We start from the raw sequence: 48,442 nt of genomic DNA on the forward strand, positions 1-48,442 counted from the left end.
GTATACGTGCTGAGCAAGGACGAAGGCGGCCGTCACACCCCGTTCTTCGCTAACTACCGTCCGCAGTTCTACTTCCGTACTACCGACGTGACTGGCGCAGTAAGCCTGTCTGAAGGCGTGGAAATGGTAATGCCGGGTGACAACGTGGAAATCACCGTAGAACTGATCGCTCCGATCGCTATGGAAGAAGGTCTGCGTTTCGCCATCCGTGAAGGCGGCCGTACTGTTGGCGCCGGCGTTGTTGCCAAAATCATCGCCTAATCGGAGCAGATAATATGCAAAGCCAGAAAATCCGCATCCGCCTGAAGGCCTTCGATTACAACCTGATCGATCGTTCCGCCCAGGAAATCGTTGAAACCGCCAAGCGTACCGGCGCAGTTGTGAAGGGCCCGGTTCCGCTGCCGACCAAAATCGAGCGTTTCAACGTGCTGCGTTCCCCGCACGTGAACAAGACTTCCCGCGACCAGCTGGAAATCCGTACTCACCTGCGTCTGATGGACATCGTAGATCCGACCGACAAGACTGTTGATGCTCTGATGAAGCTCGACCTGCCGGCCGGTGTGGATGTGGAAATCAAGCTGCAGTAATTGCTGGAAACCTGGTAATTGTGAGCTAAGTGCTTGCGATTGCTAAATTTCTTGTGATACATTAGCGGACTCGCAATTTTGCGAGTCCGCTTTTGTTTTTGTATGCCGGTCAATCGTAATCGGCGCCTGCAAAAGGAAATAAACATGAGTTTAGGTCTTGTCGGTCGCAAAGTCGGCATGACCCGCATTTTTGCTGAAGACGGTGCTTCCGTCCCGGTAACTGTGCTGGACATGTCTGCTAATCGCGTCACGCAAATCAAAACCGCTGAAGTTGATGGCTACTCCGCCGTTCAAGTAACCTTCGGCACCCGTAAGGCAAACCGCGTTAATAAGGCGGCTGCCGGTCACTTTGCCAAGGCTGGCGTTGAGGCAGGTCTGGGTCTGAACGAATTCGTTCTGTCCGCAGAAGCCCTCTCCTCCCTGAAGCCGGGTGATGCACTGTCCGTTGAAATCTTCACCGTAGGCCAGCTGGTTGATGTAACCGGTACCTCCAAGGGTAAGGGTTTCTCCGGTGTGATCAAGCGTCACAACTTCTCTTCCAACCGTGCTTCCCATGGTAACTCGCGTTCGCATAACACGCCGGGTTCCATCGGTCAGGCTCAGGATCCGGGTCGTATTTTCCCGGGTAAGCGCATGGCTGGTCAGTACGGCAACGTCAAGAGCACTGTTCAGTGCCTGGAAGTTGTTCGTGTTGATGCCGAGCGTCAGCTGCTTCTGGTTAAGGGTGCCGTTCCTGGCGCCAAGAACGGCGACGTAGTCGTTCGTCCTAGCGTGAAGGCAGGTGCGTGATGGAATTGAAAGTAATCAATAGCCAAGGTCAGGCTGCTGGCAGCCTGCAGGCATCCGAAACTCTGTTCGGTCGCGAATACAACGAAGCCCTGGTTCACCAGGTTGTGACTGCATTCCTGGCGAATGCACGCAGCGGTAACCGTGCCCAGCTGACTCGTGCCGAAGTACATCATTCCACCAAGAAGCCTTTCAAGCAGAAGGGCACTGGTAATGCGCGTGCTGGTATGACCTCCACGCCGAACCGTCGTGGTGGTGGTCGTGCTTTCCCGAACAGCCCGGACGAGAATTTCTCGCAGAAGGTTAACCGCAAGATGTTCCGCGCTGGTATGGCAGCCATTCTGTCCCAGCTGGTTCGCGACGAACGTCTGGTCGTGGTTGATTCGCTGTCGGTTGAATCGCCGAAAACCAAGGAATTCGTAGGTGTGGTTAAGTCCATGGGTCTGGAGCAGGCTCTGTTCATTACCCGTGAACTGGACGAAAACCTCTATCTGTCTTCGCGCAATCTGCCGAACGTGCTGGTGATCGAAGCACAACAAGCTGACCCGTACAGCCTGCTGCGTTTCAAGAAGATCGTCATCACTCGTGAGGCGGTGCAGCATCTGGAGGAGCAGTGGGCATGAATCAAGAACGTCTGTTGCAAGTAATTCTGGCCCCGGTTGTTTCCGAAAAGAGCACCATGGTTGCTGAGAAGCATCAGCAAGTTGTATTCCGTGTTGCTACCGATGCTACCAAGCCGGAGATCAAGGCTGCGGTTGAAATGCTGTTCAACGTAAAGGTTGAAGGCGTATCCACCGTTAACGTCAAGGGCAAAGTCAAGCGCTTTGGCCGTACCTTTGGCCGTCGTAAAGACTGGAAAAAGGCTTACGTTAGCCTGGTTCAGGGTCAGGAAATCGATCTGACCGCCACCCCGGCCGCTGCGGAGTAAGGAGATAGAGCATGCCTATCGTTAAAGTAAAACCGACTTCCGCGGGTCGTCGTGCAGTTGTCAAGGTGGTTCACCCTGATCTGCATAAAGGCGCTCCGCACGCCGCTCTGGTAGAGAAAAAATCTTCCACTGCTGGCCGTAACAACAATGGCCGTATCACTACCCGTCACATGGGTGGTGGTCACAAGAAACATTACCGTCTGATCGACTTCCGTCGCAACAAGGATGGCATCCCGGCAAAAGTGGAACGCATCGAATACGATCCGAACCGCACTGCCCACATTGCTCTCCTGTGCTACGCCGATGGCGAACGCCGCTACATCATCGCTCCGCGCGGTGTGAAGCCGGGTGCTGTTCTGCTGTCCGGTGCCGAGGCTCCGATCAAGGCTGGTAACACTCTGCCGATCCGTAACATCCCGGTGGGTACCACTATCCACTGCGTTGAGCTGCAACCTGGCAAGGGCGCCCAGATGGTTCGTTCCGCTGGTGGTTCCGCCATGCTGCTGGCTCGCGAAGGCGTTTACGCTCAGCTGCGTCTGCGTTCCGGCGAAATCCGCCTGGTGCATGTCGATTGCCGTGCGACTGTTGGCGAAGTGAGCAACGAAGAGCATTCCCTGCGCAAGCTGGGTAAGGCTGGTGCCAGTCGCTGGCGTGGTATTCGTCCGACCGTTCGCGGTACGGCGATGAACCCGGTTGATCACCCGCATGGTGGTGGTGAAGGCCGTACTGGTGAAGGCCGTGTGCCGGTTAGCCCATGGGGCACTCCGACCAAGGGCTTCCGTACCCGTCGCAACAAGCGTACCGACAATATGATCGTACGCCGTCGCTATTCTACTAAAGGGTAATTGACAATGGCACGTTCGCAGAAAAAAGGCCCGTTCGTTGATCTGCACCTTCTGAAGAAGGTCGACGCGGCGCGTGCAACCAGTGACAAACGTCCGATCAAAACCTGGTCGCGTCGTTCGACCGTCCTGCCGGACTTCATTGGTTTGACCATCGCGGTTCACAACGGTCGCACCCATGTGCCTGTTTATGTTTCCGAAAACATGGTCGGTCATAAACTGGGCGAATTCTCGCTGACTCGTACCTTCAAAGGCCACGCGGCCGATAAGAAGGCGAAGAAGAGATAAGGTGAAGCGATGAGAGTATCTGCAAATCTGAAAAGCGTCCGCCTGTCGGCACAAAAGTGCCGCCTGGTGGCCGATCTGATCCGCGGTCAATCCGTTGGTCAGGCTTTGAATATCCTGGCCTTCTCCCCGAAGAAGGGCGCGGTTATTGTGAAGAAAGTGCTGGAATCTGCCATCGCTAACGCCGAGCACAACGAAGGCGCTGACATCGACACCCTGCGTGTCACCAGCATCTTTGTTGACAAAGGCGCTAGTCTGAAGCGTTTCACTGCCCGTGCTAAGGGTCGTGGCAATCGCATCGAAAAGCAGACCTGCCACATCTCGTTGACCGTTGGCAATTAAGGGGTAAGAAATGGGTCAGAAGATTCATCCGACGGGATTCCGTCTTGCCGTTAACAAAAACTGGTCTTCCAAGTGGTTCGCCAATTCGAAGAATTTCCCGGAAATGCTGATGCAAGACCTGGAAGTTCGCGAATACCTGAAGAAGCGCCTGGGTCATGCGGCTGTTGGTCGTGTCACCATCGAGCGTCCGGCCAAGTCGGCACGCATTACCATTCACAGCGCCCGTCCGGGTGTGGTGATCGGTAAAAAAGGTGAGGACATCGAAGTTCTGAAGCGCGAACTGCAAGCTCGTCTGGGCGTGCCGGTTCACGTGAATATCGAAGAAGTTCGCAAGCCGGAACTGGACGCGCAAATCATCGCCGACGGTATCGCTTCGCAGCTGGAAAAGCGTGTGATGTTCCGTCGCGCCATGAAGCGTTCCATGCAGAACGCCATGCGCATGGGCGCCCAGGGCATCAAGATCATGTCCTCCGGCCGTCTGAACGGTATCGATATCGCTCGTAGCGAATGGTATCGCGAAGGCCGCGTGCCGCTGCATACCCTGCGTGCCGATGTTGACTACGCTACCTCTGAAGCCAAGACCACCTACGGTATCATCGGCATCAAGGTATGGGTTTACAAAGGTGAGCTGAAGCCGGGTCAAGTAGCGCCGGCTCCGGTTGCGACCGAGAAGAAAACGAGAAAGGGCCCACGCAATGCTGCAGCCAACTAGACTCAAGTACCGTAAACAGCATAAAGGCCGCAACACTGGTATCGCTACCCGTGGCAACAAGGTGAGCTTTGGTGATTTCGGTTTGAAGGCTGTTGGTCGTGGTCGTCTGACTGCACGTCAGATCGAAGCGGCCCGTCGTGCCATGACTCGTCACATCAAGCGTGGCGGTCGTATCTGGATCCGTATTTTCCCGGACAAGCCGATCACTTCCAAGCCTGCTGAAGTCCGTATGGGTGGGGGTAAGGGTTCTCCGGAATACTACGTGGCCGAAATCCAGCCTGGCAAGATGCTGTACGAAATGGACGGTGTTAACGAGGAACTCGCTCGTGAAGCTTTCCGTCTGGCCGCAGCCAAGTTGCCGATCGCCACTGTGTTTGTAACTAGACAGGTAGGTCAGTAATGAAAGCGTCCGAACTGAAAGCCAAAACTGTTGACGAGCTGAAAGTGGAACTGCTGAGCCTCCTGAAGGCCCAGTTTGCCCTGCGCATGCAGCACGCTACTCAGCAACTCGCCAAGACCTCTGAACTGAAGAAAGTACGTCGCGATATCGCTCGTGTACGTACCGTTCTGAAAGAAAAGGCAGTTTAAGATGAGCGAAACCAAAGTTGTACGTACGCTGACCGGCACTGTCGTCAGCGACAAGATGGATAAGACTGTAACCGTTCTGGTCGAGCGCAAGGTTAAGCACCCGATCTACGGCAAGATTATCCGTCGTTCCAAGAAGTTCCACGCACACGACGAGAACAACGAGTTCAAGGCCGGTGACATCGTAGTAATCAGCGAGTCCCGTCCCCTCTCGAAGACCAAGTCGTGGGTGGTAACTGCCCTGGTCGAGAAATCTCGCCAGGTATAAGACTTGCAAGGGACGAAAGTCCCTTGTATAATGGCCATCTTCTTATCCGTGTCGGATAGGAATTCCGCCCTTACGGGGTCCAAAACTGGCCGTTTGACACGCCACAGTCTTGCTGTGGCGTTTCGTCTGTTTGGTCTTGCTCTTATGCGAGAAACCGGCAGGTGAAAGTGACGGATAAAGTTGGATTAGAAAGGTAATCATCAAATGATCCAAATGCAGACCATGCTTGAGGTCGCTGACAATACTGGTGCGCGTCACGTTATGTGCATCAAGGTATTGGGCGGTTCCAAGCGTCGCTATGCAAGCGTTGGCGACATCATCAAGGTGAGCATCAAGGATGCTGCTCCGCGCGGTCGCGTCAAAAAAGGCGACGTGTACAACGCAGTAGTAGTACGCACCGCCAAGGGCGTGCGTCGTCCGGACGGCTCGTTGATCAAGTTTGATAGCAACGCTGCCGTTCTGCTCAACAACAAGCTTGAGCCGATTGGCACTCGTATCTTCGGACCCGTGACGCGTGAACTGCGTACCGAGCGTTTCATGAAGATCGTGTCGCTTGCTCCTGAAGTGCTGTAAGGAGGTCGCATGCGCAAAATTCGTAAAGGTGATGAAGTCGTAGTAATCACCGGTAAAGACAAGGGTAAACGCGGCACCGTACTGCGTGTTCTGGAAGAGAAGCTGGTTGTTGAAGGCGTGAACATCGCCAAGAAGCACCAGAAGCCGAATCCGGTACGTGGTGTTGCTGGTGGTATCGTCGAAAAGATCATGCCTGTTGACGCTTCCAATGTCGCTATTTTCAATCCGGCTAGCCAGAAGGCTGACCGCGTGGGCTTCAAGACTCTTGAAGACGGCCGCAAGGTACGCGTGTTCAAGTCCAACGGCGAAGTTATCGGCGCGTAAGGAAAAGCAAACATGGCACGTTTCTACGATTTCTACAAAGACAGCGTAGTGCCGGAACTGATGAAACAGTTCGGCTACAAGTCGATCATGGAAGTTCCGCGCATCGAGAAGATCACCGTCAACATGGGTGTTGGTGAAGCTGTTGCCGATAAAAAGGTAATGGAATTCGCCGTGGGCGATATGGAAAAGATCGCCGGCCAGAAGCCGGTTGTCACCACCGCTCGCAAATCCATCGCTGGCTTCAAGATTCGCGATGACTATCCGGTCGGCTGCAAGGTAACCCTGCGCCGTGAACGCATGTACGAATTCCTGGACCGTCTGGTGACCATCGCGTTGCCGCGTGTCCGTGACTTCCGTGGTGTTTCCGCCAAGTCTTTCGACGGCCGCGGCAACTACAACATGGGCGTCAAGGAACAGATCATCTTCCCGGAAATCGAGTACGACAAGATCGATGCTCTGCGTGGTATGAACATTACTGTTACCACTACGGCGAAGACTGACGAAGAGGCCCGCGCTCTGCTGGCTGCGTTCAAGTTCCCGTTCAAGGGTTAAGCACATGGCAAAACTTGCACTGATCAAGCGTGAAGAAAAGCGCGTTAAGGTGGCTGAAAAATTTGCCGCTAAGCGCGAAGCCCTCATCGCTACCATCAACAATCAAAGCCTCTCGGAAGAAGAACGCTTTGCCGCTCGCCTGCAACTGCAGCAGCTGCCGCGCAATGCTTCCCCGGTTCGCCAGCGTCGTCGCTGTGCCATCACCGGTCGTCCGCGTGGCGTGTTCCGTAAATTCGGTCTGGGTCGTAACAAACTCCGTGAAATCGCCATGAAGGGCGAAATTCCGGGTGTTGTTAAGGCCAGCTGGTAATAGGAGAACCATAAATGAGCATGCACGATCCTATTTCCGATATGTTGACCCGCATCCGTAACGGCCAAATGGCTTCCAAGGTGGCTGTTGCAATGCCGTCTTCCAAGCTGAAAATTGCGCTGGCACAGGTGCTGAAAGAAGAAGGCTACATTGAAGATTTCGCCGTTGCCGGCGAAGCCAAGAAGCCTGTTCTTGATATCCAGCTCAAGTACTACGCTGGCCGTCCGGTGATCGAGCGCATTGACCGCGTTTCGCGTCCTGGCCTGCGCGTATACAAGGGCTCCACCGAAATCCCGAAGGTGATGAATGGTCTGGGCGTAGCGATTCTGTCTACCTCCAAGGGCATCATGACCGATCGCAAAGCACGCGCTGCCGGTATCGGCGGTGAGCTGCTGTGCGTAGTGGCATAAGGGGGTCAAATGTCTCGCGTAGCTAAGAATCCCGTAGCCATTCCGGCTGGCGTCGAAGTGAAATTCGGTGCTGCAGAAGTGACCGTAAAGGGTGCCCTGGGCTCCCTGAGCGCCGCTCTGTGCAATGACGTTGAAATCAAGTTCGACAACAACGAACTGACTTTCGCGGCTAAAAACGACAGCAAGTTCGCACGTGCCATGTCCGGTACCCTGCGTGCTCTGCTGAACAATATGGTTATCGGTGTCTCCAAGGGCTTCGAAAAGAAGCTGCAGCTGGTAGGCGTGGGCTATCGTGCCCAGGCTCAAGGCGACATCCTGAACCTGTCTCTGGGTTTCTCTCACCCGGTAGCTCACCAGATGCCTGCTGGCATCAAGGCTGAGACTCCGACTCAGACCGAGATCCTGATCAAGGGTGCTGACAAGCAACTCGTTGGCCAGATCGCTGCCGAAATCCGCGCATACCGTTCCCCGGAACCCTACAAGGGCAAGGGCGTTCGTTACGCTGATGAGGTTGTGGTTCTGAAAGAAACCAAGAAGAAGTAACTGAGGCACTGACATGGACAAGAAACAAGCTCGACTCCGCCGTGCACGTAAAACCCGTGCTCGGATTGCGGAGCTCAAGATGGTGCGTCTCACTGTTTACCGCACCAACAGCCACATTTATGCCCAGATCATTGATGAAACTGGCAGCAAGGTACTGGCAAGCGCTTCCACTCTGGAAGCCGAAGTACGCGCTGATGTTTCCAATGGTGGCAATGTGGCCGCTGCAGCCGTAGTCGGTAAGCGCATCGCTGAAAAAGCCAAGGCAGCCGGTATTTCGACCGTGGCATTTGACCGTTCCGGTTTCAAATACCATGGCCGTATGAAGGCTGTGGCAGACGCAGCCCGTGAACACGGTCTCGTATTCTAATTCGGAGTGAAGAATGGCTAAGCACGAAATGGAAGATCGTGGCGACGGTCTGGTCGAGAAGATGATCAGCGTCAACCGCGTCACCAAAGTGGTTAAGGGCGGCCGTATCATGGCTTTCTCCGCCTTGACCGTCGTTGGTGATGGCGATGGCGGCATCGGTATGGGCAAAGGTCGTTCCAAGGAAGTTCCGGTTGCCGTACAAAAGGCAATGGAACAGGCCCGCCGCAATCTGGTAAAAATCCCGCTGCGCAACGGTACCCTGCACCACACCGTATCGGGTAAGCACGGTGCTACTACCGTCTTTATCCAGCCGGCTAAGGAAGGTACTGGCGTTAAGGCCGGTGGCCCGATGCGTGCAATTTTTGACGCAATGGGTATTCACAATGTTTCGGCCAAGATTCATGGTTCCACCAACCCGTACAACGTGGTTCGTGCAACTCTGGACGGCCTGAGCAAGATTAGCACCGCCTCTCAGGTTGCCGCCAAGCGCGGTCTGACCGTAGACGAGATCCTGGGGGTTAATCATGAGTAACGCCAACACTGTTAAGGTAACTCTGGTAAAGAGCCTGATCGGTCGTCTGGAATCCCACAAGGCTTGCGCCCGTGGCCTGGGTCTGAAAAAGATCCGCCAGACTGTGGAAGTGCTCGATACCCCTGAAAACCGTGGCATGATCAACAAGATCAGCTACTTGCTCAAATTCGAGGGCTAAGAGATGCTGCTGAACACCATTCAACCGGGTGACGGCGCCAAGCATGCGAAGCGTCGTGTAGGTCGCGGTATTGGTAGCGGCCTGGGTAAGACTGCCGGTCGTGGCCATAAGGGTCAGAAGAGCCGCGCAGGTGGTTTCCACAAGGTCGGTTTTGAAGGCGGTCAAATGCCGCTGCAACGTCGTCTGCCGAAACGTGGCTTCAAGTCGCTGACTGCTCGCTTCAATGCTGAAGTGCGTCTGTCCGAACTGAATCTGCTGCCGGTTGACGAAATCGATCTGTTGGCACTCAAGCAAGCTGGTCTGGTAGACGCACAGGCTCTGGTAGCCAAGGTCATCCTGTCCGGCAAGATCGAGCGTGCTATCAAGCTGCGTGGTATTGCAGCGACTGCCGGCGCTCGCGCTGCCATCGAAGCTGCCGGCGGCAGTATTGAATAAGGCGCACTTACGTGTCGAAACCTTCTCTAGTGGGAAATGCCAATAAATTTGGTGATTTGAAGCGCCGCATCATGTTTTTGATCGGAGCTTTGATTGTTTACCGCATCGGCGCGCATATTCCGGTGCCTGGTATCAATCCTGCCGAACTAGCGAAGTTGTTCCACACGTCGCAGACGGGCCTGCTCGACATGTTCAACATGTTCTCGGGCGGCGCCCTCTCGAGATTCACGGTATTTGCCCTGGGCATCATGCCGTACATCTCTGCTTCCATCATTCTTCAGCTGGCTTCCGAGGTATTGCCTAGCTTGAAGCAGCTGAAGAAGGAAGGCGATGCGGGACGTCGTAAGGTAACCCAGTACACACGCTATGCAACCGTATTGCTGGCCTCGTTTCAGAGTTTCAGTATCGCGGTAATGCTGTTTAAGCAGCCTAACCTGGTGGTGACTGCCCAGTGGGAGTTCTACCTGACAACCGTGGTAACCCTGGTTACCGGCACCATGTTCCTCATGTGGCTGGGTGAGCAGATTACCGAACGCGGTATCGGCAACGGTATCTCGCTGATCATCTGTGCAGGTATTGCATCAGGTGTTCCGGCTGCCATTGGCAAGACGCTCACGCTGACCAGTCAAGGCTCGCTGCCCATCCTGTTTACCATCGTGCTGTTTGTCGGTGTTGCATTGATGACCTACGTTGTCGTGTTCGCAGAACGCGGTCAGCGCAAGGTATTGGTCAACTATGCCAAGCGTCAGGTTGGTAATCGTGTCATGCAGGGCCAGAGCACGCATATGCCGCTCAAGCTCAACATGGCAGGGGTGATCCCGCCGATTTTTGCATCCAGCATCATCCTGTTTCCTGCCACCATTCTTGGCTGGCTGGGCAACAATGAAAGCCTGGGTTGGCTCAAGGGCGTGGCTGACAAGCTGCATCCCGGACAGCCCATCTATGTGCTGCTGTATGCAACGGCCATCATTTTCTTCTGTTACTTCTACACCGCTCTCGTTTTCAATCCGAAAGAGACGGCAGATAACCTGAAGAAGAGTGGTGCTTTCATCCCAGGTATCCGTCCAGGTGAGCAGACTTCGCGTTACATCGAGAAGATCATTCTGCGGCTGACACTTATCGGTGCGATCTACATTACGCTGGTTTGTCTGTTGCCGGAATTCCTCATCTTGAAGTGGAATGTACCGTTCTACTTCGGTGGTACATCACTGCTGATCATCGTGGTGGTCACCATGGATTTCATGGCTCAGGTCCAGTCCTACGTACTGTCGCATCAGTATGAGAGCTTGCTGAAGAAGGCTAACTTCAAAGGCAATGCCCTTACCCGCTGACACACGTGTTCTCGCTGGGTTATATGGCTAGGTAAGACACCATCCAGATGCAGGGTGAGATCAGGCAGTAGTACCTGGGTGCTGCTGCAGGATCAAACTTGAGAATGGACACGTAGTAATTGGGCGTAAACAGAAATGACACGGATGTTTTCATCTGTGTCCTGGCTGTTTACAAGGTTACGGTGGAACTCATTCCATCCGATTCGACCTCTGCCCGTATCGTGTTCCGTGCGAAATAACGCACTCGCTCTTTTAGAGTAACGAAAGGAACTGACATGCGAGTACAGCCTTCGGTAAAGAAGATTTGCCGTAACTGCAAAATCATCCGTCGCAATCGCGTAGTTCGCGTGATCTGCACGGACCCGCGTCACAAGCAAAAGCAAGGCTAACATTTGTTAGACCTGACTTTGCGTGTTACAATCGCAAACTTTTCAAGGTCTTAAGGCTTAAGGAAAGAGTATGGCCCGTATTGCAGGGGTAAATATCCCCAATCATGCGCATGCCGTTATCGGCCTGCAGGCAATTTTCGGCATCGGTCAGACTCGCGCCCAGCAGATTTGTGTTGCTGCCAGCGTGAATCCCTCCACCAAGGTGAAGGATCTGACGGAAGCTGAGATGGAAACTCTGCGTGAAGAAGTGGCGAAGTTCACCGTTGAAGGTGACCTGCGTCGCGAAATCACCATGAGCATCAAGCGTCTGATGGACATGGGCTGCTATCGCGGTCTGCGCCATCGTCGTGGCCTGCCGTGTCGCGGTCAGCGCACTCGCACTAACGCTCGTACCCGCAAGGGACCGCGTAAGGCGATCGCCGGCAAGAAGTAACTAAAGGAACACAGAAATGGCTAAAGCAAACACAGCTGTCCGTGTACGTAAAAAAGTGCGCAAGTCTGTTAGCGAAGGTATCGTGCACGTGCACGCTTCGTTCAACAACACCATCATCACTATCACCGACCGTCAAGGCAATGCACTGTCTTGGGCTACCTCTGGCGGCGCTGGTTTTAAGGGCTCGCGCAAAAGTACACCCTTTGCTGCTCAGGTAGCAGCAGAGCACGCTGGTAAAGTTGCCCAAGAATACGGTGTGAAGAACCTCGAAGTTCGTATCAAGGGCCCGGGTCCGGGTCGTGAATCCGCTGTTCGCGCACTCAACGCGCTGGGTTTCAAGATCACCAGCATCTCCGACGTGACGCCGGTACCGCACAACGGTTGCCGTCCGCCCAAAAAACGTCGTATTTAATTCGGAGAGTGTGAGAACATGGCACGTTATATCGGCCCGAAATGTAAGCTCGCTCGTCGTGAAGGCACCGACCTTTTCCTGAAGAGCGCGCGTCGTGCACTGGATTCCAAGTGCAAACTGGACACCCCTCCTGGCCAGCATGGCGCTCGCAAGAGCCGCCTGTCTGACTACGGTGTCCAGCTGCGTGAAAAGCAGAAAATCCGCCGTATCTATGGCGTACTCGAGCGCCAGTTCCGCAACTACTTTGCGGAAGCTGTGCGTCGTAAAGGCTCCACTGGTGAAAACCTGCTGAAGCTGCTCGAGGCGCGTCTGGACAACGTTGTATATCGCATGGGCTTTGGCTCCACTCGTGCAGAAGCACGTCAGCTGGTAAGCCACAAGGCTATCGTTGTGAACGGCCAGGTAGTTAACATTCCGTCGTTCCAGGTTAAAGCTGGTGACGTTGTGTCTGTCCGCGAAAAGGCCAAGAAACAGGCCCGTATCGTAGAAGGTCTGGCTCTGGCTGAGCAAGGTGGTTTCCCTACTTGGGTGTCGGTTGACTCCAAGAAAATGGAAGGCGTCTTCAAATCTGCTCCGGAACGTTCCGAACTGTCTAGCGATATCAACGAACAACTCGTTGTGGAATTCTACTCCAAGTAATCGCTAGCTCTTAGGGAATGACTATGCAAAACAGCGCTTCGGAATTTTTGAAACCTCGTCTGATTGACGTGCAGCCGGTCTCCGCGACCCATGCACGCGTATCGATGGAGCCGTTCGAGCGTGGGTATGCCCACACTCTGGGAAACTCGCTGCGCCGCATTCTGCTGTCGTCGATGCCGGGCTTTGCTCCTACCGAAGTGACTATCGCTGGCGTTTTGCATGAGTATTCCGCACTTGATGGCGTGCGTGAGGATGTCGTAGACATCCTCCTCAACCTCAAGGGCGTAGTGCTTAAGCTGCATGGTCGTGACAGTGTTGTGCTGACCCTGAAAAAGGAAGGCGAAGGCGCTGTCTTGGCTGGCGATATCGAGTTGCCGCATGACGTGGAAGTGATCAATCCGGAACACGTGATTGCTCATCTCTCCGTTGGTGGCAAAATCGACATGGAGATCAAGGTCGAAAAAGGCCGTGGCTATCAGCCTGTGTCTGTTCGGTCCATGCATGAAGAAAACCGTTCCATCGGTACCATTCAACTGGATGCTTCTTTCTCGCCGGTTCGCCGTGTGAGCTTTGCAGTGGAAAGCGCCCGTGTTGAGCAACGTACCGACCTCGACCGCCTGGTTCTCGATATCGAGACCAATGGCGTCATCGAACCGGAACAGGCCGTGCGTAATGCTGCACGTATTCTGATGGATCAGCTGTCGATCTTTGCTGACCTCCAAGGCACAGCGGTTGAAGAAGTCGTTGAAAAGGCGCCGCCGATCGATCCGATCTTGCTGCGTCCGGTAGACGATCTTGAACTGACGGTTCGTTCGGCCAACTGCCTGAAGGCAGAGAACATTTACTACATCGGCGATCTGATCCAGCGTACTGAAACCGAGCTTCTGAAGACTCCGAACCTCGGTCGCAAGTCGCTGAACGAGATCAAAGAAGTTCTCGCTTCGAAGGGCCTGACTCTCGGCATGAAGCTCGAGAATTGGCCTCCGGCTGGTCTGGAAAAGCCGTAAGTTTGAGACTAAAGGACATTAACAATGCGTCATCGTTACAGTAATCGTAAACTGAACCGCACGACCAGCCATCGTCTGGCGATGCTGCGCAACATGGCGAATTCGCTGCTGAAGCACGAAGTTATCGTGACCACGCTGCCGAAAGCCAAGGAACTGCGTCGTGTGGCCGAGCCGCTGATTACGCTCGGCAAAAAGCCGTCTCTCGCCAACCGTCGTCTGGCGTTTGACCGCACTCGTGACCGCGATATCGTGGTTAAACTCTTCGACGAACTCGGCCCGCGCTTCTCCGCCCGCAATGGTGGTTATGTGCGTATCCTGAAGTACGGTTTCCGCAAGGGCGACAATGCCCCGTTGGCTCTGGTTGAGCTGGTGGATCGTGCTGAAGATGCCGTCGCAGTCGTGGATGACTCCGCTGAGTAATCTTCAGTGAAGTTGTGAAAAAAGCCAGCGCAAGCTGGCTTTTTTCATTGTTGGTCGCCTTGTCCTGCCAGGGCTGCTTGTCTGGCGTGGGCAAGCAGGCGGAGAGCCTGCCGCTACCCCCGTTAGCTTGAGCAGAATGCGCCCGTGCTACGGTATCGCTTAGAAGGTGTAGCGGGACTCCACCACCTCCACTGCAGCACCCAGCTGCAGTATCCCTTCACTACGCGCGATCAGGTTGACCCCAAAGCAGATGCCCTCGGGCAACTGACGGGTACGAATCAAGGTGCGCATCGGCTCATTGTCTGCAGAAAATTCGCCGGTGAGTGGATTCACCGTGGTCAACTGGCAGCGGGTGCAGGGTTTTGCCACCTCAAACAGGATGTCGCCAATACGGAGCAGGCTCCAGTCGTCTTCTTCATAAGGCAAGGCATCGCTGATCACCAGATTCGGGCGGAAGTGACGCAGGCTGACGGGCTGTGCCAGTTCCTGATTCAAGGCATCCAGCGAAGCCTGATTGACCAGCAGATAAGGATAGCCGTCGGCAAACGACATCGGCGTGCTGGCCTCTTGCAAGACACGACGCGATTGCATGCCCAGCCACAGCAACTTGCATGGCACGCCCATGTACTGGCTCAAGCACTCATCCACCTTGGGGTCACCGTGCAGCGCGCTGAATTCATCCTTCCATACTGCCGTGACCACTGGCTGGGTATAGACCTGGGTCATGGCCATCACCGGGGTCATGCCGGGTGCTTTGAGCAGCATGCCGCCGGGAATCAGATCCATCTCGATCAATACCATGCGCGGAAATTCGCGCGCAGTCAGAAAACGGCCCTCCGGGGTGACCAGCAGCCATTCGCGGTCGTGCAGCAGACCTTGCTGGCTGGCATAGGCACGGCTGTAGCTGATACCGCGGGCCGATTTCATCGGATGCACAAACATCTGGCTCAGTTGCATGGAAACTCCGCTAAAAATGGTGGATTGCCGCCCATGCTAGCATTGCCGGCCGGTGCTGGCACGGGGTGGATCCTGCAGGAAATGCCACAAGCGTTCATCCTGGCTATAGGCAACATTAAAGCGCAGCCAATTGCTGGCTTCGCCATAGGGGCGGAACAGGTGGCCTGGCGCCAGCAGGATGTCCTGTTTCAAGGCCTGCTCGGCCAGCTGCATGCTGTCGATGGCTTGTGGCGGCCTGGCGCACAGGAACAGCCCGTTGGCAGGACGGGTAAACAGCTCCCATCCCAGTGCCTGCAAACGCTCGGCGGCAAGAAACTGCGCCTCGGCCAGCCGTGACTTCAGTTTTTCCACCTGACGGCGGTAGCGCCCTTCATTGAGCATTTCCAGCACCACGCGTTCATTCAGCTCCGGCGTGGTCAAACCGGACATCATTTTGTAGCGCAGCAGTTTTTCCACACAGTCGGCCGGGCAGGCGATAAAACCCACGCGCAAGCCTGGCGACAGGGTCTTGGAAAAACTGTCGATATAGATGACGCGGCGCAGGCCATCCAGCGCTGCCAGCGTGGGTTGGCGGCCATGGGTGAAGTCGCCCGAGACATTGTCCTCCACCAGCAGCAAATCGTATTGCTCGGCCAGTTTGAGCACCTGATGCGCGGTTTGTACGGAATAGCTGGCACCGGTGGGATTCTGCAACCAGGGATTGGTGAAAAAAGCGCGCGGCCGGTGTGTTTCGAGCAAGGCCTGCAAGGCGGTGATATCCGGTCCTTGCTCGGTCCAGGGCACGCCCACCAGATTGAAACCGCGAAAAGCCAGGCAGGACAGGAGATTGCAGTAGCCCGGATCATCGACCAGGATGGTATCGCCCGGGCGCAGCAGCGCACAGGCCACCATATCCAGCGCCTTGCTGGCACCCTGTGTCAGCAGGATGTCATCACCCTGTACCGGTACACCTTTTTCTGCCAGCTGTTGTGCCAGTTGCCGGCGTAATACCGGATAGCCCTTGGGATCGCCGTAGCGCAGATTCATGTCACCATGCCGCGCCAGCGCCCGCAGGGCTTTCTGCTGGGCTTCGATGTCATACCAGGCGGGTGGCAGCCAGCCGCAACCGGCTTGCAAGGCCTGTTCCGAGTGCTCGTAGACATTGCGCAACAGCCAGTGCTCATCGATGGGCAGATCTTCCAGTCGCGCCGCCTGACGCAGGCTGCTGGCTCGCTGGCGTACTTCCACATAAAAGCCCGAGCCGGGCCGCGAGCGCAGATAGCCTTGTGACAGCAAGCGGTCATAGGCTTCGACCACGGTAAAGGGGCTGACGCCATTTTCGGTGGCGAAGCGCCGTATCGAGGGTATGCGTGTACCGGGACGCCAGTGGCCGGCGTCGATGGCCTGGCTGATGGCGCTGACAATGGCGTCGACCAGGGTCTGGCCGGCTTGGGGGGTGATGCTCAGGCTGGTCATGGGTTTTTCCATTGCAGGCAAGGGGGCTGCTGCTTGAACTGTACTGGTGATTTGACCTGTACGGTCCCGGCAAATATCTGCATAACTGTACCTGTGATTGTATTGGTGTGATGACTAAATTGTCAGACATCAGGCAGAGACGACTGCCGTCAGGAGGAAGAACACATGACCGAACTCAATATGGACGCATTCTGGATGCCGTTTACGGCCAACCGCCACTTCAAGAGCGCACCGCGCATGCTGGTGAGTGCGGATGGCATGTACTACAAGGACGATGCCGGCCGCGAGATCATGGACGGCTGTGCCGGCCTGTGGTGCGTGAATGCCGGTCACAATCGCAAGCCGATTGTGGAAGCCATCCAGAAGCAGATTGCCACCCTGGACTATGCGCCGCCCTTCCAGATCGGCCATCCCAAGGCTTTCGAGGCCGCGGAAAAGCTGGCGGCCATGGCCCCCAAGGGTTTGTCCAAGGTGTTCTATGTCAACTCCGGTTCTGAAGCAGCCGATACCGCGTTGAAGATGGCAGTGGCCTATCACCGCGTGCGCGGTGATGCAGCCCGCGTCAAGCTGATCGGCCGCGAGCGTGGTTATCACGGTGTCAACTTCGGTGGTATTTCGGTGGGCGGTATTGCCGGCAACCGCAAGCTGTTCCCGGTGGCGCTGCCGGCGGTCGATCACCTGCGCAGCACCCACGACCTGTCGCGCAATGCCTTTAGCCGTGGTGAGCCGGAATTCGGTGCCGAATTCGCCGACGAGCTGGAGGCGCGGATTACCACCCTGCATGACCCGTCCACCATCGCTGCCGTGATGGTCGAGCCGATGGCCGGTTCCACCGGTGTGCTGATTCCGCCCAAGGGCTATCTCAAGCGCCTGCGCCAGATCTGCGACAAATACGGCATCTTGCTGATTTTTGATGAAGTGATCACCGGTTTCGGTCGTCTGGGTGCGGATTGGGCTGCCAACAAATTCGATGTGCTGCCCGACATCATCACCTGCGCCAAGGGCCTGTCCAATGGCGTGGTGCCGATGGGCGCGCTGCTGGTCAAGCCGGAAATTCACGATGCCTTCATGGCAGCGGCGGCTGATCGTGCCATCGAGTTTCCGCACGGCTACACCTATTCGGCACACCCGCTGGCCTGCGCCGCCTCCATTGCCACGCTGGACCTGTACCAGGAAGAGGGCCTGTTCCAGCGCGCCGCCGCCTTGTCCGGCCTGTTCGAAAGCAAGGCGCACCAGCTCCAGGGGGTGAAAAACGTCAAGGACATCCGCAACCTGGGCCTGGTGGCCGGTATCGAGCTGGACAGCCGTCCGGGTGCGCCGGGTGCGCGTGGCTTCGATGTCTTCCTCAAGTGCTGGGAAGCCGGGGTACTGGTGCGCTTTACCGGTGACATCATCGCGGTATCGCCGCCGCTGATCATCAGCGAAGCCGAGATCGACCGCTTGTTTGCCGTGATCGGCGAAGCCATCCAGGCCACGGCCTGAACCTATACCTCCAGCAAGAACGGACAGGATTCAAGATGAAAACCATTGCACATTTTATTGGCGGTGAGCTGTACCAGGGCCAAAGCGGCCGCGTGGCCGATGTTTACAATCCGGCGCTGGGCGAAGTGGTGGCGCAGGTTGGTCTGGCCAGTGTGGATGAAGTGAACGCCGCCGTTGCCAATGCCCGCCGCGCCTTCCCGGCCTGGGCGGAAACCTCGCCGCTGAAGCGGGCGCGGGTGATGTTCAAGTTCAAGGAGCTGCTGGAAGCCAATCAGCGCCAGCTGGCGGAAATCATCTCCGCCGAACACGGCAAGGTGGTGTCGGATGCGCTGGGTGAAGTCACCCGTGGTCTGGAAGTGGTGGAGTTTGCCTGCGGTATTCCGCAGCTGCTCAAGGGAGAGTTCACCGAGCAGGTGGGCAGCGGCATCGACAGCCACTCCATGCGCCAGCCGCTGGGGGTGGTGGCCGGTATCACACCGTTCAACTTCCCGGCCATGGTGCCGCTATGGATGCTGCCGGTGGCCATTGCCTGCGGTAACTGCTTTGTGCTCAAGCCCTCCGAGCGTGACCCCTCTGCCGCGCTGTTCCTGGCCGATCTGTTGCAGCAGGCAGGCTTGCCGGACGGGGTGTTCAATGTGGTGCACGGTGACAAGCTGGCGGTGGACACGCTGTTGACCCACCCGGATGTGGCGGCCATCAGCTTTGTCGGCTCCACGCCGATTGCCCAGTACATCTATGAAACCGGTGCCCGCCACGGCAAGCGCGTGCAGGCACTGGGCGGCGCAAAGAACCATATGGTGGTGATGCCGGATGCCGATCTGGATGGCACGGTAGAAGCGCTGATGGGGGCGGGTTACGGTTCGGCCGGTGAGCGTTGCATGGCGATTTCGGTTGCGGTGGCCGTCGGCGATGTCGCGGACAAGCTGGTGGAGCGGCTGAAGGCGCGTGCCGCCACGCTGAAAATCGGCGTGGGTGCCGATGCCGCTGCCGAGATGGGGCCGCTGGTGACCCGTCAGCATCGCGACAAGGTCAAAGGCTATGTCGACCAGGGTGTGGCCGAAGGCGCAACATTGTTGCTGGACGGGCGTGATTATCAGCACCCAGGCCATGAGAACGGTTTCTTCCTCGGCCCCTGCCTGTTTGATCACGTCACCCCGGAAATGACCATCTACAAGGAAGAAATTTTCGGGCCGGTATTGTCGGTGGTCCGGGTGCCGGATTTCGATAGCGCGGTCAATCTGATCAACGCGCATCCCTATGCCAATGGCACGGCCATCTTCACCCGCTCCGGCGGGGCGGCGCGCGAATTCTCCCACCGCATCCAGGTGGGCATGGTCGGTGTGAATGTGCCGATTCCGGTGCCCATGGCCTTCCACAGCTTTGGTGGTTGGAAAGCCTCGCTGTTTGGTGACCATCACATGCATGGTCCGGAAGGGGTGCGTTTCTACACCCGCATGAAGACCATCACCAGCCGCTGGCCGGAAAAACTGACCGCCGAATTCGTGATGCCCACCATGAAATAAGGACGACCCAGAGGCGGCGCCTGCGGGCGACCCATCTCTTTTGACCCGGCTAAAGGCCGGGTTTTTTTATGTCTGGTCTCGGCGCTGGGCGTCAGAAAAAGCCGGATTTGATGAAATTGCGAATGTATTCTGCAAGATAATCCGCTAATTTGAAATAAATCCATGGGTAAACCCCTGTGGCTTGTTGTCGGCATCACGGTAGAATGACGACGTACTGATATTTAGAGCAGTTGCTTGCTAGAAACACTGCCAACGGGACTAGAGAGAAAACCATGGAAACAAATAGCGGAATGAGCTTGCGCGCTCGACTGATCGCCTGGCTATTGCTGGTGGCCTTGCTGATCTGTGCCTTGAGCGGACTGGCCCTGTTCAACCAGCGCAATGCCATGCTGCATGACCGCCAGGACAAGACGCGCAATCTGACGGAAAGCGCGCTGGGCATCATCAGCAGCTACGAGGCACTGGAAGCCAGCGGCAAGCTGAGCGAGGCCCAGGCCAAGCAGATGGCCGCCGCCGCCCTGATGGCCAGCCATTACGACAAGAAAGAGTATTTTTTCGGCTACGACCAGAACTGGAATTACGTCATCCATGGGGCCAAGGCCGCCATGCTGGGTAAAAACGTACAGGGGATGAAAACCCCGACTGGTGTCGATCTGGGGCAGCTGTTCCAGGAGACGGTCAGTAAGGGAAATGGGCAGGGTTTCGCCGAATATGTGTGGGACAAGCCGGGCTTTGATCAGCCGCAGCCGAAAATTTCCTATTTGATGACCAGTGCCCGCTGGCACTGGGTGATTGGCACCGGTATTTACCTGGATGATGTCCACGCCGCTTTCATGCAGCAGCTGTGGCTCACCCTGCTGGAAGTGGCGGCCATCCTGCTGCTGCTGCTGATTGCCGGGGTGTTCCTGATGCGCAGCATCCTGGGGCAGTTGGGGGCCGACCCTGGCGATACCATGCGCGTGGTGCGCCGTATCGCCGATGGCCACCTGGATACCGTGGTCCCCCTGCAAGCCGGTGACAAGAGCAGCGTGATGGCTGCGGTGGCCGACATGCAGCAGCACCTGAAGCAGCTGGTGCGCGAGATTGCCGACGAGGCCGGCCGCCTGTCGCAGATGAGTTCGGATGTGGCGCGCCGCTCCGATGCCGTGGTCAGTGGCTCTGACCGGCAAAGTGAAGCAGCGGCTGCCATGGCGGCATCGATCGAACAGTTGACGGTCAGCATCAATCATATTGCCAGCCATGCGCAGGACGCGCGCAATCTGTCACAGGAATCAGGCCGCCTGTCGCAGGAGGGGGGCGAAGTGATTTCCAGTGCGGTGAGCGAAATGCACCGCATCAATGAGTCGGTGGATCAGGCAGCGGTCACCATTGCCGATCTGGCCAGCAAGACCCAGACCATTTCCAGCATCATGCAGGTGATCAAGGATATTGCCGATCAGACCAATCTGCTGGCGCTCAACGCGGCCATCGAAGCGGCTCGCGCCGGCGAGATGGGTCGAGGCTTTGCCGTGGTGGCGGATGAAGTACGCAAGCTGTCGGAACGTACTGGCCAGGCAACGCAGGAAATCGCCGGCATGATCCAGGAAATCCAGACCAGCTCCGATCAGTCACGGGCCTGTATGGAGGAAGCGGTAGGCCGGGTGAAAACCGGTCTGCAACTGGCGGTGCAGGGCGGCGAGGCCATCTCGCACATTCGCGACAGCGCCACCGGGGTGGTGAATGTGGTGAACGAGATTTCGCATGCGCTGAAAGAGCAGGGCAGTGCCAGCAATGAAATTGCCCAGCAGGTGGAATTGATTGCGCGCAGTGCCAGCAGCAATGCCGCAGAATCGGCCGGCACCTCGCAGGAAGTGCAGGCCATGCATAGCCTGGCCAGTGATCTGCGCCAGCTGGTGTCGCGCTTCCACGTCTGACCCGCTGCTGAGCCAAGGAAAAAGCCCTCGTGTGAGGGCTTTTTTGTTATGCCGCTGCTTCAGGCGGGCGGCTGCTTTGCCGCCGCTGCCAGGCACCCAGGCCGATGGCCAGCAGTACAAGGACGATACAGCCGGCAATCACCGGCAGGTTGCCGCACTGCATATAGGGGGTGAGGCCCTGATAGTCCTGCACCATGCCTTCCAGCACCTGCTGGGTGAATGGTGCGGCCACGCTGGCGATCTCGCCATCGGGGCGGATGATGGCGGTCATGCCGGTATTGGTGGCGCGCAGCATGAAGCGGCCGGTTTCCAGTGCCCGTGCCTGTGACAGCTGCAGATGCTGGCTCATCGCCACGCTTTTGCCAAACCAGGCCAGATTGCTGACATTGGCCAGCACGCCGGCCTGGGCCGCCGGGCCGATCAGCTCTTCGCCAAAGCTGTCTTCATAGCAGATATTGAAGGCGATCCTGTGGCCAGCCAGCAGCAGTGGAGCCTGGTTGGCGCCACCACGGCTGAAGCCGGACAGCGGCATGTTCATATACTGGTAAATCCAGCCTATCAGTGCCGGCAGCGGAATGAATTCGCCAAACGGTACCAGGTGATCCTTGGCGTAATAAGGCTGGGCCGCATCGGTAAGCGTGACCACCGCGTTCAGGTAGCCGCGGCCATCGTTGGTGCGGCGTGGAATGCCGGTGGCCAGCGCCATGTTCTTGCGCTGGGCATCGCCGGCAATCATGGTGAGGTAGCCGGAGGGCAGGTCGTCCAGGAACACCGGCAGCGCGGTTTCCGGCAGGATCATCACCTCGGCCCGGGTACTGGCCACCTGCTGGTAATAAATCTTCAGGGTTTCCTCGAAGGTGGCCGGATCCCATTTGATGGCCTGGGGAATGTCGCCCTGGGCCAGCGCCACCCGGTAGGGCTTGCCGGTCGGGGTGGTCCAGCTGAGGGATTGCAGCCAGAAGCCCGCGCTCCACAGCAGGATGATGCCGACCACCGCCGACAAGCGTTGCAGGCGGCTGCCACTGGCAACCAGGACCAGCGCACCGGCGGTGAGCGCCACCAGCCAGCTGGCCAGATGCACACCACCGATGGGAATGAAGCCGGATAGCGGGCTTTCCGTTACCTGCGAGTAGCCGATGGCACCCCAGGGAAAGCCGGTCATCACCCAGCTGCGCAGCCATTCGCCCAGTTCACACAGCGCTGGAAAAGCCAGCAGCCAGCGCACCCAGGGCCGCTGGTCGATGCGTGTTGTCAGCCAGCAGGCCAGGCCAGGCCAGATGGCCAGATAGGCCGGCAGCAGCAACAGCAGCGGTGCGGCCAGCAGCGCCGGCAGGCCGGCGACATCGTGCAGGCTGTGGTAGATCCAGTTGAAATTGCTGGTGTAGGCGGCCACCCCCCAGACATAGCCCGTGCGGAAGGCTAGCTGGGGGTTGCGCTGTACCAGTTGTGCCAGCGCCGCCAGCGACAGTGGCAGCAGACCATAGAAGCGGTAGGGCGCGAAGCCGTACAGGGTCAGGGCGCCGGCGATGGCGGCGGCGATCAGCACAAGCAGGGTGCGCATGTCAGTCGTGGCTGCTTTCGGTGGTATTGCGCGGCAGGCGTTCCACCAGCAGGGTCTGCAGGCGGCGGCTGTCGGCACGCAATACGGTGAAGCGCAGCGAGCCGGATTCCACGGTTTCGCCACGCTTGGGCAGATGGCCGATCAGCGAGATCACCAGGCCGCCCACGGTATCGACGTCATCGTCGGCGTAGTCGGTGGCGAAGTATTCGTTGAAGTCGGCCACTTCGGTGAGGGCGTTGACGCGGTAGCGCTGGTCGCGTACCGGTACGATATTGTTGTCGTCTTCTTCGAAGTCGTATTCGTCTTCGATGTCGCCGACGATCTGTTCGATCACATCCTCGATGGTCACCAGACCGGACACACCGCCATATTCGTCCACCACGATGGCCATGTGGTTACGGTTGGAGCGGAATTCGCGCAGCAGCACGTCCAGCGGCTTGGATTCCGGCACAAACACGCCGGCGCGCAGCGTGGCACGCAGATCGAAGGTTTTGGGCGCATGGAAGTAATGCAGCAGATCCTTGGCCAACAGAATGCCCAGCACGTCGTCCTTGTTGTCGCCGATCACCGGAAAGCGCGAGTGGCCGGTGCGCAGCACATCCGGCAGCAGGCGCTCGATGGGGTCGTCGATGCGGATGACGTCCATCTGGCTGCGCGGAATCATCACATCGCGGGCGGTCAGGTCGCTGACTTCCAGCACGCCTTCGATCATGGCCAGCGCTTCGGCGTCCAGCAGATTGCGTTCAAAGGCGGAGTGCAACAGGGTAATCAGCTCCTCGCGGTCTTCCGGTTCGCGCAGGAGCATGGCGGACAAGCGTTCCAACAGGCTGGGCTTGTGTTTACTGGGGTCTTCCATGGGGTTAGCGTTTTTCCTCAAGATAGGGGTCGGGATATCCTAACTTCGCAAGAATGACAGTTTCAAGCGTTTCCATGATTTCCGCTTCTTCGTCATCCTCATGATCAAAGCCTTGCAGGTGCAGCATGCCGTGTACCAGCAGGTGGGCATAATGGGCCATCAGGTCAATGCCTTGCTCGGTGGCTTCTTTTTCCACCACCTCGGTACACAGCACCAGATCGCCAAACAGCGGCAGATCGGCAATGTTCTCGCCTTCATTCAGCGCAAACGACAGCACATTGGTGGCGTAGTCCTTGCCGCGGTAGGTGTGGTTGAGGCTGCGGCCTTCTTCACTGCCCACCAGCAGGATGCTGACCTGGGCCTGTTTCACATCGGCCTGCAGGGCGGCCTGGCAGCAACGGCGGATCAGTTTGGCATCGGGCAGTAGCTGTGCCTGGCTGCGGTCTTCCAGCGTCAGTTGCAGACGGGCGGCTAGGCGCGGCAGCGGGTTATTTCGCTTGGCTTGTTTCATCGTTTTTCAATTGATAGTGGTCGTAGGCATCGACGATTTTCTGCACCAGCGGATGGCGCACCACGTCTTCGCTCTGGAAATGGTGGAAATGAATGCCGCGCACCTGGCCCAGGATTTTTTCCACTTCCACCAGCCCGCTTTTCTGGTGGCGCTGCAGGTCGATCTGCGTCACATCACCGGTAATCACCGCGCGCGAGCCAAAGCCGATGCGGGTGAGGAACATCTTCATCTGTTCCGGCGTGGTGTTTTGCGCCTCGTCCAGAATGATGAAGGCGTTGTTGAGCGTGCGGCCGCGCATATAGGCCAGCGGCGCGATTTCGATCAGGTTCTTTTCGAACAGGCGGGTGACACGGTCGAAACCCATCAGGTCGTACAGGGCGTCATACAGCGGGCGCAGGTAGGGGTCGACTTTTTGCGCCAGATCACCGGGCAGGAAGCCCAGCTTTTCGCCGGCTTCCACCGCCGGCCGTACCAGCACGATGCGCTTGATGGCATCGCGCTCCATGGCATCCACCGCGCAGGCCACCGCCAGATAGGTCTTGCCGGTGCCGGCCGGGCCGATGCCAAAGGTGATGTCATGCTGGCTGATGGCCTTGATATAGCCGCTCTGGCGCGGGGTGCGCCCGCGCAGGTCGCCGCGACGGGTCAGCAGCACCGGCACATCGCCGTCCTGCTGCTCGTGCTGGCGTACTTCCACCAGTTCCAGCTGCACGTCGTCGATGGAGATATCGCGCTTTTCCGCCAGCAGATACAGCCGGGTCAGGCTGTATACCGCCAGATCGGCGTGTTCGCCGCTGCACTTGAAGTGCTCGCCACGGCGCTGGATCTGCACATCCAGACCGGTTTCGATCTGCTTGAGGTTTTCATCCAGCGGGCCGCACAGGCGGGCCAGCCGTTCGTTGTCGACCGGATTGAAACTGAGAGGAGTGGTATTCATCGTGTAGGCGAAAGGTGGTTCAGAGGCTGAACAGCAAGGCAAACCAGAAACTGGCTTCCAGAACAAGCAGCACGCTGGCCAGCAAGGTCAGCAGCATGAACAGGCCATTGCGCAGGCCATCCAGGGTGAGCTTGTCCAGCAAATACAGCAGCAGGGCATACAGCGCCAGCGTGCCGCCTATGGCCGCCGGGCCAATCAGCAGCAACAGGGAACGGCTACCCCAGCCGCCATTCACGCCGGGCTGACCCAGCAACAGGCTGGGCAAGAGTAACAGCGGCAGGATGATGAGGCAGGCCAGGGCCGCCCGGCGGGCGTGGCGGCTGAGCGGACGGGGAGCCGGCAGCAGCTGGCTGGCGGTGGGCTGGTTCAAGGTGCAGGCTCCCCGGCAGGGGCAAGCAGCGCTTCCAGCCCGGGGGCGGTCATGCTGGGGTGGAATTCGGTGATGTCATAGCGTGCCAGCCCGGCCAGGGCAAACGGGTCCTGTGCCAGCCTTTGCTGCAGGGCATGGCGGTCGCCTCTGGCCAGGATGATGCCGCCAGTGCGCGGTTCCTTGCGGCCGGAGGCGAGAAACAGCCCGTCGGCGTAGCACTGTTTCAACCACAGCACATGCTGTGCCAGCCGGGCGTCGATCTCTTCCAGCGGGGCGATATAACTGAGTGCAACGATAAACATGACGGGCCTTTGCGCGCGGGTGTCACGCGGTTTCTTGAGTCAGGATTTCACCCATCAGCGAGTGCGGACGGGCATCGGTAATCACCACGTCCACCATCTGCTTGAGCAGGCGCGGCTGGCCGACAAAATTCACCACCCGGTTGTTGGCGGTGCGGGCGGCCAGCATGTTCGGGTCTTTCTTGGAGATATTCTCCACCAGCACGCGCTGCACGCTGCCGACCATGCTCTGGTTGATGGCATAGCCGCGGGCCTCGATGACTTCGTTCAGCGCTTCCAGCCGGCGCACCTTTTCCGTGTGCGGGGTGTCGTCCAGCAGATTGGCCGCCGGCGTGCCGGGGCGGGCGCTGTAGATGAACACATAGCTGAAGTCGAACTCCAGGTCCCTGACCAGCTTCAGCGTCTGTTCGAAATCGGCCTCGGTTTCACCGGGGAAGCCGACAATGAAGTCGGATGACAGGCACAGGTCCGGGCGCAGCGCACGCAGCTTGCGGATGATGGACTTGTATTCCAGCGCGGTATAGCCGCGCTTCATGGCAGTCAGGATGCGGTCGGAGCCGCTTTGTACCGGCAGGTGCAGGTGCGACACCAGTTTGGGCAGCTTGCCGTAACAGTCGATGATGCGCTGGGTGAATTCACGCGGATGGCTGGTGGTAAAGCGCAGTCGCTCCACGCCCGGCATTTCGTGTACGTATTCCAGCAGCAGGGCGAAGTCGGCAATTTCGCCATCGGCCATCAGCCCGCGATAGGCGTTGACGTTTTGCCCCAGCAGGGTGATTTCCTTCACCCCTTGCTGGGTGAGGCCGGCGATTTCGGTCAGTACGTCTTCAAACGGACGCGATACTTCCTCGCCACGGGTGTAAGGCACCACGCAGAAGGAACAGTATTTGGAGCAGCCTTCCATGATGGAGACAAAGGCCGCCGCGCCGTCGACCTTGGCCGGCGGGATGTGGTCGAATTTTTCGATTTCCGGGAAGGAAATGTCCACCTGCGCCGCACCGCTGTGCTGGCGGGCACGGATCATTTCCGGCAGCCGGTGCAGGGTTTGCGGGCCGAACACCACATCCACATAAGGCGCACGCTTGACGATGGTGTCGCCTTCCTGGCTGGCCACGCAGCCACCGACGCCGATGATCAGGTCGGGGCGGGCTTCTTTCAGCGGGCGGATGCGGCCCAGATCGGAGAACACCTTTTCCTGTGCCTTTTCGCGCACGCTGCAGGTGTTGAACAGGATGACGTCGGCGTCTTCCGGATTGTCTGTCTTGATCATGCCTTCGGCATCGCCCAGAACGTCGACCATCTTGTCAGAGTCGTATTCGTTCATCTGGCAGCCAAAGGTCTTGATATATACCTTCTTCATTGCTACGCGGATTCCAGCTGGTTCATTGGGTGCGCCTTACTGCTGGCGCTGCTGCAGCAGCTCGATTTCAGCATCGCTCAGCACCCAGATACGGTTGATATTGCCTTGCAGGTCCAGCGTGATGCCAACCGTCTGTCCCACCAGGGTGGGCAATTGACCGGTCAGCAGGAAGCGGTTGTCGCCGTCATAGATGCGCAGGCCCGGTGCGGTGGCATAGCTCTGACCAGTGGGGATCAGTGTTGCCAGCAGCGAGCGCAGCAAGGAGCTTTCGCTCTTCACGAAAGTGACGGTGTTGTTGTCCACGCTGGAGATGGTGCCGGCCAGGATATTGGCAGGCAGCAGTCTGTTCACGGCCATGGCTGGCAGTGACAGCAGGCAGAGCAAGAGGGCGGTGATGAGTGTTTTCATAATCAAATGAATGTGTTGGCCGATTTTAGCACAGCCGGCTGGCCGGCGCAGGGGACTTGTCGGCAGCGCGGGCGCGAAGTTTTCCTGCTGCGGTGCCGCAGAGATTGGCCATCATCCGCACCGGACAAGGGTCGGGTGATTTGTGCGCTGCAACTACATGACAAGGGCCGGCGGCACCGCCGTGGTGCGTGCCAGGGGCCGTAGCCAGCGTCTGGCTGGCGCTCCTGCACCATGGTGTGGTTTTTTTTCGCTGCCATGTAGTTGAAAACTTACATTTATTGCGTGTTGTGCTTCCACCGACATGCCGGCTCTGCTATAAGTTCACCCAATTGCTGAGTACGTTTTAGCCTTTGATGAACAGCAGCCTGCCACGGCCTGTGCCCGCGGTGTCAAATGACAACGCCGCGCCTGCTCACCCTGGTGGTGCTGCGCCTGGAAAGACAAGACATGAGCCGAGTTTTGCTGATCGGTAGCATCAACATGGACCTGGTGGTGGAAGCGGACAGCTTTCCGCGCCAGGGTGAAACCCTGTTCGGCCACCGCTTTGCCACCTATCCCGGTGGCAAGGGTGCCAATCAGGCGGTGGCGGCGGCCCGGCTGGGGGCGACAGTCAGCCTGATTGCCTGCCTGGGCCAGGATGCGTTTGGCGAGCAGTTGCTGGCCGGCCTCAAGGCCGAGGGCATCGATACCCGCTGGATCAGCCGGGTGGATGCAGCCACCGGCATGGCCAGCATTACCCTGGCCGGCGGCGACAATGCCATCCTGGTGGTGCCGGGGGCCAATAATGCCGTGTCAGCGGCGCAGCTGGATGCGGCCGAGCAGGCCTTTATCGATGCCGACGTGGTGCTGGCCCAGCTGGAGGTGCCGCTGGCCACCGTCGAGCATGCCGCCATGCTGGCAGCGCGTCACGGCAAGCCCTTCATCCTGAATCCGGCTCCGGCCCAGCCGCTACCGGCCACCTTGCTGCAACAGGTCAGCCTGCTGACACCCAATGAATACGAGCTGGCGGTGGCACTGGCCAGCCAGCAGCCCTGGCAGCAGCTGCTGGCCAGCCGCCCGGCTGGCATCGTGATGACCCAGGGCAGCCAGGGCGCCAGCTATGCCGACGCCCAGGGCGGTCTGCAGCAGATTGCCGGCTTCCCGGTGGCCGCGGTGGACAGCACTGGTGCCGGCGATACCTTTAATGGTGCGCTGGCAGCATTCTGGCGTCTGGGTCTGGCCGAGGCCGTACGCCGGGCCAATGCCGCCGCCGCACTGTCGGTCACCAGGCAGGGCGCACAGAGCGGCATGCCGACGCTGGCCGAACTGCAACATTTTCTGGATCAACAAGCATGAAAAAACTGGGACATCTGAACCGCGACATCGCCCGTGTGCTGGCCGGCATGGGCCATACCGACAGCCTGGTGATTGCCGACTGCGGCCTGCCGATTCCGGCTGGTGTGGAATGCATCGACCTGGCGCTGGCGCTGGGTGAGCCGGGCTTTGCCCGCGTGCTGGACACCGTGCTGGCGGATTTCCAGTGCGAGCGTGCCGTCTTTGCCGACGAATGCCGCGCGCACAACCCGGCGGTGGTGGAAACCGCTGCCGCCCTGTCACGACAGGGCGTGGCGCTGGAGTGGGTCAGTCATGAAGCATTCAAGCAACGCTGTCAGGCTGCGCGAGTGGTGATCCGCACCGGCGAGTGCACACCCTACGCCAATGTGATTTTGCATTCCGGCGTGATTTTCTGAGGACCTGACCATGAATGTCGTGATGCAGGGCATCAGCAAGGCTTTTGGCCCGGTCCGCGTACTGGAAGAGGTCGACTTTGCCATTGCCGGCGGGGAAATCCACGCGCTGATGGGAGAGAACGGTGCCGGCAAATCCACGCTGATGAAAATCCTCAGCGGGGTATACCGCAGCGATGGCGGTGCCATCAGCATTGATGGCCAGCCGGTGCAGATCCGCTCCACCCGTCAGGCCGAAGCCTGCGGCATTGCCATCATCCACCAGGAACTGAACCTGATTCCGCAGTTGTCGGTGATGGAAAACCTGTTCCTGGGGCGCGAGCCGGCACGCTTTGGCGTGATCGACCATGCCCGCATGCGGCGCGAGGCCGCCGCGCAGCTGGCAGCGCTGGGGGCTGACAATATCGATCCGGAAGCGGAAGCCGGCCTGCTGTCCATCGGCCAGCAGCAGATGGTGGAAATCGCCAAGGCGCTGGCCATGGATGCACGGCTGCTGATCATGGACGAGCCGACAGCGGCACTGACCGAACGCGAGATCGACACCCTGTTCGGCCTGATGCGCAGCTTGAAGGCGCAGGGCGTGGCCATTGTCTATGTGTCGCACCGCATGGAAGAAATCTTCCGTATCTGCGACAAGATCAGCGTGCTGCGCGATGGCCGCTTTGTCGGCGAGCGGGTGATTGCCCGCACAGACTTTGATGAAGTGGTACGCATGATGGTGGGGCGTGAGATCGGCGATCGCTTCCCCCGTCGCAGTGCCGCACCCGGTGCCGTGCGCTTGCAGGTCAAGGGGCTCGCTGACGAACACCATGTGCGTGACATCAGCTTCGAGGTGCGTGCCGGCGAAGTGCTGGGCGTGGCCGGGCTGATGGGGGCAGGGCGCAGTGAAATCCTCAAGACCCTGTTTGGCCTGAACCGGCGCTGTGCCGGTGCGGTGCTGCTGGATGGCGTGGCCTTGCAGCTGGACAGTCCGGGCGCGGCCATTGCCGCCGGCCTCGCCTTTGTGACGGAGGACCGCAAGAGCCAGGGCCTGGTGCTGGGCATGTCGGTACGCGAAAACGCCACCCTGGTGCATCTGCCGCAGTATGCGCGGCTGGGCGTGGTGTCGGACGCCGCCGAGCAGCAGGCGGTGGCCGGGCTGATCGAGCAATTGCGCATCCGCACTCGCGATGCCGAGCTGGAAGTGAAATCGCTGTCCGGTGGCAATCAGCAAAAAGTGGTATTTGCCAAATGGCTGGCGCAGCCGCCCAAAGTGCTGCTGCTGGACGAACCCACCCGCGGGGTGGATGTGGGCGGCAAGGCAGAGATCTATCACATCATCAACCAGCTGGCCGCGGCCGGTGTCGCCATCGTGATGGTGTCGTCGGAGCTGCCGGAAGTGATGGCCATGAGCAACCGCATCCTGGTGATTCATGAAGGTCGCCAGACCGGTCTGTTCGAGGCGGCCAGCGCCACCCAGGAAAGCATCATGGCGGCCGCCACCGGCACCGCGCATGCCGCCTGATTTCAGAGCAAGGAATACATCATGACTCCAAAACAAAAAGCCACCCTGCAGCGTCTGGGCCCGTTCATCGCCCTGGTGCTGGTGTCGGTGGGACTGGCCGTGCTCAGCCCGGACTTTCTGACCGTGGCCAATCTGCTGAACGTGATGCGCCAGGTATCGATCAATGCGCTGATTGCCTTTGGCATGACGCTGGTGATCCTGCTGGGCGGCATCGACCTGTCGGTCGGTTCCATTCTGGCGCTGTCCTCGGTCGCCATCGCCACCCTGATCCAGGCGGGGGTCGATCCGCTGCTGGCCACGCTGCTGGGGGTGCTGGGGGGCGGGCTGATGGGCCTCTTTAACGGGCTGGTGATCAGCAAGGGCAAGGTGGCCCCGTTCATCGCCACCCTGGCCTCGATGACCATTCTGCGCGGCCTGGCGCTGGTGGTGTCCGGCGGCAGCCCCATTACCGGTTTCAACAGCGATCTGTTCTCCATGCTGGGCGGCGGCTATGTCGCCGGCCTGGTGCCGATTCCGGTGGTGTGGATGCTGATCATGTTCGGCCTGTTTGCCTTCCTGCTGAAGAAAACCGTATTCGGCCGCCATGTGTACGCCACCGGGGGCAATGAAGAAGCGGCCCGGCTGTCCGGGGTGAAGGTGGATCAGGTCAAGCTGTGGGTCTACACCCTGTCCGGAGCCATGTCGGCCATGGCCGGGGTGGTGCTGACCTCGCGGCTGAATTCGGCCCAGCCCACTGCCGGCAGCGGCTACGAGCTGGACGCCATCGCCGCCGTGGTACTGGGCGGCACCAGCCTCACCGGCGGCCGCGGCTGGATCTTCGGCACGCTGATGGGCGCGCTGCTGATCGGCGTGCTCAATAACGGCCTCAACCTGCTGGGCGTATCGTCCTTCTATCAGCAGGTGATCAAGGGCGTGGTCATTCTGCTGGCGGTGCTGATCGACCGCAGCGGCAAGAAGTAAGGACTGTTTTTCGCATCAACAATGGCCCTGCGCCAGGGCCGGTCAACGCAAGCTCAATCATCAATCAGGGAGACTCACCATGAATCGCATTGTTCACCCGCTGCTGGCCAGTCTGCTGGTAATCGGCATGGCCGCCTGTTCCAAGCAAGGCCCGGACAGCGCCGCCCCGGCAGCCGCCAGCGCCCCCGCCGCTGCCGCCGCCGATGGCCAGCTGACGGTCGGCCTGGCGGTATCCACCCTCAACAATCCTTTCTTTGTTTCGCTGCGCAAGGGTGCGGAAGACGAAGCACAGAAGGATGGCATCAAGCTGATCACCGTGGATGCGCAGGACGACCCGGCCAAGCAGCAGGCCAGCGTGGAAGACCTGATCCAGAAAAAAGTGAATGTCATCCTGATCAACCCGACCGATTCCTCCGCCGTGGCCAATGTGGTGAAGGAAGCCACCGGCAAGGGCATCAAGGTGGTATCGCTGGACCGTAGCGTGAACGGTGCCGAAGTCAGCGCGCACATTGCCTCGGACAATGTGGCCGGCGGCAAGATGGCCGGCGAGTTCCTGCTGCAAAAGCTGGGTGGCAAGGGGCGTATCGTCGAGCTGGAAGGCATTGCCGGTTCTTCTGCCGCGCGTGAGCGTGGCGAAGGCTTCCACAAGGTGGTGGATGGCAAGGCCGAGGTGAAACTGCTTGCCAAGCAACCGGCCGATTTCGACCGCGCCAAGGGCCTGACGGTGATGGAAAACATCATCCAGGGCAACAAGGACATCCAGGGCGTGTTTGCCCACAACGACGAAATGGCCCTGGGCGCGCTCAAGGCCATTCAGGCGGCTGGCCTGAAAAACGTGGTGGTGGTGGGCTTTGATGCCACTGCCGACGCCGTTGCCGCCGTGAAGGCCGGTACCCTGGCTGCCACCGTGCAGCAGCAGCCCGAGCTGATCGGCCAGTATGGCATCCAGACCGCCAAGAAGCTGGCTGCCGGCCAGAGCGTGGACAAGTTCATCCCGGTACCGCTGAATCTGATCAAGCAGTAAACCGGCCATCTGCCGGGGCGGGCGCTGCCTCACCCCGGCCGGCTTGTAATACAATCGCTACATCGCGCACCCCCCCGCTGCTGACATGGTTGCCGGGGGTTGTTGCCATTTGTGATCAATTGCTGACAGGAAAGCCTGCCGTGACTGCCTACAAGCGTCTCACCATCGATGATATTGCCAGTCTCGCCGGCGTTTCGCGCACCACGGCCAGCATGGTGCTGAACGGCCATGCCGAACGCTACCGCATTGCGCCGGCCACGGTGGAGCGGGTGGAAAAAGTGGCGCGCGAGCATCACTTCAACCCGTCGCAGTCTGCCCGCTCGCTGCGCAGCAAACGCAGCAACAGTATCGGCCTGGTGATTCCCGACCTGACCAACTCGGCCCATGCCGCGCTGGCGCAGGCCATGGAAAACCTGTGCCGCGCGCGCGATTACCAGCTGGTGCTGGTGACCAGCGACGAGGACCCGGCGCGCGAAGCCGAGGGCATGGCACATCTGGTGGCGCGGCAGGTGGATGGCATGGCGGTGGTGCCCTGTAGCAGTGATGCCGCCCGCTATCTGCCGTGGACCACGCGGCTGCCGCTGGTGTTTGTCGACCGGCGCATCGACGGCAGTGGCATCCCTTCCGTGGTGACCGATGCCACCGATACCGTGGCACGGCTGATCGGCAGCAAGCTGGCAGAGGGCGTGCGCGAGGTGGTGTATTTCGGTGGCCAGCCCACGCTGTCGCCCAGCCGCGACCGCCTGGCCGGCTATCGCCAGGCCTTGCAGGCACAGGGGCTGACCGAGCAGGCGCACTGGGTGCAGGAACGGGATTTCCAGCGTGCCTCCGGCTTTGCCATGATGCAGCAGTGGCATGCCCGCGAAGGGCGCTATCCACAGGCGCTGTTCACTGCTTCCATCACCCTGCTGGAAGGGGTGCTGTCCTTTATGAGCCAGACCCACCGCCTGCGCGAAGCGCCATCCTGTCTGATGACCTTTGACGATCATCCGCTGCTGGACTGCCTGCCGATTCCGGTGGATGCCATCGTGCAGGATGGCCAGTCGATGGCGGATCATTGCCTGCAGCAGATCTTTTCCCTGCTGCAAGGCCAGCCCCCGCTGCAGGCCGGGGTGGCGGTTCCCGCCAGCATCACCCGCCGTTAAGAAGCGCTAACAAAACCCCCGCTCCTGTGTCGCGCCTCCTTGCCGTACTACTTGCACTGTCTGCGTCGGCGCGCCTTGGCCCGGCTTCTCTACGAGGTTTTGTTAGCAGCTCTGAAGCGCCACGTGCCCGGCTATGGCATGGCGGGTGGCGCCATATGCCATTCTCATCAATTTTCAGCGCGATGAGTGACGCTCCGTTCACGGCATGCTAATGTCGGGCGGCTGTCATTTATCTGCAAGGACGTCCCGTGTCTGCTCGATTTCCCGCCATGTTGCGGCTGGCTGTGGTCTATGCCCTGATCGGCGTTCCTTCCCTGTACAGTGCCATTCCGCCGGGCTATACCGCCCCGGTATTTCCGGCGGCCGGCATCGCCATGATGTTCTTGCTGCTATGGGGGCGTGCGCTGTGGCCAGGCGTATTGCTGGGTTCGCTGCTGGTGCAACTGGTGGCCAGCTGGCAAACCGGTGTGCACGGCTGGGCCTATCTTGCCCTGCTGGTGGTGCCGCTGGCGGCGACCCTGCAGGCGCTGGCCTCCTGCTGGCTGATCCGCCGCTGGATAGGCTGGCCCAACCCGCTGGATCGTGCACACAGCGTGATCCGGCTGATGCTGCTCATCATTCCACTGACCTGCCTGATCAGCAGTGGCATCAGCGTGCCGGCGCTGGCCGCGCTGGGAGTGTTGCCGGCCAGCGACCTGCTGTTCAATGGCTGGAACTGGTGGCTGGGCGATACCTTTGGCTGCCTCATCATGCTGCCCCTGATGCTGGCGTGGTTCGGCCGCCCGCGCAGTGAATGGCGCGCCCGCAGCGCAGCCTTGCTGTGGCCCATGCTGCTGACCGCACTGACCATGATCGGTTTCAGTGCGCTGATTCATCACTGGGAAGCGCTGCGGGTGCAAAGCCAGTTCAACCGTGATGCCGGCCAGATCGAGCTGGCGCTGAAAAAGCGCCTGGAGATGCAGCTGGATGGCATGCTGGCCTTGCAACAATTGCAGACTTACTCCCCGGCCGCTTCGGCCAGCCAGTGGCGCGAGCTGACCGCCTCCTGGCTGGTGCGTTTGCCGGGTACGCAAAGCCTGGGCTGGTCGCCGCTTGTCAGCGATGCCGAGCGCGCAGCATTCGAAAACAGTGTGCTGGCCGGCTCTGCCATTCTGGCGCGGGATGGTGCAGGGCATGTCGCACCGTCGCCGCAGCGTCCTTCCTATTTGCCGGTGCGCTATATCGAGCCCTTGGCCCGCAACCGGCGGGCACTGGGGCTGGACATCCTGTCCTCCCCCGAGCTGGCCACCACCATCCGCCACAGCCTGCAAAGCGGGCAGCCGGTGGTCAGCCCGGCCATCCGCCTGGTACAGGAGCCACAGCAGCAGAAGGGGGTGGCACTGTATCAGGCGGTGTACGCCCCGGCAGACGATAGCCAGCGCCTGCTGCTGCGCGGGGTGGTGTCCAGCCTGTTCCGCATGGATGACATCGTGGCCAGCACGCTGCAGCATGGCGTGCGCCGCGATATCGAAGTCTGCCTGATCGATCGCGATGGCGCGCCCGGTTTCCATCGCCTGTCCGGCCCGGCCAATTGCGGCAAGGATGGCTGGTTCGGCCAGCGACCGCATTTGCTCAGCCAGTTTGCCTTTGCCGGGCGCAACTGGGCCTTGCGCTTGCGCGCCAGCGAAGATTATCTGTCCGGCTTGCGCAGCTGGCTGGAGTGGATCACCTTTGTGCTGGGGCTGGCCATGACCGGCCTGTTCGGCGGTTTCCTGCTGATTGTCACCGGCTATACCCGGCGCATGGAGGGCGAGGTGCAGCAGCGTACCGCCGAGCTGGCCGATACCAACCAGCAACTGCAAACCCAGCTGGATGCCACGCGCAAGGCCGAGGCCAATGTGACTTACCTGGCCTTGCACGACAGCCTGACCAGCCTGCCCAACCGTGCCTGCTGGCTGACCATGGCCCGCCATGCCATGGCCGGGAACGAGCAGCGCCAGCTGGCGGTGCTGTTTCTGGACATGGACGAATTCAAGACCGTCAACGACAGCCTGGGTCATCCGGTGGGCGACCAGTTGCTGGTCGGCATTGCCCGTCGTCTGCAACAGCCGCTGCCGCCGGATGCCATGCTGGCGCGACTGGGTGGCGACGAGTTCGTCATCCTGCTGCCTTACCAGCAGCAGGCACAGCTGGATGCACTGGGCGAGCAATTGCTGGCGCTGTTCGACCCGGCGGTGGTGGTGGAACAGCACGAACTGCGCTGCACGGTCAGCATCGGGGTGGCCCTGTTCCCGCAGGACGGGCAAGACCCCGATACCCTGCTGCGCCATGCCGACATGGCCATGTATGCGGCCAAGGAAGCCGGGCGCGACACCCTGCGTTACTTCACGCCGGAAATGAATACCCAGGCCATGGAGCGGCTGACGCTGGAGCGCGATCTGCGCCGTGCGCTGCAGGACGATCCGGCACAACTGCTGCTGTACTACCAGCCGCAGCTGGACGCCGACAGTGGCCGCTGCATCGGCTGCGAGGCACTGGTACGCTGGCGGCATCCGCTGCGCGGGCTGATGTTGCCGGGTGAGTTCATCGGCCTGGCCGAGCGCAGCGGGCTGATTGTCGAGCTGGGGCGCTGGGTGCTGGCCGCTGCTTGCGCCGAACAGGCCGGCTGGGCCGCGGCCGGGCTGCAGCTGCCGGTATCGGTGAATCTGTCGCCGGTACAGCTGGAGCGCAGCGATCTCACGCCCTATGTGAGCGGACTGCTGCAACGCTACCAGATCACTCCCGGCATGCTGGAGCTGGAGCTGACCGAAGGGGCGCTGATGAACGAGGATGTGCGCCATCTCGCGGTATTCAATGCGCTGATGCAACTGGGTTGCCGCTTTGCCCTGGATGATTTCGGCACCGGCTATTCCTCGCTGTCCCGGCTCAAGCGTTTCCCCATCAACCGGCTGAAGATAGACCGGGCCTTTGTCAGCGCCCTGCCCGGCAGTGGCGATGACGAGGCCGTGGTACGGGCCACCCTGTCGATGGCGCGCGACATGGGCATGGATGTGGTGGCCGAGGGGGTGGAAACCGCGGAACAGCAACAGAGCCTGCTGGCCATGGGCTGCACGCAGATGCAGGGCTACCGCTTTGCCCGCCCGATGCCGGCTGCCGAGCTGTACCGCTTTGTGGTCCGGTTGTCGCAGTCGCAGGATGCTGGCTGATGCGGCTGGCACTGGGCGCAGCCTGCCGCTGGTGGCATCACCACTGCCGTTACATGATTCCTGCCGTTGAAGGGAGTGTCTTGCTGTGAAAATTCCATCTTCTGTTGCCCTGCAGCTGATGCATGGCAGCCATTACGCCACGCTGGCCAGTCATTCCATCCAGCTGCCCGGCTATCCCTATGCCACGGTACTGCCCTATGTGCTGGACCAGGCGCACCGGCCCTTGCTGCTGATCAGCGCGCTGGCCGAGCACACCCGCAATCTGCTGGCCGATGGCCGCTGCAGCCTGTCGATTGTGGCGGACGGGGTGAGCGATGTGCAGGCTGGCGCCCGCTTGACCCTGCTGGCCGATGCGCAGCGTATCGAGCCGGAACCGGCACTGCTGCAACGCTTTTGTCGCTATCAGGCAGCCGCCGCCGACCTGCTGCAGCTGGATTTCATGTTTTTCCGCCTGCAGCCGCTGCGGCTGCGCTATATCGGCGGTGTCGGCCGCATGGGCTGGCTGGAAGCTCCGGAACTGGATGGCTGGCCACAGCTGAGTCTGATCGACGAGGCGGCGCTGTTGCGCCAGGCGGAGGTGGCCGATGGCATCCAGCTCTTGGGGCTGGATGCGCTGGGGGCCGATTACCGGGTGGCCGATGGGCCGGGGCACCGGCGGCTGCCGTGGCCGGACAGCATGCCGGGCGGCGAGGGTTTTGCCGCGGCGGCCTTGCAGGCACTGGCCGCGCTGACGCCAGGCTAGTGGCCGCCGGCGCAGCCAGCAGGCTGTGCTAGAAGGACTCCATCGGCAGCAGATAGCGCCATTGTCCGGCGGGCAGGTTGCCCACGCCCAGCTTGCCGATGCGGATGCAGCGCAGCGCCAGCGGCTGCAAGGCCAGACCCTGGCAGATGGCAGCCAGCTGGCCGGGCTGTGCTGCGGTCAGCACCAGTCGCAGCTGGCGGTCGCTCTGGCGGCTCACTTTCAGGCCGCGTGGCGCCTTGCCCGGCAGTTGCAGCTGCTGCAGGCGCTGTTTCAGTTGTTCTGCACTGGGTGCCGCCTCCAGTTGGACCAGGTATTCCTGTTCGGCATCGGCCAGCTTGCGCGCCAGTTTCTTGTCCAGTGTCAGCGCCACCAGGCCATGACAGCCCGGCTCCAGCGCACCGGCCTGTTGCAGCGGTTTCAGATGGCGTGGATTGAACACCAGTTCGCTGCCATCGGCAGCGGCATGATTGTCCGGCGTAATCAGCGCGGCAAGCGGCAAGGGCTCGGTGGCGGCGCGATGCAGCAGCAGGCTGATGCTGAGTTCGCCCAGTGTCATGCGTGGCTTGTCCAGTTCGATGCGCTGTTCCGGCCGCACGCGGCTGCCCAGTTGCTGCACCAGCTGGCCGTCCACCCTGACCCGTCCCTGTTCGATAAAGGCATCGGCTTCACGGCGCGAGCACAGCCCCAGTTCGACCATGCGTTTGGACAAACGCATTTCCTGTTCACTCATTGCGGTACTCCAGTGGGATCGACGCAGGGTCGGGGTCGGCGATTATCCGCCTGCAGCCCCGCTGCTGGCAATCGTGTCACCAGACTCAGGCGGCTTTCCCCGCCGGCAGTGCCGCCGCCATGGCGGCCGTCATGTCGCGCGCCGCGATGGCCAGAATGGCCGGGTCGATGCGCTGCTGCGCCGCCAGTTGCTGCAGGGTGGCCAGCACCGCCTCGGCACTGAGGCCGGGGCGGTAGGGCCGGTCCTGGGCCAGTGCCTGGAAAATGTCCGCCACGCGCAGGATGCGCGCCTCGATGCACATGCGGTCTGCGCTCAGGTGGAAGGGGTAGCCGTGGCCATCCGGCTCTTCGTGGTGATAGGCCGCCCAGCAGGCGATTTCTTCAAAGCCGCGGATATGGCGCAGGATCTGGTAGGTTTCAAAGCTGTGGGCATTGATCAGGCTGCGCTCACGGCTGGTGAGGCCGGCTGGCTTTTCCAGGATTTCATCCGGCACCCGCAGCTTGCCCAGATCATGCAGCAGGGCGGCGATTTCCAGCTGGTCGCAGCGTCCCGGCGTCAGCCCCAGTCGCTCGGCCAGCCAGCGTGACAGCCCGGCCACGCCTTGCGAATGGCGCGCGGTAAACGGGCTCTTGGCGTCGACAATGCAGGAAAACAGCGTGGCCAGCTGTTTGAGCTGGGCGGTGCTGGCCTGGCAGGGCAGGCTCAGTTCGCGCATGTCCTGCAGCATGCCGACAATGCCGCGTGGCTCCAGTTGCAACCAGAAGGCTTCGGCTTGCGAGGCTTGCAAAAAGGTCTCGACCAGCTGCGGTGCAAAGTACTGGCCGCTGCGCTGGGCGATCTGCTGGCGGATGCCCGGGGTATGGGTGAGTAATTCGCCATTGCTGTAAAAGGGCGCGGCCATGGCGTCTACCCGGTCTACCAGATAGATCAGGTTGGCTTGCTCGGCGACTTCGCGGCTGAGGCCGGGCATGCTGGCCAGTGTTTCCCACGGCGTGTGGTGATGGCGAACCGGCTCGGCCATGGCGGCCAGCGGGCTGAAACTTGCCAGCAGGGTGGCGCCGGTCTGGCAGTGCTGCTGGGAGCCGGCCCAGTCGAATTCGCTGACCAGATGCTGATGGGTGCGGGTGGACGACACGCCGATATCGTGCAGCAGGCCCAGATCAAACAGAAAGCTGGCCTGGCTGCGGCTCTGGCCCCGCGTCAGCGCGCAGTGGTAGGCCATGATGCCGACCCGCTTGCCGTGGGCCACGTCATCGATGCCGACCAGGTCAAGCGCATCGGACAGCGCGTGGATCACTTCGCGCAGGTCGACATGGATGCTGCAGTCGTCGTGGAGGCTGCGGCTGGCGGTGGTATGGGACATGGCGGGCTTTCGCAGGCAGGGGAAGGACTGGCTCCCATGCCAGCCCCTGCTCTCAATCTAATCCATGGCGGCGGCGGGCGAAAGCCAGACAAGCCGCTTACAGCCGGTAGGCCGCCACAATCTCCTGCATGCGCCGCGCCGATGCGTCCAGCGCCTGTGCCGCCGTGGACGCTGCCGAGGCGTCGCTGTTGGCGCTTTGTGCCATCTGGGCGATGTGGTCGACCTGCACGGCGATATCGGTGCTGGCGCTGGCCTGCTCGCGGATGGAAGCGGTGATGTTGCCGACCAGGCCCACCAGGTCGCGGGTGGTGTCGCCGATGCGGACAATGGCTTCCTGCGCCATGTCGGCCCGCTGCATGCCGCTCTCCACCCTGGCCACGGTGGCGGCCATGGCCTTGCCGGTTTGCTCGTTGCTGCCGGCAATGGCGCTGATCACGCTGTTGATCTCGCTGGTCATGCTGCTGGTGCGTTCGGCCAGCTTGCGCACTTCGTCCGCCACCACGGCAAAGCCGCGTCCCTGCTCGCCGGCCCGCGCCGCTTCGATGGCGGCGTTCAGTGCCAGGAGATTGGTCTGGTCCGCCACATCCTTGATCACCGACACCGCTGCCACGATGGAACGCGCCTGTTCGCCCAGCTGGCGCACGCTATGCGAGGCGGTGCCCACCGTGCCGGCAATGTCGCGGATGTCGCTGACCGTGCTGCTGACCACTTGGCCGCCGCTGCCGGCCAGCTCACCGGCGTTTACCGCCTGCTGGTTGGTGGCGGCCGCCTGCATGCCGACATGATTGATGCTGACGGTCAGCTGCTGCACGGTGGCGGCCACGCTGGCCGAGATATCGCTCTGCCGGGCGGCGGTGCCGGCCACTTCGCCTGAGGCGCGCGCCACATCGGCCGAGGCCGTGGTCAGCTGGCGGATATTGCCGGTCAATTCGCTCAGGCTGCCCTGCAGTCTGCCAATCAGGCTGTTGAAGGCGCTGGCGGTGGCACCCAGCTCGTCATCGCTGTCCTGTGGGGCGCGGCGGGTGAAGTCGAGCGAATCGGCGATGCCGGTAATGGCATTCTGCAAACCGTTGATCGCCCGTGACAGCGAACGTGCCAGCGACCAGCTCATGCTGCCCACCACCAGCAGGCAGAGCAGCACGGTGGCCAGGCTGAGCAGCTGCACAAACTGCAGCAGCCCGGTGGCATGGCCGGCCTCCTGTTGTGTCAGCTGGTAGTTGTAATGCAGATGGCTTTCGCCGGCAGCCAGCACGGCGCGGGCGGTGGGCACCAGCTGCCGCAGCGCCGATTTGGCCGCCACGATATCGCCGTTTTCGGTGGCTTCAAGATAGGGCTTGAGCACGCGGGCATAGTCGTCCAGCCGGGCCTGGTCCTGTGCCAGCAGGCGCTGGTCTTCACTGCTGAGGGCCAGTGCGTGATAGTTTTTCAGCGCGGCACGGGCATCCTGCTCCTCATCGGCAATGGCCTTGGGCAAGCGTTGCAATTCATTGGCATTGTCGGTGGCCCCCAGCAGCAGCGAGTCGACAGTCATTTTCAGGGTGTCGGTCTGAAAGCGCTGCAGGGTCTGCACACTGGGCAGGTCGCCTTCCAGCAGGTGCTGGATGAATTGCCCCAGACTGAACTGGGTATAAGCCATGACACCTCCCAGCATGCACAGCCCCGTCGTGGTAACGATGGCCAGCATGGTAAGCCTGGACTTGATCTGCATGATGCACTCCCTGTTGTGCGCTACTTCGCCAGCGGCTGCCGACAGGCAGCCGTTCCCGCTGCCTGTAGCGCAAGGCAGCAGGCATTATTTGATCTGAAGCTGTTCAGGCGAGGGGAGTCGTAGCAGAAAAAACATCGTCGGCTTTTCGCCGCTCTTTATCATTTTTTGCTGTTATCAGCCATTTTTGCCGTTTTTTTCGGCATTGTGCTGCCTTGTTTTGTTATGGCTCTTGGCAGGCAAGGCAGTAGTTATGCATAAATTTGATCAAACATGCAAGATATTTTGCCGGCCAGGGCGGGGAGGGGGCGTGCCGGCTGCAGCGCGGGCGCAACGCACTGCAAGCTGTTGTGGCTGGCGGGCGCTGAAAAGCAAAAAGGCCAACTCGCGGGAGTTGGCCTTTCTGGTAATGCTGGTGGCGAATCAGGGACTCGAACCCCGGACCTGCGGATTATGATTCCGTCGCTCTAACCGACTGAGCTAATTCGCCATGAAGCCTGACAGGTCAGACTTCGCAAACTGTGGTGGCGAATCAGGGACTCGAACCCCGGACCTGCGGATTATGATTCCGTCGCTCTAACCGACTGAGCTAATTCGCCACGTTTCTCGATGCGCTTGCACCGAGACGCGAACTATACGCAGCGTTTTTTCGGCTGTCAACCAAAAAAGCGTGCGGCCGGCGGCAGGCTTGTCGTCTTACAGGGTGTGGCAGCGGTCGCCCTGGGTAAAGCCCAGCCAGTCGATGCTGACGCCACGGCCAAAGCCGATCACCTTGAACAGCTCGCCCATCTCCTGCATCGACAGCAGTTTTTGCACCATGGCCACCACCGGCAGATAGCTGGCGCTGTCGTCGGCATCCAGCTCGCCCAATAGCTGGGTGATGCCGGCATTGATCAGGAACTGTGCCTGGGTGGTGTAGCCGATCAGGTCCAGCCCGGCGTCGATGCCGGACTGGGCGATGGCGGTGAAATCCACATGGCAGGTGAGGTCCATCAGGCCGGGCAGGAAGAAGGGGTCGTCCACCGTGTGGTGACGGTAATGGCCGATCAGGGTCCCCATATGGCGTTGCGGATGATAGAACTCGCCCGCCGGATAGCCGTAATCCACCAGCAGGATGGCCCCGCGCACCAGATGCCGTGCCAGGGTGTGGATAAAGGCGATATTGCTCAGGCTCAGTTCGCTGATATAGCCGGCCTGGCTGATGTGCAGCGCCTGGGCCTGTTGCTGCAGCGTCGGGTCCTGGATGGGGCGGTCCTGCCAGACAAAGTTGTCGCCATCCAGCGCCACGCCGCGTTGCCGGGGCTCTGGTGTCCAGTGCAGCAGCTCGCAGGGCATGGCATCCAGTACTTCATTGCCGATCACCACGCCGTCCAGCTCGGCCGGCAGCACGCTCAGCCATTGCAGCCGATCGGCCAGATGGGGCAGGGCGGCGCGGATGGCCGTTTGCTGGCGTTCGATCAGGTCGGCCGACAGGTCGATGATGACGTAACGCTGCGGCAGGCAGTCCAGCGCTTGCAGTTCGGTCAGGATATCAATGGCCAGCTTGCCGGTGCCGGCGCCGAATTCGTATACCGTGCCGCCGGTTTGCGGCAGCAGTTCGGCAATCTGCCGCGCCAGGGTACGGCCAAAATAGGCCGACATCTCCGGCGCGGTGGTAAAGTCGCCGGCACTGCCCAGCTTGTGGCTGCCGGCCGAGTAATAGCCCAGGCCCGGCGCGTACAGCGCCAGCTCCATATAGCGGGAAAAGGGAATCCAGCCGCCGGCATCGCTGATGGTCTGACGGATAAGGGCGCACAGCGCCTGGCTGGTGGCCAGCGCATCGGCGCTGGGGGCGGGGAGAGTGGTCATGACGTGCATCCTGCTACAATGTGCGGCGATTGTGGGCGAAAGCAGGGCGCGGGAGAAGAGGGCTTGCGCATTTTGTCGCCGTCTACCGCTGGCCGGGAGGTGTCGCCGGCAGTGGGCAACCATTTGGAGATGAACAGCAGATGGCGCTACAGCAAGAAACAGCCGGGCAGGTGGTCGAGCAGCGCGTGGTATTGATTACCGGTGCCGCGCGCCGGGTGGGAGCGGGCATTGCCCGCCTGTTGCATGCGCGTGGTGTGCGGCTGGTGTTGCATTATCGCGGTTCGCGCGGCGAGGCCGAGGCGCTGGCGGCCGAACTCAATGGCCAGCGGCCGGATTCGGTGCGGCTGCTACAGGCCGATCTGCTGGATACGCAGGGTTTGCAGCAGCTCGCGGCGCAGGCCATTGCCGCGTTCGGCCGGCTGGATGGGTTGGTCAACAATGCTTCCAGTTTTTTCCCCACCGAGCTGGGCGAGATCGATGAGCTGGCCTGGCACGACCTGATGGGCAGCAATCTCAAGGCACCGCTGTTTCTCAGCCAGGCGCTGGCTCCCGCGCTGCGGCGCAGTGGCGGTGCCATTGTCGGCATTTCCGATATCCATGTAGAGCGGCCGATGAAGCGCCACGTGGTGTATAACCTGGCCAAGGCCGGCCATGCCCAGCTGATCCGCAGCCTGGCGCTGGAGCTGGCACCGGAGGTGCGGGTGAATGGCGTGGCACCGGGGGTGAATCTGTGGCCGGAGGACGATGCCTCGTTTGATGCCGCCGAGCGCGCCGCCATCGAGGCCACCATTCCGCTGCAACGCACCGGCCAGCCGGACGACATCGCCCGCGCCGTGGCTTTTCTGCTGCTGGATGCCAGCTATGTCACCGGCCAGATCCTGGCAGTGGACGGCGGGCGCAGCATCGTGCTGTAGGTCTGGCCGCCACAGCCGCAGGCCCCGGCGGGAAAGAGCGTGGATTTTGGCGGGGAAAAACAGTAAAATCGCCTGTTTTTCAATTTCTTAGCCGTACCCCATGTCCGAACAGAACGCCGTACTCGACGACAAGGCCAAAAAGGCCGTGTTCGAGGGCAACAAACTGGCCAAGCGCCTGCGTCACCATGTGGGTGATGCCATCAATGATTTCAACATGATCGAGCAGGGCGACCGGGTCATGGTGTGTCTGTCCGGCGGCAAGGACAGCTATACCATGCTGGACATCCTGCTGGGTCTGCAAAAGTCCGCCCCCATCGATTTCTCCATCGTGGCAGTGAATCTGGACCAGAAACAACCCGGCTTCCCGGAAGACGTGCTGCCCGGCTATCTGGCTTCCATCGGGGTGGAATACCGCATCATCGAGGAAGACACCTACTCCATCGTCAAAAAGCTGGTGCCGGAAGGCAAGACCACCTGCAGCCTGTGCTCGCGCCTGCGTCGCGGCATCCTGTACCGCGTGGCCGACGAGCTGGGTGCCACCAAGATTGCGCTGGGTCACCATCGCGACGACATCCTGCATACGCTGTTCCTCAATATGTTCTACGGCGGCAAGCTCAAGTCCATGCCGCCCAAGCTGGTGTCGGACGACGGCAAGCACATGGTGATCCGCCCACTGGCCTATTGCCGCGAAAAAGACATCATCCGTTACGCCGACTTGCGCCAGTTCCCCATCATTCCCTGCAATCTGTGCGGCTCGCAGCCCAATCTGCAGCGCCAGGTAGTCAAGGAAATGGTCAACGACTGGGACAAGCGCTTCCCCGGCCGGGTGGAGAGCATGTTCCGCGCGCTGCAAAACGTGGTGCCCTCGCATCTGTGCGATACCAATCTGTTCGATTTTGCCGGCCTGCAAACCGGCGACAGCCCCTTCGAGAACGGCGACACCGCCTTCGACAAGGAAGAATTCCGCGATCCGCCCCTGCCGGTCGAGGATGGCGAAGAAGCAGCGCAGACGCCTGCACGTCGCACCATCAGCATTCTGGATTCCCGCAAGCCGGGCGAGGGGAGCGCTTGTGGCGCGTAGAGCCTTGCATCCTTTCCGTCGCCGTGTGCGCGCGGCGGTAGAGGACATGCCGGAAGTGGAAATCTCCGAAGCCGGCAATATCCGCTCGCTGCACCTGGGCTCGGAAACCATCCAGAGCTCGATGGACATGGACGAGCCGGCCGAGCTGGTGCTGTCCTACAGCCGCGCCATGATGGCCTTTTTGCTGTGGAACGACGACCCGCGCCATATCCTGCAGATCGGCCTGGGCGGCGGTTCCTTTGCCCGCTTCATCGACGAATACCTGCCGGATGCGGTCAGCGTGGCGGTGGATATCAATCCGCAAGTCATCGCCGTGGCGCGGGCCTTTTTCAAGCTGCCGCCCGAGGGCGATTTCTTTGAAATCGTCGAGGCCGACGGCGCGGATTACGTGAAGATTTTCCGTGGTTCCACCGACGCCATCCTGGTGGATGGCTTTGACGGGCTGCAGATCGTCGACGAACTGACCACCGAAGACTTCTTTGAAGACTGCAAGCGCGCGCTCAGCCCCCATGGTGTTTTCGTCACCAACTGGTGGAGCGGCGACAAGCGCTATCACAGCTTTGTCGAGCGTCTGCTCAAGGTATTCGAAGGCCGCGTGCTGGAACTGCCTTCGGCCAGTCATGGCAATGTGGCGGTGCTGGCCTTCCGCCAGAGCCCCACGCTTACCCAGTGGGAGGCGCTCAAGGAGCGGGCCGACCGCATGGAGTGCCGCTTCGGGCTGGAGTTTGGCGACTTTGTCCAGCGGCTGAAACAGAGCAACCAGAGCACGGCCGGGCATCTGCTGATCTGAGTGTGCTGCCCCGTGTGTAGTCGGGCGGTTTGTCACGTTTGGTAACCCCAGCGGCGTGACAAGCAGGCGTATAATGTGCCGCGCCAGTGTCAGGGCAGGGTGATGCGCCAGATCAACAAGCCTGGCGGCAAGCTTCGCTACACTGCCGGACTTTACTGAATTCAGTGCATGGTCGCCGTGGGCGGCCATGGCAGGTTTTTACTTTGTTGGGACTATCATTGTGATCAAGCAACAACTGCTTAACCGTATCGCGGACAAATCCGCCGTTATCGGCATCGTGGGTCTGGGCTATGTCGGCCTGCCGCTGATGCTGCGTTTTGCCGAAGTGGGCTACAAGGTACTGGGCTTTGACATCGACCAGAGCAAGGTCGATGCCCTGACTGCCGGCAAGAGCTATATCGAGCATATCAGCGCCGACAGCATTGCCACCGCGCTGGAGCGTGGTTTTGAAGCCACCACCGATTTTTCCCGCGCGCCGGAAGCCGACACCCTCATCCTGTGCGTGCCGACCCCGCTGAACAAATACCGCGAGCCGGACCTGAGCTTCGTGCTGGACACCATGGACAGCTTGGTGCCCTATCTGCGCGAAGGCCATCTGGTCTCCCTGGAATCCACCACCTACCCGGGCACCACCGACGAAGAACTGCTGCCGCGCATGCAGTCCCGTGGATTGAATGTCGGCACGGACGCCTTCCTGGTGTTCTCGCCGGAGCGTGAAGATCCGGGCAACCCCAATTTCACCACCCGCACCATTCCCAAGGTATGTGGCGGCTACAGCCCGGCCTGTCAGGAAATCGGCGTGGCACTGTACAGCGCGGTGATCGACAAGGTGGTGCCGGTCTCCTCCACCCGCGCTGCGGAAATGACCAAACTGCTGGAAAACATCCACCGCGCGGTCAATATCGGCCTGGTCAACGAAATGAAGATCGTCGCCGACAAGATGGGCATCGATATTCACGAAGTGATCCGCGCTGCCGCCACCAAGCCCTTCGGCTTTGTACCCTACTATCCGGGTCCGGGCCTGGGTGGCCACTGCATCCCGATCGACCCGTTCTACCTTACCTGGAAAGCGCGTGAATACGGGGTGAATACCCGCTTCATCGAGCTGGCCGGCGAAGTGAACAGCAATATGCCCGACTGGGTGGTGGCGAAAGTCGCTGCCGCGCTGAACACCCGCAAGAAAGCCATCAATGGCAGCCGCGTGCTGGTGCTGGGCATTGCCTACAAGAAGAACGTGGACGACATGCGCGAAAGCCCGTCGGTATTCCTGATGGAAAAACTGCGCGATCTGGGCGCGGAAGTATCCTACAGCGACCCGCACGTGCCGGTCTTCCCCAAGATGCGCGAGCACCACTTCGAGCTGTCCAGCGTGACGCTGGATGCGGCCACCATCGCCAGCTACGATTGCGTGCTGCTGGCCACCGACCATGACAAGTTCGACTACGCCGCGCTGAAGGAGCATGCCCAGCTGATTGTCGACAGCCGTGGCAAGTATCTGGAACCCGCCGACCACATCGTCAAGGCCTGACCCTGACGGCATGACGCAAGCAGGCGACCCCATGGTCGCCTTTTGCCGTTTAAGCACAGAACGGAAACCACCATGAAAACCGTACACCACGCCCCGATTACCGACCGCAAGATCCGCTTCGCGCTGGTCGGCTGCGGCCGCATTGCCAACAACCATTTCGGCTCGCTGGAAAAGCATGCCGACCGTGCCGAGCTGGTGGATGTCTGCGATGTAGACCCGGCCGCGCTGCAAGCTGCCGTCGAGCGCACCGGCGCCCGTGGCCACAGCAATCTCACCGACATGCTGGCGATTACCAATGCCGACATCATCGTGCTGACCACCCCGTCCGGCCTGCACCCGAGCCAGAGCATCGAATGCTCGGAAGCCGGTTTCCA

59 protein-coding genes and 2 tRNA genes are annotated in these 48,442 nt (G+C 60.3%); 45 read left to right on the forward strand and 16 right to left on the reverse strand.

Translation table 11 applies throughout. The features are described from left to right. From DFR38_RS18215 to rplQ, 29 genes are all read left to right on the forward strand, one after another. A partial coding sequence (locus DFR38_RS18215) for an EF-Tu C-terminal domain-related protein (RefSeq protein WP_483396328.1) occupies positions 1-261 on the forward strand: 261 nt, incomplete at its 5' end. Between the two features lie 14 nt (positions 262-275). After that, positions 276-587 (forward strand): 30S ribosomal protein S10, encoded by a 312-nt coding sequence (rpsJ, locus tag DFR38_RS18220; RefSeq protein WP_017507377.1) that lies wholly within the window; start codon positions 276-278, stop codon positions 585-587. 144 nt (positions 588-731) lie between these two features. Further along, entirely contained in the window at positions 732-1,376 is a 645-nt protein-coding gene (gene rplC / locus DFR38_RS18225) for a 50S ribosomal protein L3 (RefSeq protein WP_059287126.1), read from the forward strand. Then, on the forward strand, positions 1,376-1,996 hold the full coding sequence (gene rplD / locus DFR38_RS18230) for a 50S ribosomal protein L4 (RefSeq protein WP_059287127.1): 621 nt from the start codon (positions 1,376-1,378) through the stop codon (positions 1,994-1,996). Before rplC ends, rplD begins: the two co-directional genes overlap by 1 nt. Then, positions 1,987-2,301: a 50S ribosomal protein L23 gene (rplW, locus tag DFR38_RS18235; RefSeq protein WP_197077176.1), complete on the forward strand. Its 315-nt coding sequence runs from the start codon at positions 1,987-1,989 to the stop codon at positions 2,299-2,301. The genes rplD and rplW overlap by 10 nt, the downstream gene beginning before the upstream one ends. An 11-nt stretch (positions 2,302-2,312) precedes the next feature. Continuing rightward, positions 2,313-3,146, forward strand: coding sequence for a 50S ribosomal protein L2 (rplB, locus tag DFR38_RS18240; protein ID WP_059287128.1), 834 nt, complete (start codon positions 2,313-2,315; stop codon positions 3,144-3,146). 6 nt (positions 3,147-3,152) lie between these two features. Beyond that, positions 3,153-3,431, forward strand: a complete 279-nt coding sequence (rpsS, locus tag DFR38_RS18245; protein ID WP_008955640.1) for a 30S ribosomal protein S19 — start codon at positions 3,153-3,155, stop codon at positions 3,429-3,431. A gap of 9 nt (positions 3,432-3,440) precedes the next feature. Next, on the forward strand, positions 3,441-3,770 hold the full coding sequence (gene rplV / locus DFR38_RS18250; RefSeq protein WP_045846869.1) for a 50S ribosomal protein L22: 330 nt from the start codon (positions 3,441-3,443) through the stop codon (positions 3,768-3,770). A gap of 10 nt (positions 3,771-3,780) precedes the next feature. Further along, the gene (gene rpsC, locus DFR38_RS18255) at positions 3,781-4,482 is read left to right on the forward strand and encodes a 30S ribosomal protein S3 (RefSeq protein WP_045846870.1); all 702 of its coding nucleotides are present in this window, start codon (positions 3,781-3,783) and stop codon (positions 4,480-4,482) included. Beyond that, a complete protein-coding gene (gene rplP / locus DFR38_RS18260) occupies positions 4,466-4,882 on the forward strand; it encodes a 50S ribosomal protein L16 (protein ID WP_045846871.1) in 417 nt (138 codons plus the stop codon). The genes rpsC and rplP overlap by 17 nt, the downstream gene beginning before the upstream one ends. Next, positions 4,882-5,070: a 50S ribosomal protein L29 gene (rpmC, locus tag DFR38_RS18265; protein ID WP_021478360.1), complete on the forward strand. Its 189-nt coding sequence runs from the start codon at positions 4,882-4,884 to the stop codon at positions 5,068-5,070. Before rplP ends, rpmC begins: the two co-directional genes overlap by 1 nt. A gap of 1 nt (position 5,071) precedes the next feature. Next, positions 5,072-5,335 carry a 30S ribosomal protein S17 gene (gene rpsQ, locus DFR38_RS18270; protein WP_045846872.1) on the forward strand — a complete coding sequence of 88 codons (264 nt, stop codon included), beginning with the start codon at positions 5,072-5,074 and terminating at the stop codon, positions 5,333-5,335. A 204-nt stretch (positions 5,336-5,539) separates the two neighbouring features. Further along, positions 5,540-5,908 carry a 50S ribosomal protein L14 gene (gene rplN / locus DFR38_RS18275; protein ID WP_043579386.1) on the forward strand — a complete coding sequence of 123 codons (369 nt, stop codon included), beginning with the start codon at positions 5,540-5,542 and terminating at the stop codon, positions 5,906-5,908. 9 nt (positions 5,909-5,917) lie between these two features. Beyond that, positions 5,918-6,232, forward strand: coding sequence for a 50S ribosomal protein L24 (gene rplX / locus DFR38_RS18280; RefSeq protein ID WP_059287129.1), 315 nt, complete (start codon positions 5,918-5,920; stop codon positions 6,230-6,232). Between the two features lie 12 nt (positions 6,233-6,244). After that, entirely contained in the window at positions 6,245-6,784 is a 540-nt protein-coding gene (gene rplE / locus DFR38_RS18285) for a 50S ribosomal protein L5 (protein WP_045846874.1), read from the forward strand. Between the two features lie 4 nt (positions 6,785-6,788). After that, positions 6,789-7,094: a 30S ribosomal protein S14 gene (gene rpsN, locus DFR38_RS18290; protein WP_045846875.1), complete on the forward strand. Its 306-nt coding sequence runs from the start codon at positions 6,789-6,791 to the stop codon at positions 7,092-7,094. Positions 7,095-7,108: 14 nt separating this feature from the next. Then, positions 7,109-7,504, forward strand: coding sequence for a 30S ribosomal protein S8 (gene rpsH, locus DFR38_RS18295; protein ID WP_059287130.1), 396 nt, complete (start codon positions 7,109-7,111; stop codon positions 7,502-7,504). 9 nt (positions 7,505-7,513) lie between these two features. Beyond that, positions 7,514-8,047 (forward strand): 50S ribosomal protein L6, encoded by a 534-nt coding sequence (gene rplF, locus DFR38_RS18300; RefSeq protein ID WP_059287131.1) that lies wholly within the window; start codon positions 7,514-7,516, stop codon positions 8,045-8,047. Positions 8,048-8,060: 13 nt separating this feature from the next. Continuing rightward, on the forward strand, positions 8,061-8,414 hold the full coding sequence (gene rplR / locus DFR38_RS18305) for a 50S ribosomal protein L18 (protein WP_045846878.1): 354 nt from the start codon (positions 8,061-8,063) through the stop codon (positions 8,412-8,414). A 13-nt stretch (positions 8,415-8,427) separates the two neighbouring features. Continuing rightward, positions 8,428-8,946 (forward strand): 30S ribosomal protein S5, encoded by a 519-nt coding sequence (gene rpsE, locus DFR38_RS18310; protein WP_059284788.1) that lies wholly within the window; start codon positions 8,428-8,430, stop codon positions 8,944-8,946. Further along, a complete protein-coding gene (rpmD, locus tag DFR38_RS18315; protein ID WP_059284787.1) occupies positions 8,939-9,124 on the forward strand; it encodes a 50S ribosomal protein L30 in 186 nt (61 codons plus the stop codon). The genes rpsE and rpmD overlap by 8 nt, the downstream gene beginning before the upstream one ends. 3 nt (positions 9,125-9,127) lie before the next feature. Next, positions 9,128-9,559 (forward strand): 50S ribosomal protein L15, encoded by a 432-nt coding sequence (gene rplO / locus DFR38_RS18320; RefSeq protein ID WP_059284786.1) that lies wholly within the window; start codon positions 9,128-9,130, stop codon positions 9,557-9,559. 11 nt (positions 9,560-9,570) lie between these two features. Next, complete coding sequence (gene secY, locus DFR38_RS18325) at positions 9,571-10,890, forward strand: preprotein translocase subunit SecY (RefSeq protein ID WP_059284785.1); 1,320 nt, start codon at positions 9,571-9,573, stop codon at positions 10,888-10,890. Between the two features lie 275 nt (positions 10,891-11,165). Continuing rightward, positions 11,166-11,279, forward strand: coding sequence for a 50S ribosomal protein L36 (gene rpmJ, locus DFR38_RS18335; protein WP_011137711.1), 114 nt, complete (start codon positions 11,166-11,168; stop codon positions 11,277-11,279). Between the two features lie 70 nt (positions 11,280-11,349). Then, positions 11,350-11,712: a 30S ribosomal protein S13 gene (gene rpsM, locus DFR38_RS18340; RefSeq protein WP_059284784.1), complete on the forward strand. Its 363-nt coding sequence runs from the start codon at positions 11,350-11,352 to the stop codon at positions 11,710-11,712. 16 nt (positions 11,713-11,728) lie between these two features. Further along, on the forward strand, positions 11,729-12,124 hold the full coding sequence (gene rpsK, locus DFR38_RS18345; RefSeq protein ID WP_008955659.1) for a 30S ribosomal protein S11: 396 nt from the start codon (positions 11,729-11,731) through the stop codon (positions 12,122-12,124). Between the two features lie 18 nt (positions 12,125-12,142). Next, positions 12,143-12,763, forward strand: coding sequence for a 30S ribosomal protein S4 (gene rpsD, locus DFR38_RS18350; RefSeq protein WP_059284783.1), 621 nt, complete (start codon positions 12,143-12,145; stop codon positions 12,761-12,763). A gap of 23 nt (positions 12,764-12,786) precedes the next feature. Then, positions 12,787-13,770, forward strand: a complete 984-nt coding sequence (locus DFR38_RS18355) for a DNA-directed RNA polymerase subunit alpha (protein WP_059284782.1) — start codon at positions 12,787-12,789, stop codon at positions 13,768-13,770. Positions 13,771-13,794: 24 nt separating this feature from the next. After that, on the forward strand, positions 13,795-14,190 hold the full coding sequence (rplQ, locus tag DFR38_RS18360; protein WP_059284781.1) for a 50S ribosomal protein L17: 396 nt from the start codon (positions 13,795-13,797) through the stop codon (positions 14,188-14,190). A gap of 159 nt (positions 14,191-14,349) precedes the next feature. On the opposite strand, the gene DFR38_RS18365 is transcribed toward rplQ, so the two are convergent. Both DFR38_RS18365 and DFR38_RS18370 read right to left on the reverse strand, forming a co-directional pair. Continuing rightward, the gene (locus DFR38_RS18365; protein ID WP_059284780.1) at positions 14,350-15,147 is read right to left on the reverse strand and encodes an MOSC domain-containing protein; all 798 of its coding nucleotides are present in this window, start codon (positions 15,145-15,147) and stop codon (positions 14,350-14,352) included. Between the two features lie 36 nt (positions 15,148-15,183). Then, entirely contained in the window at positions 15,184-16,602 is a 1,419-nt protein-coding gene (locus tag DFR38_RS18370) for an aminotransferase-like domain-containing protein (RefSeq protein ID WP_239688518.1), read from the reverse strand. Positions 16,603-16,767: 165 nt separating this feature from the next. On the opposite strand from DFR38_RS18370, the gene aptA reads away from it, so the two are divergent. From aptA to DFR38_RS18385, 3 genes are all read left to right on the forward strand, one after another. Further along, on the forward strand, positions 16,768-18,084 hold the full coding sequence (gene aptA, locus DFR38_RS18375) for an omega-aminotransferase AptA (protein WP_059284778.1): 1,317 nt from the start codon (positions 16,768-16,770) through the stop codon (positions 18,082-18,084). Between the two features lie 35 nt (positions 18,085-18,119). After that, complete coding sequence (locus DFR38_RS18380) at positions 18,120-19,607, forward strand: CoA-acylating methylmalonate-semialdehyde dehydrogenase (protein WP_059284777.1); 1,488 nt, start codon at positions 18,120-18,122, stop codon at positions 19,605-19,607. 290 nt (positions 19,608-19,897) lie between these two features. Continuing rightward, the gene (locus DFR38_RS18385) at positions 19,898-21,520 is read left to right on the forward strand and encodes a methyl-accepting chemotaxis protein (RefSeq protein WP_239688517.1); all 1,623 of its coding nucleotides are present in this window, start codon (positions 19,898-19,900) and stop codon (positions 21,518-21,520) included. Between the two features lie 46 nt (positions 21,521-21,566). On the opposite strand, the gene lnt is transcribed toward DFR38_RS18385, so the two are convergent. The 8 genes from lnt to DFR38_RS18425 are packed head-to-tail and all read right to left on the reverse strand — an operon-like array spanning position 21,567 to position 27,822. Further along, on the reverse strand, positions 21,567-23,081 hold the full coding sequence (gene lnt, locus DFR38_RS18390) for an apolipoprotein N-acyltransferase (RefSeq protein ID WP_059284775.1): 1,515 nt from the start codon (positions 23,079-23,081) through the stop codon (positions 21,567-21,569). Position 23,082: 1 nt separating this feature from the next. After that, entirely contained in the window at positions 23,083-23,937 is an 855-nt protein-coding gene (locus tag DFR38_RS18395; RefSeq protein ID WP_059284774.1) for a CorC family transporter, read from the reverse strand. A gap of 4 nt (positions 23,938-23,941) precedes the next feature. Continuing rightward, positions 23,942-24,448 carry an rRNA maturation RNase YbeY gene (gene ybeY, locus DFR38_RS18400; RefSeq protein ID WP_059284773.1) on the reverse strand — a complete coding sequence of 169 codons (507 nt, stop codon included), beginning with the start codon at positions 24,446-24,448 and terminating at the stop codon, positions 23,942-23,944. Next, positions 24,426-25,385 (reverse strand): PhoH family protein, encoded by a 960-nt coding sequence (locus tag DFR38_RS18405; protein ID WP_103526380.1) that lies wholly within the window; start codon positions 25,383-25,385, stop codon positions 24,426-24,428. The genes ybeY and DFR38_RS18405 overlap by 23 nt, the downstream gene beginning before the upstream one ends. Positions 25,386-25,404: 19 nt before the next feature. Continuing rightward, complete coding sequence (locus DFR38_RS18410; RefSeq protein ID WP_059284771.1) at positions 25,405-25,755, reverse strand: hypothetical protein; 351 nt, start codon at positions 25,753-25,755, stop codon at positions 25,405-25,407. After that, the gene (locus DFR38_RS18415; protein ID WP_110313744.1) at positions 25,752-26,057 is read right to left on the reverse strand and encodes a YciI family protein; all 306 of its coding nucleotides are present in this window, start codon (positions 26,055-26,057) and stop codon (positions 25,752-25,754) included. The genes DFR38_RS18410 and DFR38_RS18415 overlap by 4 nt, the downstream gene beginning before the upstream one ends. Before the next feature lie 22 nt (positions 26,058-26,079). After that, on the reverse strand, positions 26,080-27,414 hold the full coding sequence (miaB, locus tag DFR38_RS18420) for a tRNA (N6-isopentenyl adenosine(37)-C2)-methylthiotransferase MiaB (protein WP_059284769.1): 1,335 nt from the start codon (positions 27,412-27,414) through the stop codon (positions 26,080-26,082). Between the two features lie 36 nt (positions 27,415-27,450). Beyond that, positions 27,451-27,822, reverse strand: a complete 372-nt coding sequence (locus DFR38_RS18425; RefSeq protein WP_059284768.1) for a hypothetical protein — start codon at positions 27,820-27,822, stop codon at positions 27,451-27,453. Between the two features lie 447 nt (positions 27,823-28,269). Here DFR38_RS18425 and rbsK point away from each other — a divergent pair, with 447 nt between their 5' ends. The 8 genes from rbsK to DFR38_RS18465 all read left to right on the forward strand — a co-directional run bounded on the left by rbsK (position 28,270) and on the right by DFR38_RS18465 (position 38,109). Next, on the forward strand, positions 28,270-29,157 hold the full coding sequence (gene rbsK, locus DFR38_RS18430; RefSeq protein WP_059284809.1) for a ribokinase: 888 nt from the start codon (positions 28,270-28,272) through the stop codon (positions 29,155-29,157). Beyond that, the gene (gene rbsD / locus DFR38_RS18435) at positions 29,154-29,552 is read left to right on the forward strand and encodes a D-ribose pyranase (RefSeq protein WP_059284767.1); all 399 of its coding nucleotides are present in this window, start codon (positions 29,154-29,156) and stop codon (positions 29,550-29,552) included. The genes rbsK and rbsD overlap by 4 nt, the downstream gene beginning before the upstream one ends. Positions 29,553-29,562: 10 nt before the next feature. Beyond that, positions 29,563-31,053, forward strand: a complete 1,491-nt coding sequence (locus tag DFR38_RS18440) for a sugar ABC transporter ATP-binding protein (protein WP_059284766.1) — start codon at positions 29,563-29,565, stop codon at positions 31,051-31,053. Positions 31,054-31,074: 21 nt separating this feature from the next. Continuing rightward, positions 31,075-32,013: an ABC transporter permease gene (locus tag DFR38_RS18445; protein ID WP_110313745.1), complete on the forward strand. Its 939-nt coding sequence runs from the start codon at positions 31,075-31,077 to the stop codon at positions 32,011-32,013. 79 nt (positions 32,014-32,092) lie between these two features. Beyond that, positions 32,093-33,037 carry a ribose ABC transporter substrate-binding protein RbsB gene (rbsB, locus tag DFR38_RS18450; protein WP_110313746.1) on the forward strand — a complete coding sequence of 315 codons (945 nt, stop codon included), beginning with the start codon at positions 32,093-32,095 and terminating at the stop codon, positions 33,035-33,037. A gap of 140 nt (positions 33,038-33,177) precedes the next feature. After that, positions 33,178-34,182, forward strand: coding sequence for a substrate-binding domain-containing protein (locus tag DFR38_RS18455; RefSeq protein WP_059287476.1), 1,005 nt, complete (start codon positions 33,178-33,180; stop codon positions 34,180-34,182). Positions 34,183-34,430: 248 nt separating this feature from the next. After that, entirely contained in the window at positions 34,431-37,367 is a 2,937-nt protein-coding gene (locus tag DFR38_RS18460; protein WP_146216015.1) for a bifunctional diguanylate cyclase/phosphodiesterase, read from the forward strand. An 85-nt stretch (positions 37,368-37,452) separates the two neighbouring features. After that, a complete protein-coding gene (locus DFR38_RS18465) occupies positions 37,453-38,109 on the forward strand; it encodes a HugZ family pyridoxamine 5'-phosphate oxidase (RefSeq protein WP_110313748.1) in 657 nt (218 codons plus the stop codon). A 28-nt stretch (positions 38,110-38,137) separates the two neighbouring features. On the opposite strand, the gene DFR38_RS18470 is transcribed toward DFR38_RS18465, so the two are convergent. The 6 genes from DFR38_RS18470 to DFR38_RS18495 form a co-directional block, all read right to left on the reverse strand. Then, positions 38,138-38,839 (reverse strand): RNA pseudouridine synthase, encoded by a 702-nt coding sequence (locus tag DFR38_RS18470; protein ID WP_110313749.1) that lies wholly within the window; start codon positions 38,837-38,839, stop codon positions 38,138-38,140. Positions 38,840-38,924: 85 nt separating this feature from the next. After that, entirely contained in the window at positions 38,925-40,202 is a 1,278-nt protein-coding gene (locus DFR38_RS18475; RefSeq protein WP_110313750.1) for an HD-GYP domain-containing protein, read from the reverse strand. Positions 40,203-40,299: 97 nt separating this feature from the next. Continuing rightward, on the reverse strand, positions 40,300-41,910 hold the full coding sequence (locus DFR38_RS18480) for a methyl-accepting chemotaxis protein (RefSeq protein ID WP_110313751.1): 1,611 nt from the start codon (positions 41,908-41,910) through the stop codon (positions 40,300-40,302). A gap of 410 nt (positions 41,911-42,320) precedes the next feature. Then, positions 42,321-42,397: transfer RNA gene (locus tag DFR38_RS18485), tRNA-Met, on the reverse strand. A gap of 32 nt (positions 42,398-42,429) precedes the next feature. Continuing rightward, positions 42,430-42,506, reverse strand: a tRNA-Met gene (locus tag DFR38_RS18490). A gap of 97 nt (positions 42,507-42,603) precedes the next feature. Continuing rightward, complete coding sequence (locus tag DFR38_RS18495) at positions 42,604-43,755, reverse strand: class I SAM-dependent methyltransferase (RefSeq protein WP_110313752.1); 1,152 nt, start codon at positions 43,753-43,755, stop codon at positions 42,604-42,606. A 140-nt stretch (positions 43,756-43,895) separates the two neighbouring features. On the opposite strand from DFR38_RS18495, the gene DFR38_RS18500 reads away from it, so the two are divergent. From DFR38_RS18500 to DFR38_RS18520, 5 genes are all read left to right on the forward strand, one after another. Then, a complete protein-coding gene (locus DFR38_RS18500) occupies positions 43,896-44,669 on the forward strand; it encodes a pteridine reductase (protein ID WP_059287210.1) in 774 nt (257 codons plus the stop codon). 100 nt (positions 44,670-44,769) lie between these two features. After that, the gene (ttcA, locus tag DFR38_RS18505; RefSeq protein ID WP_059287211.1) at positions 44,770-45,750 is read left to right on the forward strand and encodes a tRNA 2-thiocytidine(32) synthetase TtcA; all 981 of its coding nucleotides are present in this window, start codon (positions 44,770-44,772) and stop codon (positions 45,748-45,750) included. Continuing rightward, positions 45,740-46,540, forward strand: a complete 801-nt coding sequence (locus DFR38_RS18510) for a polyamine aminopropyltransferase (protein WP_110313753.1) — start codon at positions 45,740-45,742, stop codon at positions 46,538-46,540. The genes ttcA and DFR38_RS18510 overlap by 11 nt, the downstream gene beginning before the upstream one ends. Before the next feature lie 223 nt (positions 46,541-46,763). Further along, a complete protein-coding gene (locus tag DFR38_RS18515) occupies positions 46,764-48,068 on the forward strand; it encodes a nucleotide sugar dehydrogenase (protein WP_110313754.1) in 1,305 nt (434 codons plus the stop codon). Positions 48,069-48,140: 72 nt separating this feature from the next. Beyond that, positions 48,141-48,442, forward strand: a 302-nt coding sequence (locus tag DFR38_RS18520; RefSeq protein ID WP_158527764.1) for a Gfo/Idh/MocA family protein, incomplete at its 3' end; no start/stop codon positions are given.

Source organism: Aquitalea magnusonii (assembly GCF_003202035.1).
In the GTDB taxonomy this organism is placed as follows: domain Bacteria; phylum Pseudomonadota; class Gammaproteobacteria; order Burkholderiales; family Chromobacteriaceae; genus Aquitalea; species Aquitalea magnusonii.

Bases quoted from the DNA above. Each gene is read 5' to 3' on its own strand.
- rpsJ (WP_017507377.1), top strand. From the start codon at position 276: ATGCAAAGCCAGAAAATCCGCATCCGCCTGAAGGCCTTCGATTACAAC.
- rplC (WP_059287126.1), top strand. From the start codon at position 732: ATGAGTTTAGGTCTTGTCGGTCGCAAAGTCGGCATGACCCGCATTTTT.
- rplD (WP_059287127.1), top strand. From the start codon at position 1,376: ATGGAATTGAAAGTAATCAATAGCCAAGGTCAGGCTGCTGGCAGCCTG.
- rplB (WP_059287128.1), top strand. From the start codon at position 2,313: ATGCCTATCGTTAAAGTAAAACCGACTTCCGCGGGTCGTCGTGCAGTT.
- rpsS (WP_008955640.1), top strand. From the start codon at position 3,153: ATGGCACGTTCGCAGAAAAAAGGCCCGTTCGTTGATCTGCACCTTCTG.
- rplV (WP_045846869.1), top strand. From the start codon at position 3,441: ATGAGAGTATCTGCAAATCTGAAAAGCGTCCGCCTGTCGGCACAAAAG.
- rpsC (WP_045846870.1), top strand. From the start codon at position 3,781: ATGGGTCAGAAGATTCATCCGACGGGATTCCGTCTTGCCGTTAACAAA.
- rplP (WP_045846871.1), top strand. From the start codon at position 4,466: ATGCTGCAGCCAACTAGACTCAAGTACCGTAAACAGCATAAAGGCCGC.
- rpmC (WP_021478360.1), top strand. From the start codon at position 4,882: ATGAAAGCGTCCGAACTGAAAGCCAAAACTGTTGACGAGCTGAAAGTG.
- rpsQ (WP_045846872.1), top strand. From the start codon at position 5,072: ATGAGCGAAACCAAAGTTGTACGTACGCTGACCGGCACTGTCGTCAGC.
- rplN (WP_043579386.1), top strand. From the start codon at position 5,540: ATGATCCAAATGCAGACCATGCTTGAGGTCGCTGACAATACTGGTGCG.
- rplX (WP_059287129.1), top strand. From the start codon at position 5,918: ATGCGCAAAATTCGTAAAGGTGATGAAGTCGTAGTAATCACCGGTAAA.
- rplE (WP_045846874.1), top strand. From the start codon at position 6,245: ATGGCACGTTTCTACGATTTCTACAAAGACAGCGTAGTGCCGGAACTG.
- rpsN (WP_045846875.1), top strand. From the start codon at position 6,789: ATGGCAAAACTTGCACTGATCAAGCGTGAAGAAAAGCGCGTTAAGGTG.
- rpsH (WP_059287130.1), top strand. From the start codon at position 7,109: ATGAGCATGCACGATCCTATTTCCGATATGTTGACCCGCATCCGTAAC.
- rplF (WP_059287131.1), top strand. From the start codon at position 7,514: ATGTCTCGCGTAGCTAAGAATCCCGTAGCCATTCCGGCTGGCGTCGAA.
- rplR (WP_045846878.1), top strand. From the start codon at position 8,061: ATGGACAAGAAACAAGCTCGACTCCGCCGTGCACGTAAAACCCGTGCT.
- rpsE (WP_059284788.1), top strand. From the start codon at position 8,428: ATGGCTAAGCACGAAATGGAAGATCGTGGCGACGGTCTGGTCGAGAAG.
- rpmD (WP_059284787.1), top strand. From the start codon at position 8,939: ATGAGTAACGCCAACACTGTTAAGGTAACTCTGGTAAAGAGCCTGATC.
- rplO (WP_059284786.1), top strand. From the start codon at position 9,128: ATGCTGCTGAACACCATTCAACCGGGTGACGGCGCCAAGCATGCGAAG.
- rpmJ (WP_011137711.1), top strand. From the start codon at position 11,166: ATGCGAGTACAGCCTTCGGTAAAGAAGATTTGCCGTAACTGCAAAATC.
- rpsM (WP_059284784.1), top strand. From the start codon at position 11,350: ATGGCCCGTATTGCAGGGGTAAATATCCCCAATCATGCGCATGCCGTT.
- rpsK (WP_008955659.1), top strand. From the start codon at position 11,729: ATGGCTAAAGCAAACACAGCTGTCCGTGTACGTAAAAAAGTGCGCAAG.
- rpsD (WP_059284783.1), top strand. From the start codon at position 12,143: ATGGCACGTTATATCGGCCCGAAATGTAAGCTCGCTCGTCGTGAAGGC.
- DFR38_RS18355 (WP_059284782.1), top strand. From the start codon at position 12,787: ATGCAAAACAGCGCTTCGGAATTTTTGAAACCTCGTCTGATTGACGTG.
- rplQ (WP_059284781.1), top strand. From the start codon at position 13,795: ATGCGTCATCGTTACAGTAATCGTAAACTGAACCGCACGACCAGCCAT.
- DFR38_RS18365 (WP_059284780.1), bottom strand. From the start codon at position 15,147: ATGCAACTGAGCCAGATGTTTGTGCATCCGATGAAATCGGCCCGCGGT.
- DFR38_RS18370 (WP_239688518.1), bottom strand. From the start codon at position 16,602: ATGACCAGCCTGAGCATCACCCCCCAAGCCGGCCAGACCCTGGTCGAC.
- aptA (WP_059284778.1), top strand. From the start codon at position 16,768: ATGACCGAACTCAATATGGACGCATTCTGGATGCCGTTTACGGCCAAC.
- DFR38_RS18380 (WP_059284777.1), top strand. From the start codon at position 18,120: ATGAAAACCATTGCACATTTTATTGGCGGTGAGCTGTACCAGGGCCAA.
- DFR38_RS18385 (WP_239688517.1), top strand. From the start codon at position 19,898: ATGAGCTTGCGCGCTCGACTGATCGCCTGGCTATTGCTGGTGGCCTTG.
- lnt (WP_059284775.1), bottom strand. From the start codon at position 23,081: ATGCGCACCCTGCTTGTGCTGATCGCCGCCGCCATCGCCGGCGCCCTG.
- DFR38_RS18395 (WP_059284774.1), bottom strand. From the start codon at position 23,937: ATGGAAGACCCCAGTAAACACAAGCCCAGCCTGTTGGAACGCTTGTCC.
- ybeY (WP_059284773.1), bottom strand. From the start codon at position 24,448: ATGAAACAAGCCAAGCGAAATAACCCGCTGCCGCGCCTAGCCGCCCGT.
- DFR38_RS18405 (WP_103526380.1), bottom strand. From the start codon at position 25,385: ATGAATACCACTCCTCTCAGTTTCAATCCGGTCGACAACGAACGGCTG.
- DFR38_RS18415 (WP_110313744.1), bottom strand. From the start codon at position 26,057: ATGTTTATCGTTGCACTCAGTTATATCGCCCCGCTGGAAGAGATCGAC.
- miaB (WP_059284769.1), bottom strand. From the start codon at position 27,414: ATGAAGAAGGTATATATCAAGACCTTTGGCTGCCAGATGAACGAATAC.
- DFR38_RS18425 (WP_059284768.1), bottom strand. From the start codon at position 27,822: ATGAAAACACTCATCACCGCCCTCTTGCTCTGCCTGCTGTCACTGCCA.
- rbsK (WP_059284809.1), top strand. From the start codon at position 28,270: ATGAGCCGAGTTTTGCTGATCGGTAGCATCAACATGGACCTGGTGGTG.
- rbsD (WP_059284767.1), top strand. From the start codon at position 29,154: ATGAAAAAACTGGGACATCTGAACCGCGACATCGCCCGTGTGCTGGCC.
- DFR38_RS18440 (WP_059284766.1), top strand. From the start codon at position 29,563: ATGAATGTCGTGATGCAGGGCATCAGCAAGGCTTTTGGCCCGGTCCGC.
- DFR38_RS18445 (WP_110313745.1), top strand. From the start codon at position 31,075: ATGACTCCAAAACAAAAAGCCACCCTGCAGCGTCTGGGCCCGTTCATC.
- rbsB (WP_110313746.1), top strand. From the start codon at position 32,093: ATGAATCGCATTGTTCACCCGCTGCTGGCCAGTCTGCTGGTAATCGGC.
- DFR38_RS18470 (WP_110313749.1), bottom strand. From the start codon at position 38,839: ATGAGTGAACAGGAAATGCGTTTGTCCAAACGCATGGTCGAACTGGGG.
- DFR38_RS18475 (WP_110313750.1), bottom strand. From the start codon at position 40,202: ATGTCCCATACCACCGCCAGCCGCAGCCTCCACGACGACTGCAGCATC.
- DFR38_RS18480 (WP_110313751.1), bottom strand. From the start codon at position 41,910: ATGCAGATCAAGTCCAGGCTTACCATGCTGGCCATCGTTACCACGACG.
- DFR38_RS18495 (WP_110313752.1), bottom strand. From the start codon at position 43,755: ATGACCACTCTCCCCGCCCCCAGCGCCGATGCGCTGGCCACCAGCCAG.
- DFR38_RS18500 (WP_059287210.1), top strand. From the start codon at position 43,896: ATGGCGCTACAGCAAGAAACAGCCGGGCAGGTGGTCGAGCAGCGCGTG.
- ttcA (WP_059287211.1), top strand. From the start codon at position 44,770: ATGTCCGAACAGAACGCCGTACTCGACGACAAGGCCAAAAAGGCCGTG.